48 protein-coding genes and 1 pseudogene (1 of these 49 running past the window's edge) are annotated in these 57,449 nt (G+C 69.2%); 35 read left to right on the top strand and 14 right to left on the bottom strand.

From position 1 onward, the window contains the following. A protein-coding gene (locus F8M74_RS13335) for a right-handed parallel beta-helix repeat-containing protein (RefSeq protein ID WP_141257123.1) crosses the window boundary here: on the top strand, positions 1-172 show its 3' end. The gene continues 1,172 nt to the left of window position 1, outside the view; the window shows 172 of its 1,344 coding nt (coding positions 1,173-1,344); its start codon lies beyond the left edge, outside the window; its stop codon occupies positions 170-172. Between the two features lie 6 nt (positions 173-178). Here the strand turns inward: F8M74_RS13335 and F8M74_RS13330 are convergent, their stop codons facing one another. The 3 genes from F8M74_RS13330 to F8M74_RS13320 all read right to left on the bottom strand — a co-directional run bounded on the left by F8M74_RS13330 (position 179) and on the right by F8M74_RS13320 (position 6,909). Continuing rightward, on the bottom strand, positions 179-1,243 hold the full coding sequence (locus F8M74_RS13330; RefSeq protein WP_141257122.1) for a serine protease: 1,065 nt from the start codon (positions 1,241-1,243) through the stop codon (positions 179-181). Between the two features lie 14 nt (positions 1,244-1,257). Further along, a complete protein-coding gene (locus F8M74_RS13325) occupies positions 1,258-5,937 on the bottom strand; it encodes a trypsin-like peptidase domain-containing protein (protein WP_228565730.1) in 4,680 nt (1,559 codons plus the stop codon). 84 nt (positions 5,938-6,021) lie between these two features. Next, complete coding sequence (locus tag F8M74_RS13320) at positions 6,022-6,909, bottom strand: LysR family transcriptional regulator (protein WP_228559762.1); 888 nt, start codon at positions 6,907-6,909, stop codon at positions 6,022-6,024. Between the two features lie 181 nt (positions 6,910-7,090). Between F8M74_RS13320 and F8M74_RS13315 the strand changes: the two genes are divergently transcribed. The 5 genes and pseudogenes from F8M74_RS13315 to F8M74_RS13295 all read left to right on the top strand — a co-directional run. Beyond that, entirely contained in the window at positions 7,091-7,846 is a 756-nt protein-coding gene (locus tag F8M74_RS13315) for an outer membrane beta-barrel protein (protein ID WP_141257119.1), read from the top strand. 256 nt (positions 7,847-8,102) lie between these two features. Next, positions 8,103-9,374, top strand: a complete 1,272-nt coding sequence (locus F8M74_RS13310) for an SBBP repeat-containing protein (RefSeq protein WP_141257137.1) — start codon at positions 8,103-8,105, stop codon at positions 9,372-9,374. A gap of 76 nt (positions 9,375-9,450) precedes the next feature. Continuing rightward, positions 9,451-10,161 (top strand): ribose-5-phosphate isomerase RpiA, encoded by a 711-nt coding sequence (rpiA, locus tag F8M74_RS13305; protein ID WP_141257118.1) that lies wholly within the window; start codon positions 9,451-9,453, stop codon positions 10,159-10,161. A 412-nt stretch (positions 10,162-10,573) separates the two neighbouring features. After that, the gene (locus tag F8M74_RS13300; RefSeq protein WP_228559765.1) at positions 10,574-12,064 is read left to right on the top strand and encodes a DUF1592 domain-containing protein; all 1,491 of its coding nucleotides are present in this window, start codon (positions 10,574-10,576) and stop codon (positions 12,062-12,064) included. Between the two features lie 5 nt (positions 12,065-12,069). Continuing rightward, positions 12,070-13,149: pseudogene (locus F8M74_RS13295) on the top strand (DUF1552 domain-containing protein); the annotation flags it as partial. Between the two features lie 77 nt (positions 13,150-13,226). Here F8M74_RS13295 and F8M74_RS13290 read toward each other — a convergent pair. Beyond that, positions 13,227-15,020, bottom strand: coding sequence for a chromosome segregation protein SMC (locus tag F8M74_RS13290; RefSeq protein ID WP_240462286.1), 1,794 nt, complete (start codon positions 15,018-15,020; stop codon positions 13,227-13,229). 30 nt (positions 15,021-15,050) lie between these two features. On the opposite strand from F8M74_RS13290, the gene epmA reads away from it, so the two are divergent. Genes epmA through F8M74_RS13275 form a run of 3 tightly spaced genes read left to right on the top strand, consistent with a single transcriptional unit; the run spans position 15,051 to position 17,523 of the window. Beyond that, a complete protein-coding gene (gene epmA, locus F8M74_RS13285) occupies positions 15,051-16,055 on the top strand; it encodes an EF-P lysine aminoacylase EpmA (protein ID WP_141254407.1) in 1,005 nt (334 codons plus the stop codon). Further along, on the top strand, positions 16,052-16,789 hold the full coding sequence (locus tag F8M74_RS13280) for a 1-acyl-sn-glycerol-3-phosphate acyltransferase (protein WP_141254408.1): 738 nt from the start codon (positions 16,052-16,054) through the stop codon (positions 16,787-16,789). Before epmA ends, F8M74_RS13280 begins: the two co-directional genes overlap by 4 nt. Further along, positions 16,786-17,523: an inorganic pyrophosphatase gene (locus F8M74_RS13275; protein WP_141254409.1), complete on the top strand. Its 738-nt coding sequence runs from the start codon at positions 16,786-16,788 to the stop codon at positions 17,521-17,523. Before F8M74_RS13280 ends, F8M74_RS13275 begins: the two co-directional genes overlap by 4 nt. Positions 17,524-17,529: 6 nt before the next feature. On the opposite strand, the gene F8M74_RS13270 is transcribed toward F8M74_RS13275, so the two are convergent. Further along, on the bottom strand, positions 17,530-18,873 hold the full coding sequence (locus F8M74_RS13270) for an energy transducer TonB (RefSeq protein ID WP_141254410.1): 1,344 nt from the start codon (positions 18,871-18,873) through the stop codon (positions 17,530-17,532). Between the two features lie 113 nt (positions 18,874-18,986). On the opposite strand from F8M74_RS13270, the gene F8M74_RS13265 reads away from it, so the two are divergent. The 5 genes from F8M74_RS13265 (at position 18,987) to F8M74_RS13245 (ending at position 27,239) form a co-directional block, all read left to right on the top strand. Further along, positions 18,987-20,432 carry a nicotinate phosphoribosyltransferase gene (locus F8M74_RS13265; RefSeq protein ID WP_141254411.1) on the top strand — a complete coding sequence of 482 codons (1,446 nt, stop codon included), beginning with the start codon at positions 18,987-18,989 and terminating at the stop codon, positions 20,430-20,432. Positions 20,433-20,439: 7 nt separating this feature from the next. Next, positions 20,440-21,411, top strand: coding sequence for a nicotinamidase (locus F8M74_RS13260; protein ID WP_141254412.1), 972 nt, complete (start codon positions 20,440-20,442; stop codon positions 21,409-21,411). A gap of 105 nt (positions 21,412-21,516) precedes the next feature. Next, entirely contained in the window at positions 21,517-24,018 is a 2,502-nt protein-coding gene (gene tssI / locus F8M74_RS13255) for a type VI secretion system tip protein VgrG (RefSeq protein WP_141254413.1), read from the top strand. A gap of 48 nt (positions 24,019-24,066) precedes the next feature. Next, on the top strand, positions 24,067-26,076 hold the full coding sequence (locus F8M74_RS13250; RefSeq protein WP_141254414.1) for a LysM domain-containing protein: 2,010 nt from the start codon (positions 24,067-24,069) through the stop codon (positions 26,074-26,076). An 11-nt stretch (positions 26,077-26,087) separates the two neighbouring features. Next, entirely contained in the window at positions 26,088-27,239 is a 1,152-nt protein-coding gene (locus tag F8M74_RS13245) for a hypothetical protein (protein WP_141254415.1), read from the top strand. A gap of 9 nt (positions 27,240-27,248) precedes the next feature. Here the strand turns inward: F8M74_RS13245 and F8M74_RS13240 are convergent, their stop codons facing one another. The 3 genes from F8M74_RS13240 to F8M74_RS13230 all read right to left on the bottom strand — a co-directional run bounded on the left by F8M74_RS13240 (position 27,249) and on the right by F8M74_RS13230 (position 30,388). Beyond that, positions 27,249-28,364: a glycerate kinase gene (locus F8M74_RS13240; RefSeq protein WP_141279485.1), complete on the bottom strand. Its 1,116-nt coding sequence runs from the start codon at positions 28,362-28,364 to the stop codon at positions 27,249-27,251. A 214-nt stretch (positions 28,365-28,578) separates the two neighbouring features. Further along, entirely contained in the window at positions 28,579-29,067 is a 489-nt protein-coding gene (locus F8M74_RS13235; RefSeq protein WP_141255287.1) for a YkgJ family cysteine cluster protein, read from the bottom strand. A gap of 10 nt (positions 29,068-29,077) precedes the next feature. Continuing rightward, positions 29,078-30,388, bottom strand: a complete 1,311-nt coding sequence (locus F8M74_RS13230; RefSeq protein ID WP_171410265.1) for a class I SAM-dependent rRNA methyltransferase — start codon at positions 30,386-30,388, stop codon at positions 29,078-29,080. 29 nt (positions 30,389-30,417) lie between these two features. On the opposite strand from F8M74_RS13230, the gene F8M74_RS13225 reads away from it, so the two are divergent. Both F8M74_RS13225 and F8M74_RS13220 read left to right on the top strand, forming a co-directional pair. Continuing rightward, positions 30,418-30,948, top strand: a complete 531-nt coding sequence (locus tag F8M74_RS13225) for a hypothetical protein (protein WP_141255286.1) — start codon at positions 30,418-30,420, stop codon at positions 30,946-30,948. Between the two features lie 51 nt (positions 30,949-30,999). Next, complete coding sequence (locus F8M74_RS13220) at positions 31,000-31,578, top strand: FxsA family protein (RefSeq protein WP_141255285.1); 579 nt, start codon at positions 31,000-31,002, stop codon at positions 31,576-31,578. 15 nt (positions 31,579-31,593) lie between these two features. Here the strand turns inward: F8M74_RS13220 and F8M74_RS13215 are convergent, their stop codons facing one another. Beyond that, on the bottom strand, positions 31,594-32,742 hold the full coding sequence (locus F8M74_RS13215; protein ID WP_216620030.1) for an acyltransferase: 1,149 nt from the start codon (positions 32,740-32,742) through the stop codon (positions 31,594-31,596). A gap of 71 nt (positions 32,743-32,813) precedes the next feature. On the opposite strand from F8M74_RS13215, the gene F8M74_RS13210 reads away from it, so the two are divergent. From F8M74_RS13210 to F8M74_RS13150, 13 genes are all read left to right on the top strand, one after another. Then, the gene (locus F8M74_RS13210) at positions 32,814-33,632 is read left to right on the top strand and encodes a hypothetical protein (RefSeq protein WP_141255283.1); all 819 of its coding nucleotides are present in this window, start codon (positions 32,814-32,816) and stop codon (positions 33,630-33,632) included. Positions 33,633-33,867: 235 nt separating this feature from the next. Further along, positions 33,868-34,977 (top strand): cytochrome-c peroxidase, encoded by a 1,110-nt coding sequence (locus tag F8M74_RS13205; RefSeq protein ID WP_141255282.1) that lies wholly within the window; start codon positions 33,868-33,870, stop codon positions 34,975-34,977. Positions 34,978-35,018: 41 nt separating this feature from the next. Then, positions 35,019-35,417, top strand: coding sequence for a hypothetical protein (locus F8M74_RS13200; RefSeq protein WP_141255281.1), 399 nt, complete (start codon positions 35,019-35,021; stop codon positions 35,415-35,417). A gap of 216 nt (positions 35,418-35,633) precedes the next feature. Then, positions 35,634-36,443 (top strand): c-type cytochrome, encoded by an 810-nt coding sequence (locus F8M74_RS13195; protein WP_141255292.1) that lies wholly within the window; start codon positions 35,634-35,636, stop codon positions 36,441-36,443. Beyond that, positions 36,440-37,057: a respiratory nitrate reductase subunit gamma gene (locus F8M74_RS13190; RefSeq protein WP_141255280.1), complete on the top strand. Its 618-nt coding sequence runs from the start codon at positions 36,440-36,442 to the stop codon at positions 37,055-37,057. Before F8M74_RS13195 ends, F8M74_RS13190 begins: the two co-directional genes overlap by 4 nt. Positions 37,058-37,126: 69 nt before the next feature. Continuing rightward, the gene (locus tag F8M74_RS13185) at positions 37,127-37,705 is read left to right on the top strand and encodes a cytochrome c3 family protein (RefSeq protein ID WP_228559406.1); all 579 of its coding nucleotides are present in this window, start codon (positions 37,127-37,129) and stop codon (positions 37,703-37,705) included. A 12-nt stretch (positions 37,706-37,717) separates the two neighbouring features. Beyond that, complete coding sequence (locus tag F8M74_RS38530; protein ID WP_141255278.1) at positions 37,718-40,690, top strand: TAT-variant-translocated molybdopterin oxidoreductase; 2,973 nt, start codon at positions 37,718-37,720, stop codon at positions 40,688-40,690. After that, entirely contained in the window at positions 40,687-42,165 is a 1,479-nt protein-coding gene (gene nrfD, locus F8M74_RS13175) for an NrfD/PsrC family molybdoenzyme membrane anchor subunit (RefSeq protein ID WP_141255277.1), read from the top strand. The genes F8M74_RS38530 and nrfD overlap by 4 nt, the downstream gene beginning before the upstream one ends. Continuing rightward, positions 42,162-42,686, top strand: a complete 525-nt coding sequence (locus tag F8M74_RS13170; protein WP_140865595.1) for a DUF3341 domain-containing protein — start codon at positions 42,162-42,164, stop codon at positions 42,684-42,686. Before nrfD ends, F8M74_RS13170 begins: the two co-directional genes overlap by 4 nt. Further along, entirely contained in the window at positions 42,683-43,252 is a 570-nt protein-coding gene (locus F8M74_RS13165; protein ID WP_141255276.1) for a cytochrome c, read from the top strand. The genes F8M74_RS13170 and F8M74_RS13165 overlap by 4 nt, the downstream gene beginning before the upstream one ends. Beyond that, positions 43,249-44,445, top strand: a complete 1,197-nt coding sequence (locus F8M74_RS13160) for a hypothetical protein (RefSeq protein ID WP_141255275.1) — start codon at positions 43,249-43,251, stop codon at positions 44,443-44,445. Before F8M74_RS13165 ends, F8M74_RS13160 begins: the two co-directional genes overlap by 4 nt. 128 nt (positions 44,446-44,573) lie before the next feature. Then, complete coding sequence (locus F8M74_RS13155; RefSeq protein WP_141255274.1) at positions 44,574-45,641, top strand: oxidoreductase; 1,068 nt, start codon at positions 44,574-44,576, stop codon at positions 45,639-45,641. A 77-nt stretch (positions 45,642-45,718) separates the two neighbouring features. Further along, complete coding sequence (locus F8M74_RS13150; RefSeq protein ID WP_228559404.1) at positions 45,719-47,014, top strand: YecA family protein; 1,296 nt, start codon at positions 45,719-45,721, stop codon at positions 47,012-47,014. Positions 47,015-47,191: 177 nt separating this feature from the next. Here the strand turns inward: F8M74_RS13150 and F8M74_RS13145 are convergent, their stop codons facing one another. The 4 genes from F8M74_RS13145 to F8M74_RS13130 form a co-directional block, all read right to left on the bottom strand. Beyond that, complete coding sequence (locus F8M74_RS13145; RefSeq protein ID WP_141255272.1) at positions 47,192-47,971, bottom strand: crotonase/enoyl-CoA hydratase family protein; 780 nt, start codon at positions 47,969-47,971, stop codon at positions 47,192-47,194. A 23-nt stretch (positions 47,972-47,994) separates the two neighbouring features. Beyond that, positions 47,995-48,885, bottom strand: a complete 891-nt coding sequence (locus tag F8M74_RS13140) for an alpha/beta fold hydrolase (RefSeq protein ID WP_141255291.1) — start codon at positions 48,883-48,885, stop codon at positions 47,995-47,997. Then, positions 48,885-49,508 carry a TetR/AcrR family transcriptional regulator gene (locus F8M74_RS13135; protein WP_141255271.1) on the bottom strand — a complete coding sequence of 208 codons (624 nt, stop codon included), beginning with the start codon at positions 49,506-49,508 and terminating at the stop codon, positions 48,885-48,887. Before F8M74_RS13135 ends, F8M74_RS13140 begins: the two co-directional genes overlap by 1 nt. Before the next feature lie 99 nt (positions 49,509-49,607). Continuing rightward, a complete protein-coding gene (locus tag F8M74_RS13130) occupies positions 49,608-50,192 on the bottom strand; it encodes a hemolysin III family protein (protein ID WP_240462287.1) in 585 nt (194 codons plus the stop codon). 234 nt (positions 50,193-50,426) lie between these two features. On the opposite strand from F8M74_RS13130, the gene F8M74_RS13125 reads away from it, so the two are divergent. After that, on the top strand, positions 50,427-51,068 hold the full coding sequence (locus tag F8M74_RS13125) for a TetR/AcrR family transcriptional regulator (RefSeq protein ID WP_228559401.1): 642 nt from the start codon (positions 50,427-50,429) through the stop codon (positions 51,066-51,068). A gap of 43 nt (positions 51,069-51,111) precedes the next feature. Here F8M74_RS13125 and F8M74_RS13120 read toward each other — a convergent pair whose 3' ends face one another. Next, complete coding sequence (locus tag F8M74_RS13120) at positions 51,112-51,825, bottom strand: sulfite exporter TauE/SafE family protein (RefSeq protein ID WP_141255268.1); 714 nt, start codon at positions 51,823-51,825, stop codon at positions 51,112-51,114. 49 nt (positions 51,826-51,874) lie between these two features. On the opposite strand from F8M74_RS13120, the gene F8M74_RS13115 reads away from it, so the two are divergent. From F8M74_RS13115 to F8M74_RS13095, 5 genes are all read left to right on the top strand, one after another. Next, positions 51,875-54,409 (top strand): heavy metal translocating P-type ATPase, encoded by a 2,535-nt coding sequence (locus F8M74_RS13115; protein ID WP_141255267.1) that lies wholly within the window; start codon positions 51,875-51,877, stop codon positions 54,407-54,409. Beyond that, on the top strand, positions 54,406-54,597 hold the full coding sequence (locus F8M74_RS13110; RefSeq protein WP_141255266.1) for a cytochrome oxidase: 192 nt from the start codon (positions 54,406-54,408) through the stop codon (positions 54,595-54,597). The genes F8M74_RS13115 and F8M74_RS13110 overlap by 4 nt, the downstream gene beginning before the upstream one ends. A gap of 4 nt (positions 54,598-54,601) precedes the next feature. Further along, a complete protein-coding gene (gene ccoN / locus F8M74_RS13105) occupies positions 54,602-56,989 on the top strand; it encodes a cytochrome-c oxidase, cbb3-type subunit I (RefSeq protein ID WP_141255265.1) in 2,388 nt (795 codons plus the stop codon). Continuing rightward, on the top strand, positions 56,989-57,171 hold the full coding sequence (locus F8M74_RS13100; RefSeq protein WP_141255264.1) for a cbb3-type cytochrome c oxidase subunit 3: 183 nt from the start codon (positions 56,989-56,991) through the stop codon (positions 57,169-57,171). Before ccoN ends, F8M74_RS13100 begins: the two co-directional genes overlap by 1 nt. Beyond that, on the top strand, positions 57,161-57,449 hold a 289-nt coding region (locus F8M74_RS13095; RefSeq protein WP_305847174.1), incomplete at its 3' end, for a cbb3-type cytochrome c oxidase N-terminal domain-containing protein. The genes F8M74_RS13100 and F8M74_RS13095, both read left to right, overlap by 11 nt.

Below are 57,449 nucleotides of genomic sequence, written 5' to 3'. Positions count from 1 at the left end.
GGGCAACCGCTTCGTGAACAACCGGGGCGGGGCCGGAGGTGTCATCACCTGCAACCGCGGGTCGAATACAGGTGAGCTGGTCATCACCCGCGACAACGTCTTCACTGGCAACACGGTGAGTGGACAGCCGGCCACGAACATGACGGGCGACTGCGGCGTGGTGACGCAGTAACGGCCCTCACGGCGTGGCGAAGCGGACGCCCGCGCGGCTCAGCAGCGGGTCGTCCGCCAGTTGCCACAGCGCGACGGCGTGGTTCTCCTGTCGGGTGCCACCGAAGTGCAGGCCGAGCACTGCGTGCGTCTCCAAATCGACGATGGGCGATCCGGAGCTGCCTCCCAACGTGGAGCAGTCATGGGAGAGCTGCTGCCGGGCCGGGTCGAGCGAGAGCAGCTCTCCTGGCTGGAGTCGCTTCACGCCGAAGGCGTCCTCGAAGATGCGCAGCAGCACCTCGGGCGGCGTCCGGCTGTGGTCCTTCATTGGGTATCCCACGCAGTACAAGGCGCGGGAGTCCGTCGCGTCCGGTGCTTGGGTGGCGAGCCGCAGTGGGGCGGGACGCAGCACGGCCCCCTTGGGAGCGCCCAGTCGCAGCAGCGCCAGGTCATGCACGGTGTGAACCGCCGCGACGCCTTGGATGGGGAAGGTGGCCTGGGCATCGCGCTGGTGCTCACCCAGCCAGTCCACCCGAGGCACCACGCCGAGCCGCAGCACCCACTTGTCCGTCGCCTGCCGACAGAAGTGCTGTGCGACGTGACGGTTGGTCATCACCAGCTCATCGGTCACCAGGAAGCCCGTGCCGAGCATGCCGCTTCCGGCCAGCTCGATGCGCCCGGTGGCGTCGATGGTTCGCTCGATGTGCTCGCGGTGTTGCTCCAACATCTCCCACCCCACGGGCGGCGCACCGAAGCTGCCGTTCCGGATGGCGAGGGCAGGGCGCCCGAAGAAGGCCACGACCGTTTCCAGCGCCGTCCGCTCGGCTTCGGAGAGGGGCGTGTCCTCCCCTGAATGCTCCAGCCGCGCGAGGACCTGCGCGCCCGTCGTCAGCAAGTCACGTAGTTCGTCGCGCAGAGCGTCGGCAGTCACCTTGCCGACGACGGAGGTGGGCACGCGCCAGGACGGTGGAAAGTGCGTGGCGACGAGCGTCTCCACGCCCTCGGGGTGCAGTGCCTCGCGGACCTTCGACAGGTCGCGGAGGGTGCGGCGTGCCCGGTGCAACGGCTCACGGCCTTGCTTGGTGGCGCTCATGGAGACGTCGTGCCTCACTGCGTCGGCAGGTCCGCCAGGGGGACCGCTGGGAGAAGGAAGGTGTCGCAGATGGACTGGACCGGTGCGTATTCGCGCCGTCCGCGCATGAGCGTGCAGGCCTGTCGCAGCAGGTCGGCCGGCCGGAGCGAGAAGACATAGGCTCCGTCCGAGTCGAAGGTGGCGACGCGCGTGCCCTCCTCATCGGGCACCATCTCCAGGCCGGAGCGGTAGCCCTGGTGCAACTCGGCCACGTGCCGGCCATCGGAGGTTCGCCAGAAGTGGAGCTTGCCCGACGTGTCCGAGACACCGAAGCGCTCTTGTGCATGGCGGACCTTCACGTGGATATCCGTGCTCACATCGATTCTGCGCACGAGCGCGCCTGAGCTCGGGTCGAAGAGGTGGATGGCATCGTCTGTCACCGCGACGAGTCGGGACGTATCAGGAGAGAAGGAGAGCGCCTTGACCTTCCCGTCGATGGCCGCCAGGGGCTTCTTCTCGCCGTTGGTGGCGTCGAAGAGATAGGCCTGTCCCATCCAGTAGACGTCGGGATGGTTGGTGACCGCGAAGTACTTGGAGTCCGGTGAGAACGCCATGACGGCGGCTCCCATGCTCGTGGGCAGTGGCGCCAGCCACTTCCCCGTGGCGCTTTCCCAGAGCGCGGAGGACTCGGGCACGTTGGAGATGGTGACGAAACGCTCGCCGTCCGGTGAAAACGAGGCGCCTTGCGATGTAATCGCGGAGGTGGCCAGAGGTGCTTCCCTCGTCAGCCGGCAGTCTCGGGCGGAGCCCAGGTAGACGGAGCGTTCGTCCTCAATCGCGAAGTATCTGCCGCTGGGGGCGAACGCGACGAGGGCACTCTGGGAGAACGTCCTCTGCGTCTGACACGCGCCCTCGCCAGGCACCTCGGTCCGCTGGAGGTGCGCACGGGTGCGAGGCGACGCCAGGAAGCTCTCGGTGGCGTGGTCCTCCGTGGGGGTGACGTGCCGCCATCGCCAGTGCGCGGGGAGCGAGGTCAGGTTGATTCCTGCTTCGATGGGCGGCGGCTGTGTGCGCGGTCCAAGATTCGCCTGCGCGACGTCCCAGAACCGGACCTTCACGCCGCAGCGGACGGCGAGGAACTGGCCGTCGTGAGAGAAGGCGCCCTCCAGGGGCGGATACACGCCTTCGACGTCACACGCGCCCAGTGCTGTCTGGCTCGAGGTCTCCCTGTCGACGAGTGAGAGCTGGCCGCTTTGCGGCTCCCTCACCACCATCCAACGCAGGTCCTTGGACACGGCGAAGCCGCCCGGCACGTACTCGCTCCAGGTGGAGATATCGATGGTCTTCCGCGTGAGGCCGGGTTCGGCCTGGACGAGGAGCGTGCGTCCATCCGGCGCGACCAGGGCCCGCTCCGCCCGGGACTCCAAAGGCCCCTGGCGAAACATCCAGCGCATGGTTGCCTGGGGAACCCGGATGAAGGGATGGGCGCCCACGGGATTCTCGGCGAACTCGACGGCGCGCCGCCCGTTCTCGAAGAGGCGTCCATGGAGGGGAATGGGCGTCCAGCGTGTTCGCAACCGCGGGGATGCCGCGCTTCCGGTGGCGTTGCCAGGCCCTCTGTCACAGAAGCGCACGGTGAGCGCCGAGGAGAAGATGTCGTCGAAGGCCGAGAGGCTGCATTCGTCTTCGAAGGACGGCATGAGTGCGTGTCCTTCGAGTTTCGTGAGCGGGCGATGAAGGTCCTGGCCAGAGGGCAGTTCCAGCAGACGGAGGCTGACTTCGCCGCGCCGGTCGCCGAGCACGGCAAGCCTGCTCGAAGGGGAGAAGGCGACCGAAGGGCCCGGGTCATGCGTCGCGATGCACCGGATGAGGCGCACATCGGAGGTCAGGTCGTAGAGGCACGTATTCACTTCGCCACCCACCCATGCGTAGCGCGAGTCGCCCGACAGCACGGCCTGGGTGCAGGGCTCCTGGAAGGTCAGCTCGCGCAAGGTCCGTCCGGTGTTCGCATCCCAGAGTTTCACCCTGCGGTCGCGACTGGCGGACAGCACGCGGTCGCCGCTGTCCGAGAACGAAATGGCTGTAATCCTGTCCTGGTGGGCATCCGGAATGGAGGGCACCGCGCCCTGGTGGATCCACCTGAACAGGGTGCCTCGGCGCCCTCCCAGCCAAAGCGTTCCATCCCCAGGCGAGAAGCCAAAGGCGTGGGTGTCCTCCCCTGAAATGTCGGCGTACAGCGCGTCCGTGCATTCCACGAGCGCGCCTTTCGGGCACAGGTCGACGGACTCGAACTCGCGCAGCAGGCTGGCGGTGCGGACGTCCCAGAGCCGGCTGACGAACCGCATGGACGGAGACAGCACGATGCCTCGTGTGACGAGATGACGTGAGTCTGGAGAGAACGCGCCGACGGTGCGCGCCTCGAGCTCCGTGGACAAGGGGGCGGAGTAGAGGAACGCGGCGATGGCCTCGGTCAGGGCTTCGGTCACTTCGTCCTGGGCTGCGTCCGCGCCCGCCGGTGGGCTTCCCGCGAGTTGGATGGCCCGGGTGAGTGCCTCCACCTCGCGGCCAGGGCTGCGCGACAGGCTCACCACGGAGTCGGCTTCGGAGATGCGCAACTGCCGGGAGAGCTGTTTCGAGGTCGCGGCCTCGGCGGCCACTGCAATCTCGGCCGCGTCCTTCGCGGCCACGGCCTGCTTCTCGGATTCCACCGCCTGCAGGTAGAATCCGCTCACGCCCAGCAGTGCGCTGACGGATGCGCCCAGGGCGAGCCACAGGTTTCGCCGCGCCCGTCCGTACCGGCTCCGCTCCGCTTCCTGGCCGCGCAGGACGTACCGTTGGGCCAGCGCGCTCGTCTGATGCGGATGGAGCGTGACCATCGCCTGCGCGTGGGTGAGCGCCTCGCCTCGCAGCAGCCGGTGCCCGGCTTCCTGGTGATGCTGAGCGCGCTCCGCTTCCCACCAGCGCTCCGCGTCGGCCTGCACGGCTTCGTGCCAGCGGCGGAAGGCCCGGTCCTCGGTGCGCAGCTTCACGAAGCGTTGCCAGTGCGTGAGGAGCGCGTCGTGAATCAACTCCACCGTCTCCCGCTGCTGATGGCCGTCCTGGGCCGTCACCAGGAGCCGTCCGTTGACGAGCACCTGGAGCACCGCGTCCACCTCGGCCTGCTCACCCAGGCGACCGCGCAGCACCTCCAGCGGCACCCGGCGCCCCTTGTCCTCCAGGCCGCTGTCCGCCTCCCCCAACTGCACCAGCTCCAGCAACAGCCGGTCCGCCAGCCGGCGCTCCGAGGGCTTCAGCGGTTCGTAGACACCATCCGCCCAGCGCGCCAGCGAACCGAGCAGCCCCGCGCTGGCGTTGAAGGCCTCCAATGTCATCGCGCCATCCCGCGATGCCTGCCACAGCTGCGTCAGCGCGACCTCCAGCAACGGAAGCACGGTGACGCGAGCGCCCGCGCCGGACTCCACGCGGAACTCCTCCTGCGCGGCCAGGGCGATGGAGTCCACCACCTCGGGTGGGTCGAAGCGCAGGCCCACCTCCCGGGCCGGGCCGGCGATGATGTCCCGCAGCTCCGAGGGCGTCAGCACCGATGGCACCTGCACCCGGTGCTCACCGAGCAAGGAACGCAGCCTCGGCGCGCGCTCGGACAGCACCGCGTCGAACCCCTCGCGCAGCGCCACCACGCACGTCACTGGCAACGACTCGTCCGCGAGCGCGGAGAGCTGCTGGAGGAAGCGTTGATGCTGCGCCAGCTCCGCGCCGCTTCCGCGAAGGAGCACGTCCTCCAACGGGTCGATGACCAGCACCAGCCGCTTCCCTGGCTCCGGGTTCGCGGCGCGCCAGGCCTGGGCACGCGCCACCAACCCCTCTCCAGCGGGCAGGCCCGCGCCATCCAGCGCGGCGAATGGCTCCAGCCCCGGGCGCAGGGCCCGGACGTCCCAGTGCTGGCTGCCCGGAATGAACGTTCCGTCCCGCAGCGCGGGAATCAGCCCCGCGTGGAGCAGCGACGACTTGCCACTGCCCGAAGGGCCGGAGACCTCCACGAATCGGGGCAGCCTCGCGAGCAGCGGCAGCAGCTGTTCGTGCAGCACCCGCCCGCGTCCCTTCCAGAACCGCGCGTCCGATTCACGGAACGACGCCAGGTCCCGGTAGGGGCAGTCCTCCGAAGCGCGCAGCTCCGGACAGCGCGCGAGCAGCTGCTCCGTGGGCGTCGCGTACGCCTCCCGCGCCTCCGAGGCCACGGCCTTGAAGCGCACCACACCCACCACGCGCCGCGTCTGCTCGTCGAAGAGGGGACTGCCGCTGAAGCCCTCCCGGATGTCCGAGCCGTGCAGCAGCAGCTTGCGAAAGTCGCCGTCCCCCGTCGCGTAGCCGATGGTGCCGCGGGCCCACGTGCCCGTGTCATCGAAGCCCCTTGGAAATCCGAACGTGGCGAAGCGGTGGTCCGCGCTCCGCTCCGCACTGCCCAGGGGCAGCGGCGTGGACGGCCCTCGGAGCGGGTGCGTCAGCGCCAGCACCGCGAGGTCCGCCACCTCCGTGGGGCTCGATGCATCCAGCCGCAGCCGCGCCGTGGCCTTCTCGTGGCTCTGCAGCACCTCCAGGCAGATGGCGTCACGCTCGGTGTCACTGAGCGTGTCGAGCACGTGCCAGCACGTCACCACCAGGCGCTCGGTGACGAGGAACCCTGTCCCGAGGACGCGCTGCCGATCCCGGCTCAACACGCGAACGACGCCTTCTCGGAGGTCACTGCCTTTCATGATGCGCGCGAAGCTAGCACGCGCACCCTGAGCTGATTCCAGGCGCACTCAAGAGGTGGATTCCGTCTCCGTGAGCGCTTGCACGATTCGGCGGGCGGCCCGTCCCAGGGGGATGCCCGCGTGGTGGTGGAGCTGGGGGCGGAACGCGTGGGTGGCGTCACCCGCCAGCTTCAGGGCCTTCAGCTCGCCCCGGCGCAGCTCGCGGGTGGCCATGTATTCGGGCAGCCACCCGAAGCCCAGCCCCTCCAGGATGGCCGCCTTCTTCCCCGCGAAGTCATTGAGATGCACCGTGGAGCGTGCCTCCAACTCGCCGGTGCTGAGCTGGAGCCGAGGGTCCGAGCCGCGCACCGTGAGCACCAGGTGCTCGGCCAAGTCCTCGTCCTTCAACGGTCCCCGCCGCCGGGCCAGGGGATGGCCCCGGTGGGCCACCAGGATGGCCTTGAGCTCCGGCAGGCGGTACGTGCGCAGGCCCGGCACGGTGGGCGGCAGCAGCGTCACCATCAGGTTCGCCTCCTCGCGCACGAAGGCCGCTTCCACGCCGGAGAGGAACTCCGCGGAGACGTGGAAGCGGGTGCTGGCGCCCTCGGCGCGCAATTCCTTCACCACGCGCAGCAGGGGCTCGGCGGGGAAGATGCCGTCGAAGACGATGCGCAGCGCGGGCTCCCAGCCAGCGCGAATCTCCGCGCACGCGGCCTCCAACTCGCGCTCGGCGGCCAGCAGCTTGCGGCAGTGCTCCAGAATCCGTTCCCCGGCGGGCGTCAGCCGGGTGCGGTAGCCGCGCCGGTCGAGCAGCGTCAGCTCCGTCTGCGCCTCGAGCGTGCGCAGCGCGTACATCACCGCCGTGTGTCCCTTTCGCAGGGCCTCCGCCGCGGCGGTGAAGGTGCCGTGGCGGGCGAGGGCGTCCAGGGCGCGGGCATGCTCCAACGTGACGTTCATGCCCGACATTGTGCAATCTTCAGACAGATGCAGGCAGTTCTCTGTGCTCGTGCCACGTCCTCTGCGCTGGGCCGGCTGCTCCATGACGCATGACGCAGCGCACCTTATACCGGGTGTGCGGGCCGCCCTACAGTCCCTACAGTGAGGTGCTCCAAGAGCGCTCACTTCGACGGAGGGGTATATGACGGGAAAGCTGTCTTGGGCCCTGGCTGTGGTGTCACTGCTGGCTTCCACGAGCGCGAGCGCGCAGGAGGAGGCGCAGGCGCTGGAGTCCTCCGCGCGGGGTGAGCGCAGTGGCCTGGAGCTCACCGTGGGTGTCGGCTTTCAGGTGGGTGCCGGCTACGTCTACCGGGATGGCGCGGGGCTGGACCGGCAGGTCCGCGACCTGAAGCTCAGCGACGCGGCCAATGGTGGCATCGCCTTCCTGCTGGAGGCGGGCTACCGCGTCAACTCGCGCTGGTACGTGGGCGCGTTCGGCCAGTACTCGCACGTGCTGACGAAGACGAACCCGTACACATGCCCGGAAGGCTACGACTGCTCCACGTCGCAAATCCGCTTCGGTCCCCACGTGCAGTATCACTTCGCGCCGGACGCCGCGTTCGACCCCTTCGTGGGGCTGGGCGTGGGCATGGTCCTGCTCAACAACAAGGTCTCCGGTCCCATCACCCAGCCCGCGCCCGGAACGGTGGAGATTGACAGCCAGTCGCGCGGCCCTGAGTTCGTGAACCTGACCCTCGGCGGCAAGTGGCGGCTGTCGGATTCGCTGTCGTTCGGCCCGTACCTGACGGGCACGTATGCGCGCTACACCACGCGCAGCGGCACCTCGACGGTGAACATCCCCGCCGTCAATCTCACGCAGGAGACGCCGCTGGAGCAGGTGGGTGATGGCCCCTATGGCTTGCTCATGCTCGGGGTTCGCGGGACCTGGAACCTCTAATCCGGAGTAGCCGGGTTTGTGTTTCACGCGCAGTCTCAAGTGACGCGGTGCCAACACGCCGCGTCACATGTTTCCCTATCAGGGACGTCGTCGTTCGGGATTCTCAACGACTGCTGGCTGCGTAGAGTGCGGGCGAGATTTTCATCCCGAGGAGTCGCCCATGTTTCGTGGTTGGCAGCGGTGGAGCGCGTGCGGAGTCCTGGGTGGATGGGCGCTGCTGAGTCTTCCCGGGGCCTCAATCGCGAAGGCGCCTCCGCTGCAGCAGGTCACCAGTTGGGTGCACCAGTCCGGTGGCCCGCAGGACGAACTGGCACAGGCCGTCACGACCGCGGGCAACGCCGTCTATACGGCGGGCTACACCAGCGGGCAGCTCGGCGCGGAGCCCTCGGCGGGGGGACAGGACGCCTACGTTTCGAAGTACGACGCCTCGGGCGCGCTGCTGTGGACGCGGCAGCTGGGAACGTCCGCGAATGACCGTGCGCTCGCGGTGTCCGCGGATGAAGCCGGCAACGTCTACGTCGCGGGCTACACGTGGGGCAGCTTCAGCTTCTACGAGAACGCCGGCGGCACGGACTTGTTCGTGGCGAAGTACGACGCGAAGGGGGCCTTCCAGTGGGTCCGGCAGTTCGGCACCGCCACGGATGACTACGCCACGGGCATCGCCGCCATGCGGCTGGCGTCGCACGACGTCGTCTTCGTCAGTGGCTACACACTGGGTCGCTTCGATGGCTCGGCGCCGCAAGGCAACTACGACGTGGTGCTGGCCAAGTTCGACGCGGGCGGCAATCCCTATTGGCTGCGCCAGTTCGGCTCCGCGCGCAGTGACGTGGCGCTGGGCGTGGCCGTGAGCCCCAACGAGGACGTCTACGTCACGGGCTACACCTACGGCAGCCTCGACGGCGTGACGAACCCGGGCAACACGGTGGACCTGTTCCTGACGAAGTACAGCGTCCTGGGCGAGCCGCAGTGGGTTCGCCAGCTCGGCTCCTCGCATGACGAGTTCGGCACTGGCGTCGCGGTGGCGGACGACGGCGGCGTCTATGTGTCGGGCTACACGTCGGGCGCGCTGGAGGGGAGCACCCGCCTGGGCTCCTATGACGCCGTGCTGGTGAAGTACGACACCCAAGGCAACTGGCATTGGACGCGGCAGATTGGCACGGCGACCACCGACTACGCGCAGTCCGTGGCGGTGGGCAAGGAGGGCCGTGTCTACCTGGCGGGATTCACCTCCGGCGCCATGGGCGGCGAACCGTCGCTCGGGAGCACCGACATGTTCCTGGCCACCTACGACATCCACGGCACGTGGCTGGATTTCCGGCAGGTGGGCTCCACGTCGGCGGACCGTGGCCAGGGCGTGGCCACCGCGGAGGACGGCGCCGTCTATCTGGTGGGCTACACCTTGGGGCAGACGTCCAGCTTCCCCAGCGCGGGGGGCTACGACGCGGTGCTGTACCGTTTCCTGGATGGCGCCGCGTTGCCGGATGAGCCAGGGCCATGGGGACCCCGAGGGGATTCCAAGGGCTTCTGAGCCGTTCGCCGTCCAGCACGGGACATCGTCGCGCGGGGACATCAGCCACCGCGCGCCGCCGCGCTACGCTTCCGCCATGAGCCAGCAGGGCGACGGCGCGGCGACGGCCCGCTACAAACAAGCGGCCGCCGAATGGGCGGTGGACGGCTTCCTCCAGCCGGGCATGGTGGTGGGGCTGGGCACGGGCAGCACCGCGGCCTTCGCCGTCCAGCGGCTGGCCGCGCTGCGCGCGCAGGGACGGTTGCTGGACATCGTGGGCGTGCCCACCTCGCGCGCCACGGAGGCGCTGGCTCGCTCGCTGGGCGTGCCCGTGTCGACGTTGGACGCGCACCCCGTGCTGGACGTCACCCTCGACGGCGCGGACGAAGTGGCGCCGGACCTGTCCCTCATCAAGGGCGGAGGTGGCGCGCTGCTGCGCGAGAAGATCGTCGCGCAAGCAAGCCGGCGCGTCGTCATCATAGTGGACGCGGGAAAGCTCTCCCCCGTGCTGGGCACGCACTGGCCGGTGCCGGTGGAGGTGATGTCCTTCGGTTGGCGCTCCCAGGCGCGGTTCCTCGAATCGCTTGGCGCGCGCGTCACCGTCCGGCACGGCGTGGGTGGCGAACCCTTCCTCACGGACCAGGGCAACCTCGTGCTCGACTGCGCCTTCGGTCCCATCGCCGCGCCCGCCGCGCTGGCCGCGAGCCTGGGCGCGCGCGCGGGAATCGTGGGCCACGGCTTGTTCCTGAACCTCACCACGGACCTGGTGGTGGCGGGGCCGAAGGGCGTGGAGCACCGCGCGCGCTGATGTCAACGCGGTGTGACCGCACACCCAGAGTCCTGTCTCACCCATAAGGCAAACAGTGGCAACGTAGGCGATTGTGTGGCCAGTTTATTCTGCAATCCTTGCATTCACTGGCGTTTGAAGCCAATCCCAGCGCAATCCCGCAGTTCGCCTGGACGCTCAGGGCCTCTGAAGCGCCGCGCTAGAATCGTGACGGACCGTGTTGGTGAAGCGGTTAGAATCGTCCGCCAGCCAGCACTTCAGAGGGGGCCAATCTGGGGGTGGCTGGTCCGAGGGTGCCTTGCGTATGCGACTCTTCCGTTTCTCTGTTTCCGCGGCCTTGCTGCTGTCAGCAGCGTCGTGCTCTTCCGACAAAACCCCGCAAGGGGGGACGCCTCCTGAAGTCGACGAGGCTTCGGCGACGCGTGTGCGGCGCATGACGCGTGCGGAGTACGACAACAGCGTCAATGCCATCTTCCCCACGACGGTGCCGCTGGTGATGACGTACGCCTTCGCGCCGGAGGACACCATCCTCGGGTTCTCCACCCATGACCGGCTGCAGGTCACGTCCTTGCTGGCGGACCAGATTGACGTGGCCGCCAACAATCTCGCGGAGTACGGCAAGGTCCAGCTGCGCGCGGACTGGACGTGCGCGGCGGACGTTCCGGAGCGGGAGTGCGCGGAGAAGTTCATCCGCGGCATCGCCGCGCACGCCTACCGCCGGCCCGTCACCGACGACGAGGTCGCCGACTTCCTGGTGCTGTGGCAGGAATCGAGCAGGGGGACGGACCCGGGCACCGGGGCCCGCATGGTGCTCCAGGGCATCTTCTCCTCGGCCTCCTTCCTGTACCGCACCGAGCTGGGCGCGGAGGGGGCCGGCGCCAACCAGGTGGTGCGGATGACGCCGCATGAAGTCGCCACCGCGCTGGCCTTCGCCATCACCGCCGGCCCCGCCGACGCGGAGCTGCTGGCCGCGGCCGAGGCGGGCCAGCTCGACTCTCCGGACGAGCGTGAGAAGCACGCCCGCCGGCTGCTGGCCACGCCCGCGGCGCAGAGGCACCTGTACCGCTTCGTCGAGGAGTGGATTGGCATCACCGGCCAGGCCAACCTCACCAAGAACAACCAGGTGTTCCCGGTCTTCAGCGCGGCCTTCAAGGTCTCCAGCCAGGCGGAGACAAAGGCCTTCATCAACCACATCCTGAAGGAGCGCAACGGCTCCGTCCGCGAGTTGCTCAACGCCGACTACACCTACGCCGACGCGCGCATGGCGTACTTCTACGGCACCCAGCCCTCCATGCCGGACGGCACGCTGGGCCGGCTGCCGCTGCCGTCCGAGCGCGCGGGCATCCTCACCCACGCCAGCGTGCTGGCCACCTACGCGCTCTTCGACTCCAGCTCGCCCATCCGCCGCGGCAAGTTCATCATGCACCGCCTGCTGTGCCGCGAGGTGCCGCCGCCGCCGGCCACCATCTCCATCATCCCGCCGAAGCCGGTGCTGGACCGCACCACGCGCGACCGCTTCGCCGCCCACACCGACAACCCGACCTGCGCGGGCTGCCACCGGACCCTGGACCCCATCGGCTTCGGCTTCGAGGACTTCGACGGCCTGGGCAAGCACCGCACGGTGGAGAACGGCCTGGCGGTGGATGCCTCCGGCGCGGTGGAGCTCTCCACGGGGACGGTCCCCTTCACGGGCGCCGCGGCGCTGGCCCGCGTGCTGGCGACCAGCGACGACGTGGGTGACTGCGTGCCGCTCCAGCTCTTCCGCTTCGCCATGGGACGTGACGAGGCCCCCGTTGACGAGCACATGCTGGCCGACATGCGGTCCCTGTTCCGGGCCAACCCGGAGTGGCGGCTGGGCGATGCGCTCGTCGGCCTCGTGCGCTCCCCGTATTTCGTCCACCGGCGTACCTCTTCCCCCGAGTAGCCCCCATGCTCCGCGAACTTTCCCGACGCTCACTGCTCCAGGCGCTGGCCGGCTCGACGGCGGCGCTTCCCCTGGCCAACCTGCTCGGTACCACCGACGCCTACGCCCAGGGCACCACGCCGCCGCTGCGCTTCGTGGCCCTGTTCACCTCGCACGGCTGCCTCCCGGAGCTCTGGAATCCCCAGGGCTCGGAGACGAACTTCACGCTCGACTTCCCCAACTCCATGCTCGCGCCGCTCCAGCCGCACCGGGACAAGCTCCTGGTGCTGGACGGTCTGGACTACCAGGTCCTCTACGAGCAGGGCCTGACGGGCCATGAAGGCGGCCCGGTGACGTTCCTCACCGGAAGCAAGGTCAACACCGGCAGCGGGGACCACCTGCCGGAGAGCGCCTCGCTGGACCAGGTGCTGGGCAACCACATCGGTGGTGGTACGCGCTTCCGCTCCCTGCAGCTCAACGCCTGGGAGCAGTTCGGCGGCCAGCACGTCTACAACAGCATCAGCTTCACGGCGAACGGCTCGCGCGTCCCCTTTGAGCGCGACCCGGCCAACGTGTACCAGCGCCTCTTCGGTGACGCGCCCTCGCCGACCGCCGACCCGGCGCAGGTGGCGAGCAACCGGGCGCGCCGCAAGAGCCTGCTGGACTTCCTGATGAAGGACGCCACACGCCTGCGCAACCGCCTGGCGGGCGCCGAACGCCAGAAGCTGGAGACGCACCTGGAGGCGCTGCGCGACATCGAGCGGCGTCTGGGGGCGCTGGCCATGGACCCGACGCCGCTCCCCAAGCAGCAGTCCGGCGAGGCCGCTTGCAGTGGCGGCGCCGCGCCGCCGTCCTACGGTCTGGGCGGCCTGGGCAACCTCAACAACATGCCGGCGCTGACGCGGCTGCACATGGACCTCATCGCGCGCGCCTTCGCGTGCGACCTGACGCGCGTCGTCTCCATGACGATTCCGGGGCCGTCCATGCCCTGGCTGGGCATCCACGAGGACACGCACAACGACATCGCCCACCTGCTCGACGTGCAGGAGGAGCCCCGCCGGAGCACCATCCGCGGGAAGATGGTGCAGGTTCAGCGCTGGTACGCCGAGCAGCTGGCCTACCTGATGGATCGGTTGGATTCCATCCCGGAGGGCAGTGGCACCGCGTTGGACAACACGCTCATCTACTGGGGCAACGAGCTGGGCGACGCGTCCGGCCATATGAATGTGCGCGTCCCCACCGTGCTCGCGGGCGGGGCGGGGGGCGCGCTGAAATCCTCCAGCCCCGGCGCGGGCGGGGGCTGGGTGAAGTCCTCCAGCCCCGGCGCGGCGGGGAGGATGGCGTCCTCCACGCCTTCGAGGTTGAGCTTCATGGGCACCTGGAGCGTGGTGCCCAGCCGCAGCAGCAGCACGTCCGGCTCGATGCCCTTCTCACCAATGGCCTGGGCCACCTCACGCGCAGACATCGCGTTGCCCTTGGCCCACAGCGTCTTGAGGAACTCGCCCGCCTGCGACGTGCGCCACCACGCGGGGCCGAAGCGCGCCTTGAGCTGCGCCTGGAGCTGACCCGCCAGGAACCATGCGCGGAAGCTGTCCGCGGATTGGAAGAAGTCCTCCTGGTCCACGAGGTAGCGCTCGGTGTCCTCGTCCGTCATCGGGATGTCGTCGGTGCGCGACATGATTTCGCGGTACAGCGCCTTCGGGTCGGCTTCGACGCGGCGGTGCAGCTCCAACTGGTAGAGCAGCCGGCCCGCGGCATGGCGGATGAGGAACAGCTTGTGCGCGCTGGACGCGGCCAGGTACTGCGCGCGTTGCTCGCCGCTGACACCCGCGTGCTCCTCCAGCCACACCGGGTCCTCGGCCAGGTCCTCGAAGAGGGCGGAGTAGGCCTCGCCCACGGTGGGGTTGCCCAGGCGCGCGAGTTCGAAGCGCGTCTCCGTGGTGAAGGCCGCGTGCAGCGCGTGGCCGAACTCGTGGAGCACGCGTGCCTGGTGCAGCACGCCCGTGCCCGGCTTGAAGGAGATGCGCACGTCGGAGGGCACGCGCACCGCCAGCGCCAGGGGGCGTGAGCTCTTGGCCTTCACGTCCCGCGCGTCGATGGTGACGTGCGTCAACTCACCCAGGTCCAGGCCCATGCCCGCCAGCGTCCCGTGGGCCTTGAGCAGGGACTCTCCCTTGGGGAAGGCGTCCTCCACCTCGCGCGAGCGAAACAGGCGGGGGATGTCCGCGCGGGTGATGTCCTTGAACGCCATGCCCAGCTCGCGTTGGCTCAGCCGCTCCATCACCACGCGGTAGGGGGCCTGCGTGGCCTGGAGGATTTCCTCCGCCAGCACGCTCAGCCGTCCCAGGTCCGACTGCCGCAGCTCGCTGCCGAAGGCCTCGTAGGAGGCGAAGCCCAGCTCACGCACCAGCTCGTCCGCGCGCTCCTCGCGTCGGCGCAGCGTCTGGTTGAGGCGTTCAATCGCGGGCGTGGCCGCGGCGTACAGGGCCCGGCGCCGCGCTACCGTGCGCTCGTTGGCGAGCAGCCGCTCCAGGTCCCGGTAGCGCACATCCTTCCCGTCCACGGGGAAGGTGAGGGACGCTTCCAGATTGGCGGCCGCGTCGTTGAACTCGGCCAGCGCGTGGGACAGGTACTCGCCGGCGAAGTGCGAGTGCAGCGCGGTGAGGGCGCGCACCTCGCGGGCGTCGTCCGTGAGCTGGCGCAGCCGGTCGATTCTGCGGATGTTCTCGATGGTGAAGAGCGCCTCCTGGCCGGCGTAGGTGGCGGCGACGTCCACGTGGCGGCCCTCCGTCCAGAAGTCCCACACCAGGCGGCTCTGGGCCTCGAGGAGGGTTTCAGCCTTCGAGGACATGGCGCTGACATCCGCCTCGAGCTGCTGCTTTTCGGAAAGGACCTGCCGGCCATCGGCGGGCGGGCCCTTGGGGCAGGCGGTGAGGCAGCAGGCGAAGGCCAGCAGCAGGGGAATCCTTGGGTGCATGTGGCTCCTCATGTTACTTGCGCGCTGCCCATGCCCAATCTTTCTCAATGGCGGGCCGCCCGGGGACGCCAGTCCCTCTACTCCGCCCTGCGACGTTTCTTCGCCGCCCACGACTACCTGGAGGTGGAGACGCCGCTGCTCATCCCCACTCCGGGGATGGAGCCGCACATCAACGCGTTCGAGGCCGGCTTCATCCCGGAGACGGATGTGGGCTCCGCGCGGACGCTCTACCTGCACTCCAGCCCCGAGTACGCCATGAAGCGGCTGCTCGCGGACGGGGCCGGGCCGTTGTTCCAGCTGTGCAAGGTGTTCCGGAATGGAGAGGTCTCCCTGACCCACAATCCGGAATTCACGATGCTGGAGTTCTACCGGCCCCACGCGGACTACCACGCCATCATGGATGACCTGGAAGGGGCGCTGGCGGAGGCCGGCCGCGGCGCGACGGAAGGGGAGCCCGGGGCGGACCCGCTCTTCTTCACACGCACCCCCTACGAGCGGTTGACGGTGCGTGACGCGGTGCTGCGCGCCACCGGCGTGGACATCCGCCAGCATTCGGACGGCCCGTCATTGAAGCGGGCGGCGGAGGCGGCCGGGGTGCGCACCGGGAACGCGGAGACGTTCGACGACGTCTTCTTCCACCTCTTCCTCCAGAAGGTGGAGACCGGCTTGGGCCACGAGCGGCCCACCTTCCTCATTGAGTACCCGGCGTCCATGGCGGCGCTGTCCCGACTGAAGCCCGGTGACGCGACAGTGGCGGAGCGGGTGGAGTTGTACGCCAAGGGGTTGGAGCTGGCGAACGGGTTTTCCGAGCTGACGGACCCCGTGGAACAGCGTGCACGATTGACAGAAGAGCAGGAGCTCAGGCGCCAACTGGGCCGGGCCGTGTATCCTCTGGACGAGCGGTTCCTTGACGCGGTAGGGCGAATGCCACCCTCGGCGGGCATCGCCGTCGGGCTCGATAGAATCCTGATGCTGCTGCTCGGGGTCCAGCGCATCTCGGACGTGCTCCTTTTCCCCGCCCACGAGTTCGTTTGATTCGCAAGCTCCTGCAGACGGCCTTTGCTGGAACGGCGGCGGTGGGCATCACCGGTGTGTTGTCTCCCGTGGTGTCGGCGCTGTCGCTGCGAGACGCCAAGGACGCGGACGGCGTGCTGGTGCTGTGGGCGCGCTCGCTGCTGGCGTCCGCGGGGGTACGGCACGAGGCGGTGGGTGTCGAGAACGTCCCGACCGACACCCACGTCGTCTTCGTGAGCAACCACCAGTCGCACTACGACGCGCTGGTGAACTTCGCCCACATCCGCAAGCACACGCGTTACGTGGCCAAGGCGGAGCTGTTCCGCATCCCCGTCTTCGGGCCCGCGCTCCGGCGCGCGGGCAACATCCCGGTGGAGCGCACCGGTGGTGGGGGAGACAGGGCCCGCCTGTCGGAAGCCGTCACGGCGCTGCGGGAACGGGTGAGCGTGCTCTTCTTCGCGGAAGGCACGCGCAGCACGGATGGGCGGCTGCGGCCGTTCAAGAAGGGAGCCGCGACGCTGGCCATCCAGGCGGGTGTTCCGGTGGTGCCCCTGGCCGTATCAGGGACGCGCCTCATTCTTCCCAAGGGGGGCCGGGCCGTGCGGTGGGGACAGCGCGTGGCGTTGGTGGTGGGAAAGCCCATCCCCACCCAGGGACTGACGATGAAGGACCGCGACGCGCTCACGCGCCAGTTGGAGGACGCGGTCGCAGAACTCTATGCCGAGGCCTGCAAGCGCTCGGGAGACACGCCATGAAGAAGCCAATCCAGACCACATCCCAGGCGCACCCGTGGCACGGCATCACCCCGGGTGAGGACGCCCCCGAAATCGTCACCGCGTACATCGAAATCGTCCCCACGGACGCGGTGAAGTACGAGCTGGACAAGGAGTCCGGCATCCTCAAGCTGGACCGTCCGCAGCGCTTCAGCAGCCAGTGCCCCACTCTCTACGGCTTCATTCCGCAGACGTACTGCGACGAGCTGGTGGCGAAGCGCTGCGCCGAGCGCACGGGCCTGAAGGACATCAAGGGCGACGGCGACCCCATCGACATCTGCGTGCTGACGGAGAAGGTCATCTCCAGCGGCAACCTGCTGGTGCGCGCGATTCCCATTGGCGGCTTCCGCATGGTCGACGGCGACGAGGCCGACGACAAGATCATCGCGGTGCTGGAGTCCGACCTGGTGTACGGCGAGCTGCAGCACCTCGCGCAGCTTCCGCGCGCGCTGCTCGACCGCCTCAAGCACTACTTCCTCACCTACAAGCAGATTCCCGGTGAGGGGAAGCGCAGCGTGGAGATCGCCGAGGTTTACGACCAGCCGGAGGCGCTCGAGGTCATCAAGCGCAGCATGAAGGACTACGAGCGCATCTACGGCCCGCAGGTCACCACGAAGGCGCGCGCTGTCCGTACGCGTGGCGCGGCGGTGGAGGCGAAGATCGCCAAGCCCGCGAAGGCCAAGACGAAGTCGGCGCGCAAGTCGCGCGCGTCCTGAGTCGGCTCAGCGGACTTCGACCAGCCGCACGCGCTTGTAGATGCGGCGGTCCAGCGGCAGGCGGGTGTCGATGAAGCCGAGCGCTTCGTCGAACTCGAAGCTGAAGGTGGGGATGGGCGGGCTGATGGAGATGAGCAGCTCGAACTCCCAGACACTGGTGAGTCGCGAGCGGCCGCCCACGGCCTCGTCCGGCGGCGGAGGCAGCTTCTCCGCCATGGCGCGCACGTCCTTGAGGGCCTCCTTGTCGACCTCGGGCTGGTGGCTGGGCTCCAGGAGCTGCACGTCCACGAGCTGGCCCTGTGCGTCCTGGACGACGCGGATGAGGGCGCGGCGCGTGGTGCGGAACTCCTGACGCATCTGCTGGCGCATCTCGCGGCGGGCATTGAGCGTGGGGTCTCCGGCGGTGCTGAGCGGCCTGCGCCGGTCCTCGCCCGGGCCGTTCTTCGCGGCGAACGAGCCCGACGCGCCGTAGTCCGCCGCGCGCTCCACCCAGATGCGCGAGTACGCGCGGCCGCGCTCCATGCCCATGTCGAAGTAGCCCTGGAGGCCGTGCTCCTTCAGGGAGCGGTCGGCGTCCCACGCCTTCATCAACGCCTTGCCGAGCTGGCCGTAATACGGGTGCACCAGCCCGCGTTCCACCCGGCCTCGGCCCACGCTTTCGGATACCAGCTCTTCCACCAGGCCCTGGACTGAAGGAGGGGCAGGCGGGTCCACGCCGCCGTCGAGCTCCGCCGCCACATCGCGATGCGTTCCTGAAAGCGCGGTGACCTGACGGGCCGCGAGCAACAGTCGCGAGCCCGGGGCGGTGTTGGCGCCGGGCTCCGCGCGGGGCATGTCCGTGGGTGGCGTCCCCGCCAGGGGCGCGTCCGCGAAGCGGAGGTGCGCCGGAGCCGAGTCCAGGGCCTCCGCGTGACGTTCAGGCCGCGCGTCCGCTTGGGCGACTTGCGTGTCGTGGGCGGGCTGGGAACTCGCGTGGGTGGGTTCCGTGTGGCGCTCGGACCGGGATTCCGCTTGGGCAGGCGCGGCGTCGCGCTCAGGCGCCGCCTGCCCCGGCGGAGCCCGGTGCTTCGCAGCCGTGCGGGGCGCAGGGGGCGCATGGGCGCTGTCCGAACGCTTTGGCGGCACCGGCTGGGCGGCGCCGGCGACCGGGCCCTCGTTCGGCATCAGCGTGTCCCCCGATACACGGGCCTCCGCCACCTCCACATCGACCCATTCCAGGGCAGGCGGCGAGGACGCCGCAGGGGGCCTCGCGACCGGCTCCCCGCACTCCAGGGTCAGCCACAAGAGCCCATGCACGCCCATGCTGGCGGCGAGCGCTGGCAGCAGGCGTCTGGCGGGCTCCCGGGGCATTCGCCTCCATTTAACCCCGCTTTCACGTCATGCCCTGGGAATCCACGAGGGGAGGATAGGAAACGCAACCCTGACGCGTTTACTCTTCGCGACATCGGAGGAAGGACCCCAAGATGTCGACCTCGCTGCTCGCGACGGATGGCTACAAGTTCAGCATGGCGGAGGCCGGCTGGCCGCTTCGTCGGGAAACGTTCTACTACTCGCACCGGCGGGGTGGTCTCCAGGTGATGCCGCTCGACGTGGCGGCCTTCGTCAAGTCGCTCATCCCGGAGCCCAAGTCGGAGGACTACGACTACCTCAGCCGGTACGACTATGAGATGGGCGTGGGGTTCAAGGCGGCCATCCTCCGCCGTGAGAAACTCAGCATCCGCGCCATCCCCAAGGGCGCGCTCTTCTATCCGCGCGAGCCCATCCTCACGCTGACAGGGCCGTCCGCCCTGGTGTCCTGGGTGGAGCCGCTGCTGCTCCAGCTCAACTTCCGCATCCAGGTCGCCACCCTGGCGCTGTCGGACCGGGACGCACTGGCCCGCGCGCTGGCCACCGTGACGTGCGACGAGCAGAAGGCCATCGCGCTGGAGACGCTCGATTCGGTTGGCGTGAAGGCGGTGCCCATCACCGTGGACGCGGAGGGCTACGCCAGGCGCGTCTTCGCCACCGTCAAGGAGCTGGTGGACATCGTCGAGGACCCGTCCCGCATCTTCGAGGTGGGCCTGCGCGCGGCCACCTGTCTGGAGCAGCACGAGCTGGCGCTGCGAAGCTGCAAGGACGCGGGCGTCACGCGCACCTCCAACGTGGACGGGGCGGCGAAGCTGGGAATGGTTCCCGTGGGCACCATGGGGCACGAGCACATCCAGCGCTATGGCTCGGATGAGGCCGCGTTCCGGGCCATGCGCGAGCGCAGGCCGCAGCGCTCCAGCTACCTGCTGGACACCTTCGACACGCTCACGTCCGGAATCCCCGCGGCCTTCCAGCTCATCCAGGAGGAGCCCGGCAACAACGACTCCATCCGCTTCGACTCCGGCAACAAGAAGCTCCAGTACCTCTACGCGGTGACGCGGGCGCGGGACCTGGGGATTCGGCCCGTCAACATCCTGGAGGACGGACTGGACGCGGAGGCCACGCGCGATTTCGAGGAGCTGCGGCGGCAGGTGGGCTGGGAGCCGTCGGCCCAGTTCTACGGCTACGGCGGCCACATCATCGCGCGGACCATGGACTGCCCGCTCACCCGGGACAAGGTGGCCGCCATCTACAAGCTGTCTCGCACGGGCAACACGCCGGTGATGAAGTTCGGCAACGAGTTGGCCGAGGGCAAGAAGAGCATCCCCGGCGAGCCCGTCCTCTTCCGCCGCCGCCATGGCTCGGGGCCCATCGGACTGGTTGGCCAGGTGGGAGAGCCCGTCCCGGACGGCTACTTCCCGCTCATGGAGAGCGCGCCGGAAACCCCATCGCTGGTGGGCGCGCAGGAGCCGGCGGCCGAGGCGCGTGTCGCCTACACCGCCGCGACGCAGGCGCTGGTGGATGCGTTGCACCGCCGTCACTTCCCCCAGCAGCACCGCTGAGTCCGCCATGCCCTTGCCCATTCCCCGCTTCCACGAGGACGCCCGCGTCAGCCAGCTCTACCTGGAGCGTGGCGCAGAGGTGACGGAGGAAGCCCTCCGTTACGTGGCGGAGCACCGCATCCGCCCCGCGCGAGAGGACGCAACGCGCATCGCCGCGTTCGGCATTGACGTGCAGGTGGCCTTCTGCACGCCGGGCGCCAGCCTCTTCGTGCCCGGCGCGGTGGAGGACACCCAGCGCACGCTGCGCTGGCTCTACGCGAACCTGGACCGGGTGACGGAGCTGGTGTTCTCGCTGGACACCCACCGCGCGTACCACGTGTTCCATCCGTCCTGGTGGCGGGACGCGGAAGGCCGGCCACCGCCGCCGTTGACGGCCATCACCGCGGCGGATGTTCGCTCCGGCCGGTGGCGGGCCACGCGCTTCCACGAGGAGAGCCTGGCCTACTGCGAGCAACTGGAGGCCAGCGGCCGGTACGTGCTCACCGTCTGGCCCTTCCACGCGATGCTGGGCGGCCTGAGCCACGCGCTGGTGCCGTCCGTCTTCGAGGCGAGCCTCTTCCACGCCCTGGTGCGCGACGTACCCACGCACTTCGAGCTGAAGGGGGAGCACCCGCTCACGGAGAACTACTCCGTGCTCTCACCCGAGGTGACGGAGCTGAAGGGGCAGCAGGTCGGGGCCTTCAATACACGCCTCTTCGAACACCTGATGTCCTTCGACCGCGTCTACGTGTTCGGCCAGGCCAGCTCCCACTGTGTGCTGAACACGCTGCTGGACCTGCGGCGTCACATCGAGCGGACGGACCCGTCGAAGATGGGCCGCATCCACATCCTGGAGGACGCCATGAGTCCGGTGCCGGCGCCCCCCCTGGAGCCGCTGCCCGCCTCGTTGGACTTCCCCCGGTTGGCGAAGGAGGCCCTCCGGGACTTCCAGGCGGCGGGGATGCGGGTGGTCCGGACCTCGGACTCGCTGGAAGGATAGTCGGGCGGCATTCCGGGCGAGTGCGCCCACGTACCCCGCGTGTGGTAGAATCTCCCGTTCGTTCCCGGCGAGGCTGGGGACCTCCGCGTCGGTGAAGGGGGAGTCATGGCCGCTCAATTCAATCCGCCTGCGTTCACGGTGCAGGTCGGCTCACACGGCGCGGATGCGCTGAGTGTCTCGAGCATTTCCGGCACCGAGGCGTTGAGCCACCTGTTCGACTTCCGGGTGGACTTCTTCGCCAAGGATGGCAACCCCATCGCCACCAGCGAGTTGCTGGAGCAGGACGCGTTGCTCACCCTCTCCATCCGCGACAGTGCGCCCCGCTACGTGCACGGCTGGGTCCGCGAGGTGGAATCGCTGGGCATGAAGACGGGCCGCCGCCGCTACCGGGCGCACGTGGTGCCCCGGCTGTGGCGGCTCACCCAGCACCACCGCAGCCGCATCTTCCAGCAGAAGTCCGTGCCGGACATCCTCAAGGACGTCCTGGACGCGGCGGGCGTGAAGACGCGGCTGGCCCTGTCCGGCAGCTACGCCCCCCGCGAGTACTGCGTGCAGTACCGGGAGAGCGACTTCGCCTTCCTCAGCCGCCTCATGGAGTGGGAAGGCATCTTCTACTTCTTCGAGCACACCGAGGACGGGCACACCCTGGTGCTGGGGGACAAGCCCAGCGCGCACGCGCCCCTGCCGCAGGGCCTGCAGCTCCCGCTGCGTCCCAGCCTGGGCAAGGAGGTCGTGGAAGGTGAGTACCTCTCCGCGCTGGAAGTGGTGCACCGGCTGCGTCCCGGCGCCGTGCACCTGAAGGACTTCGACTTCGAGAAGCCAGGCCTGGACATCTCCGGCAAGGCGCAGGCGCCCGAAGGTGTCACGGAGCTGGAGCTCTACGACTATCCGGCGGGCTACGTGGCGCCGGGCGTGGGCAAGGCCGCGACCAACGTGCGCACGGAAGCGGCCAGCATGGGCGGGCGCACGCTGATGGGGCAGGGCGTGGCGCCGCGCCTGACGCCCGGGTACCTGCTGGAGGTGCAGTCCCCGGAGGATGGCACCTTCGCGGGCGAGTACCTGGTGACGGAGGTGGTGCATTCGGGCACGCAGCCGGACGTCAGCGCGGGCAGCGAGGCGATTCAGGGCCTGTACCGCAACCAGTACCAACTGCTGCCCAAGGCCGTGCCCTTCCGGCCCCGGCGCCTGACGCCCCTGCCGCAGTTGGCGGGCCCGCAGACGGCCACGGTGGTGGGCCCCGCGGGCGAGGAGATTCACACCGACGAGCACGGGCGCATCAAGGTGCAGTTCCACTGGGACCGCGAGGGCAAGCGCGACGAGAAGTCCTCGTGCTGGGTGCGCGTGGGCCAGCCGTGGGGCGGCCCGGCCTGGGGTGACGTGTGGCTGCCGCGCATCGGCCAGGAGGTGGTGGTGCGCTTCCTGGAAGGCGACCCGGACCGGCCGCTGGTGGCGGGCGCCGTCTACAACGGCACCAACACGGTGCCGTATGGCCTGCCGGGGGAGAAGACGAAGTCCACGCGCAAGAGCGCCTCCAGCCTGGGCAGCGACGGCTTCAACGAGGTCCGCGTCGAGGACGCGGCGGGCCAGGAGGAGGTCTTCACCCACGCGCAGAAGGACGAGGACCTGCTCACGGAGAACGACAAGGACCAGCAGGTGACGGGCTTCGAGGACCTGCTGGTGAAGAAGGACCGCAAGCGCACGGTGGAGGGCAACCAGGAGCTGCGCGTGGGCTTGGACGACGTGGGCGTCGTCGAGCAGAACCAGACATTGCTGGTGCAGGGCAACCGCTCCACCCGGACGACGCTGTCCCACGACGAGGAAGTGGATGGCAACCAGACGATGACGGTGGGCGGCAACCTCACCGCGCTGGTGCTCCAGGGCGCCATGGAGAACGTAGGGGCCGCGAAGGCCACCACCATTGGCGGCGCCTACAGCGTCAACGTGGCGCTGGCCTACAACGAGGCCACCGGCGGCGCGCGCGCCCTCCAGGTCGCCGCTGCGCACACCGAGCACGTGCTGGGCTCGCGGCAGGAGACGGTCGGCAAGGACAAGACGGTGGACGTCGGCATGGACTGGGACTTGCGCACCAAGGGCCAGCTCACGTTGACCATTGGCAAGGACTGGGAAGAGGACATCGGGAAGACCACCGGTATCTACATCACCGAGGACATGGCGGGCCTGGCCAAGAAGTTCGAGCTGAAGGCGGACACCTTCTCGCTGCTCGTCGGTGACAACCTCATCCTGAAGATGGAGAAGTCCGGCAAGGTGACCTTCGCCCTCAAGACGCTCACCGTCGACGGCAAGGAAGTGAAGATCAAGGGTGGCAAGGTGAAGATGGAGGCGGCTGGTTCGCTCAAGAGCGACTCGCGCAAGGCGAAGGAGCTGGAGCACTTCAAGGAGCCAGACCCCGTCAACGTCGAGTTCAACCTGAAGGGCATGGACGGCAAGCCCATCAAGGACCAGCCCTTCGAGCTGCACATGCCCGACGGCACCATCAAGAAGGGCCGCGTGGACGGGAGCGGGAAGGGCGTGGTGGAGAAGGTGCCGCCCGGCGACTACCGCGTCGTCTTCCCGGAGATGTCAGGCCGCATCAACAAGGGTTCTTGAGCCGTACCCGCCCGCGCGGGCACACGCGCCATTTCGGATAGGCCAGCGATGGAAACGTACGTCGTCAAGGACGGGGACTCCCCCGACTCAATCGCGCAGAAGTACGGGTTCAAGGAATGGAAGCTCATCTACGAGCATCCGGACAACGGTGGCCTGCGCGCCACTCGCGGTGCCAATGAAGTGAAGGCGGATGACCGGGTCATCATCCCGGACCTGCCAGAGAACCAGGTGTCCGCCGGAGGGCCGCAGAACCTCATCGCCACGCCGGGAACGCCGCTCACCCTGCCGCCCGTCCACTTCGACGCGCACATGCACATCATGAGCGGCAACTGCACGCCCATGCCCGCGCTGGTGCAGATGATGAAGGACAAGGGTCTGGGCTTTCTCATCGGCACGGGCACCAGCCGCACCAAAATCAACCGCCTGGGCTTCTGGGCGGCGAAAATCCCGTTCGCGCCCGACATCGGTGATGTGTCCCACCGCGACACGCACCGCATTGGCGAAGAGGCCGTGCGCTCCAATGACAGCCTTGCCCAGGACCGGACGGGATACACCTCGGATGGAATGGGCAACGTGGAGGAGTACACCATCCCCGCGCCCCTGCGCGCTTATGCGTCCACGCAGGGCCACGCGGAGGCCAGCGCTTCCTACATGGGCATGTCCATCGTCCTCACCATGGACATGGATTACTGCCACCTGGCTGGCTACCAGGGAGACCCTATCTACAGCTCGGATTTTGATGGGGCCGAGCCCCGCTTCACCTACCGCTGGCGCACGAAGTCCGACGACCCTGGCGAGCTGATTGAAGCAAAGTCCGATGAGATACGGCTCCACGAGACGTGGGACCGGCAGCTCCGGCACACCGAGCAGGTGGTCGCGGAGAATCCCTTCCGGCTGCTGCCCATGTATCACTTCGAACCGCGCCGCTTCATCAAGAACGAGGACAAGTCGTTCCCCTTCGAGAAGGTGGTGACGGCCTCCAAGGCGGCTCCCTACATCGGCTTCAAGATGTACACGCCCCAGGGCTACATGCCCAAGGAGCGCCACGCGCCGGCGAAGGACATCCTGAGCTGGTTCTTCTCCGAGTGCGCGTCGAACGACATCCCGCTGATGACCCACTGCACGCCGTCCGGCTTCTACACGCACGAGCGGCGCTTCTACCTGGACCATGAGCCGGACGAGGCCATCCGCAACGACCCGAAGTACTGGCCCTCGAAGGAAGCCATCGCCACCGCGGACGCGAACATCACCAAGGCGCGCGACCACGTGACGGAGCTGGAGGCGAGCTGGAAGAGCCACATCCCGCTCGTGCTCCGCCGCGCGCGCAATGGCGTGGAGGACGCCATCGAGGCCAAGGAGAAGCTGCTGAACCCGGGCCGGATGCGTTACTTCTACGAGAACTACGTGCACCCGGAAGCGTGGCGCCCGGTGCTCAATGACAACCCGAAGCTGCGCTTGTGCCTGGCGCACTTCGCCAGCGACGGCACGTTCTGGGACTTCCGCAAGGGGTTGACCGTCAAGCAGGATGGCCAGAAGGTTCAGTACGACAAGAGCTGGATTGGCTCCATTGTCGAGCTGTGCAACGAGTTCCCCAACTTCTACACAGACATCTCCTATCTGGACCTGATGGAGAAGCAGAAGTGGAAGCTGCTGGCTGCAATCCTCAAGTCCAGTCCGTGGATGTTGAAGAAGATTATGTTTGGCACCGACTGGTACATGATTACCGCCGAGCCCGTGGCGTACGCGGCCTGGTACAGCCGCACCATCCGCGGGCTGGAGTTCATCCAGAAGGAGCTGCCGACGCAGGTGAACCTCTTCACCCAGTTCGCCATCGTCAATCCCATGCGCTACTACCGCATGATGGAGGTCGCCCCGAAGATGAAGGAGGGCCTCAAGAAGCTTCAAACGGACCTCAACGTGACGGGCGCCGCGGTGGACAAGCTCGAGGACAACTTCACGACGCTGATGCGGCTGCAACACCCGCTGGAGCAGATTGACAAGGCGGGCGGCCTGGCCAGCGGTCCCATGTTGTTCTCCGCGACCACGAAGGCGAAGTAGGAGCCCCGCCCATGGAGCCCAACAAGGACCCCTTCCTGCTGACGCCTCAACTGCCCGCGCCCGCGGCGCCCGTGCGTCATCCCTCGCCGTTCCCCTGGAATCAGGTGGCGCTCGTGTTTCCATCGCCAGCGCCGGATTCGGTGTCGGTGCTCACGCTGAACGACAAGCTCTGGCGGCTGGAGCTGTCCGGCTCCGAGGTGCGCCGCGTCGAGGTGGATGACGAGTACCTGGAGCAGGTATCCGGAGGCGAACTGCAAGGGATGCTGCCTCCGTCACCCACGCACCTGGCGTACCTCCAGACTCGAAGCCTGGTGATGTACGACCTCAAGTGGCAACTGGCCAAGACGTGGTTCATGGTCGAGCGACTGGAGGAGGTCGCCATCCGCGGCGCGTGGATTTCTCACGCCCCGCTGGTGGTGGCGGCGGAGCTGGAGGACACCACGAATTATGCCCGCACCTCCCGCATCTCCTTCCGACTGCGCACCTGGCGGCTGGAGGGCGAAAAGCGCGCGAAGTTGGGCTCGCTGGAGCTGGGCTCCGTCGTCGGCGCGGTGAAGTGGGACGCGGGGGCGGGGCTGGTCGCGGTGCAGAAGCCCGGCATGCCGCTGGAACTCTACGGGCCTGACCTGGCCAAGCCCCAGCCGGAGCACCCGCTGGCGCTCGCGCTGCGCAAGCTGGCGGTGGATGGCCTCACGTTGCAGTCGCTGCGTTTGCATCCCTCGTTGCCGGTGGCGCTCGTGGCCCTGGGCCGTGACGTGGCGCCGAAGCGGGAGGAGGGGAAGGAGAAGCCCGAGGACCCAGGCATCTGGCGCGTGTCGTGGGAAGGCGCGCCCGCGGTGACGGTGCGGGTGGCGCGTCATGCCTCTGGGGAGTCGGTGACGCTGGGCTCGCTGTCGCCCGAGGGTGACTGGCTCTACTACCGCGTCCTGAACAGCGCGGGCCGCAACCCGCAGCTCTACGTGCAGCAGGTCGGCGCGGCCTTCAAGCCGCCCCTGTCACTGGGCGCTGTTCCGGAGAAGGGCGCGGCGCTGCTGTGGACGGGTGGGGCGCCGTCGCTCGTCATGTATGACGGGACGAAGGACGCGCTGGTTCACTGGAAGCTGGCGGGCGCTGCGGCACCGGCGAAGCCTCCCGCGTCGCCGCCCAAGCCAGACGGGAAGTGAGGGTACGGCTCAGCGTCCCTTGAGGCGCTGGGCCGCCCACCGCGCGGCGGCTTCGCACAGCACCTTCGAGGCCGCTTCGCCCGGCTGGGCGTGGGTGCTCAGCTCCACCACCTCGTGGAAGAGGTCCAGCGCCAGGCCTTCGTCCCGCTGCACCTGTCCGGCGAAGAGCACCACCGGCGTGCCGTGCTCGCGGGCCAGCCGCGCGATGCCGCCCGGGCCTTTGCCCAGCGCCGTCTGACGATCGAAGCGCCCCTCACCGGTCAGCACCACGTCCGCCATCAGCACGCGCCGCTCCAGGCCCAGCGCGCGTGACACCAGCTCATAGCCGGGCACCAGTCGCGCGCCAGCGAGGGCCAGCAGGCCAAAGCCGAAGCCTCCCGCCGCCCCCGCGCCGGGCCAGCCCGCGGACGTATCCCCCAGCACCGCTGCCGCGTGTGCCAACGCCGCCTCCAGTGCTTTCACACCGGCCTCGTCCGCGCCCTTCTGCGGACCGAAGAGCCGCGCGGCTCCGTCCGGCCCCAACAGGGGCGAGGTGACGTCCGTGGCACCCAGCAGCTCCACGGCGTCCAGGCGGGGATGACGGCCACTCGCGTCCACGTGGGCGAGCTGGGCCAGCGCCGCGCCTCCCGGGGGAAGAGGCTGTCCTCCCGCGTCCAGGAAGCGGAAGCCCAGGGCGCTGAGCGCCCCGGTGCCCGCGTCCGTGGTGGCGCTGCCACCCAGGCAGACGATGAGGCGTTCGCAGCCCGACTCCAGCGCCGCGTGCATCAGCTCGCCGGTGCCATGCGTGGATGCCTTCAACGCATCGCGGGCCTCGGGCGCCAGCAGCGACAGGCCGGACGCGGCGGCCATCTCCACCACCGCGGTGCGTCCGTCCTCCACCAGGGCCCAGTGTGCTTCCACGGGCGCGCCCAGCGGTCCACGCACCACCTGCTGACGACGCTCGCCACGCAGGCCCGTCAGCAGCGCCTCCACCGTCCCAGGCCCGCCATCCGCGAGCGGCGCCACGTCCAACACCACTTCCGGCGAGGACTCGCGGAGGCCGCGAGCCATGGCTTCAGCCGCTTCCGCGGCGGACAGCGTTCCCTTGAATTCTTGCGGTGCGACGAGCCAGCGAGGAGAAATCACGATGAAGGGCTTGGCGCTTTCTGAGGTGTCCAGGGAACTCCAGAAGGCCAGGGGACCTGTACCGCGTCCTCTACCTGCGAGAGCCCCCACCCCTGGCATACCACTCCCAGCGTCATTCCCACTCCTGGGGTGATGCGTGTTTCATCACTTCGGTGTATCAACTGGACGTTGGCGCCGCGAATTCCTACAAAGACTTGAATTGAAAAATGGCAATTCAAGCTTTCGTTGCCGCACGCCAGGCTTCCGCGTGCCAGTCTAGCAAAGGGCGCGGAGCCTTCAGTGAAGGGACCACGCGCTGAGACACACGCTCCAGTCGCTCCAGCAGCGCGGCCACTGTCTCCGCTGGTTGGCGTGAGGGGCCTTGGATGCGCTGGCAGAAGAAGGTCCGGCAGCCGAAGGGCCGGTCCGCGTACACCGAGCAGCGCAGGCCCGTGGCGTCCAGGTAGGGACAGCCGCCGTCCGTGCGAGGTGGCGGCAGCGGGCGTCCTCGGGACAGCAGCTCCCATTCGGGCTGCCACAGCCAGGGCTGGCGCTTCGTGAGGGCCAGCTGGCAGCACTCGCCGCTGGCCGGGCAGGAGTAGGGGGCGTAGGCCGCGTCCGCCTGGCGGTAGACAGCGCGCACTTCCTTCAGCGCGCGCTCCCTTTCGCGGGTGCCACCCAGGGGCGCGTCGTCGTCCTCGTCGTCCCAGTCCCGCGTCCGCATGGGCGAGTCCTCAGAGCACCCGGAGCACGAAGCACTTCAGGTAGCGCGTCTCACGCAGGTTGAGCAGCACGGGGTGGTCCCGGCTGGCGCCGCGGCGCTCGATGATTTGCACGCGGCGGCGGGCGTCCGCGGCGGCGGAGGCGAGCATGTCCTCGAAGGCCTGCTCGTCCACGTGGTACGTGCAGCTGGCGGAGATGAGGATGCCGCCGGGCCGTAACAGCTGCATGGCGCGGAGGTTGATTTCCTTGTACCCGCGCACCGCGGCGGGGATGGCGTCCTTGTTCTTCGCGAAGGATGGCGGGTCCAGGACGATGGTGTCGAAGCGCTTGCCGTCGTCCACCGCGTCGCGGAGGAAGTCGAAGGCGTTGGCCACCACCACGTCCAGGTTGCTCAGCTTGTTGGCCGCGGCGTTCTCCCGCAGCTGCGCCGAGGCCGCTTCGGAGATTTCAATCGCCGTGACGTGCCTGGCCCTCGTGGCGAGCTGGAGCGCGAAGCCGCCGACGTAGGAGAAGCAGTCCAGCGCCTCGCCGTGGGCGTAGTGCGCGGCCATGACGTGATTCTCGCGCTGGTCCAGGAAGGCGCCCGTCTTCTGGCCCTCCAGCAGGTCCGCGCGCATCTTCACCAGGCCCTCGTCGAAGGACACCGGGCCGGGATGTTCGCCGCGCAGCACGCCCTTCTCCGGAGTGAGGCCCTCCAGGTTGCGGACGCCCACGTCGGAGCGGTTGATGATGCCGCGCGGGTTGAACTGCGCCTGGAGCAGGTCGGCGATGAGCGCCTTGCGCTGCTCCATCGCGGGGACCAGGAACTGCGCGCTGAGGAAGTCGCCGTAGCGGTCCACCACCAGCCCGGGAAGGCCGTCCGCCTCGCCATGCACCAGCCGGTACGTCTTCTCCCCCGGGAGCGCCAGCTGGCGCAGCCGCTCCGCGGCCAGGAGCCGCTCCCGGAAGAAGTCCGCGTCCACCGCGACGTCGTCGAAGGAGAGCCAGCGCAGGGAAATCTTCGAGTGCTTCGAATAGAAGGCCTTGCCCAGGAACCAGCCCCGGGTGTCCGTCACGCGCACCACCTCGCCGCCGGGCAGCCCGGGGTCGCCATTCAGGTCCGCGCGGTAGATCCACGGGTGGCCGCCCTGCCAGCGCTCCACGCCGCGGCGCAGCAGCGACACCTGGGGAAGGCCGTCCGGGCCCAGCTCGGGCGAGGTGCGGTCCGGGGCGGGCTTCTCGGGACGGGCGTGGGGACGGCCCCGGCCCTGCTGCTGAGAGGAGGGGCCCGAGGGCCGGTTTCCGCTTCGGCGCGGGTAGGGGGGCTTGGAAGAGGTGGACATGGCGTTCGCGGCGTATACTCGCAACCCGCGTGAGATACGAGTTGCTCCTCCAGACGATGACGCCGGGCTCGCCTTATGAGGCGGCGCGGGTGGATGCCCTCCTTGCCGAGCGGGGTGTGGTCGCCCGGCCGGACGGCGTGCGCAGGTGGCCCTTCAAGAACGGCGACGTCGACGTCGGCGAGCTGCGCGAGGGCGGCCAGGTGGTGGCCACCGAGCTGCGCGTGCCGCTGTCGGACCGCCCCGACCTGATGCGCGAGGCCGTGGAGGCCGCGGCGGCCCTGGCCTCCGAGGCCGGTGTCCGGCTGGTGGACCCGCAGCTGGGCCGCTCGCTGACCGGCAATGACGACGCCGGAGTGATGGAGCAGTACGTCCGCACGGCGCGCTACGCAGGCGAGGTGGCCGGCGTGCCCGAGGCGATGGGCGCGGGCAGCTACGCGCTGGAGACGGAGGGCTCCCGCGGCTTCCAGCTCTCCACGCGCATGGTCCTCATCGTCATTGGCATCTTCGTGGTCTTGTACCTGGTGGTGGACACCCTGGTGGGGCAGCTCGGCGGGCGCTGACGCGGCGGCGGAAGACGAGCACGACCCCTCTCGAAGCGTTACCTTGGGGGCGTGTTCCGCTACCTCCTCCTCGCCCTCATCGTGGTGCCCTTCCTCGAGCTCTACCTGCTCCTGGCCATTGGCCGGCAGATAGGGCCCATGCCCACGCTGGCCTGGGTGCTGGTGTCCGGCCTGGTGGGCACCGCGCTCTCCCGGCGGGAGGGCAGGCGGGTGCTGCGCCACTGGCGTGAATCCATGGCGCGCGGCCAGGTGCCCGAGGAAGGCATCCTCAGTGGCGTGCTGGTGCTGGCCGGCGGTGTGCTGCTCGTCATCCCCGGCATCATCACCGACGTCGTGGGGCTGCTGCTCCTGCTGCCGCCCGTACGGCGCCTCATCTCCGCGCGCGTGCGTCGCACCCTGGAGCGCAAGGTGCGTGATGGCTCGATGCACGTCACCACCTTCGGTGGCGGGGCGTTTGGGGGCGGCTTCCACGCGTCCGTGGGAAGCTCCTTTCCTGGAGGCCCCGTGCCGCGTTCTCCGCGGACCGGTGCCCTGGAGCCGGACGCCGGCGGCACCGTGGCCCGCCGGCCTCAGGGCCCGCAGTCGGAGGTGGACGCCGAGTTCACCGAGGAGGAGCCCCGGCGGAGCTGACGCGCCGCCCGGACGTCAGTTCCCGCGCGAGCCCAGGCTGCCCACGCTGGCTTCCAGCGTGGTGGAGCCGGTGCGCCACGGCCGGGCCTGGTCCCTCAGCCACGTCCCAAGGCGGGCCACCAGGGCGCAGCCCACCAGCAGCGATACGCCGATGCCCAGTCCCTCCGGAAGCGTCAGGGTGGGGCCCACGCGGCTGGACAGGCCCGCGTAGCTGGACCAGCCGTACACGATGGGCAGGTGCAGCACGTAGACCCATAGCGACAGGCGGCCCAGGGGCGCCAGCAGGCCGCTGACCTTGCGCGGCAGCAGGTTGACCACGCCCAGCACCATCATCCCCTGGCCCACGCGGTACGCCACCAGCCACGCGCTGGCGGTGCCCCAGTCCTGGTTCTGCCCGCGCATGAACCAGAAGAGGCCGCCGCCCAGAATCAGCAGCGCCAGCCCCTGCGGCACGCCGGGGCGGAGGGTGCCCAGCAGGCTCGCGGCCAGGGCACCCGCGAAGAAGTAGCTGGCCCACGGGAAGAAGGGGAAGCGGCTGGCGCCGCCACTGCCGATGAGCTGGGTCAGCGGCCCGGGCAACCCTTCGCCCAGGGTCCACAGGGTCGCGCTCACCAGCGGCAGGCCCACCGCGACCGCCGCCAGCATCACCGTGCGTCCCCAGCGGCCCGGCGTCACCGCCAGCAGGGTGGCGCCCGCCAGGAGGGCGAAGCCGATGCACTGGAGCGCGTCGAAGACGAGCACCTTCGTCAGCATCCGTTCGGTCATCCCCATCTGGATGACCGTGGACCACCCGGGCCAGTGGACGAGGTAGCCCAGGAAGATGAGCAACAGCGCGCGCCGCACCCGCTTGCCGTAGGTGTCCCGGGCCGCCGTGGGCTTCGAGCCCAACGCCGCGACCACCGCCCACCCCGCGACCATCAGGAACAGGGGCGCGGTGATGCCTCGGCAGGTCCAGTAGTGCTGGACCCACACGTCCGCACGCACGGCCGGCGACAACACCGCGTCCAGCGTGTGGCCAATGACCATCGCCATCACCGCGAGCCCGCGCGCGCAGTCGAGCCCGGGGTGCCGGGTGTCTCGTTTCTGGAAGGTGAAGGTAGGGCCGAGTTGACTCACGAGGTCCCCAGCATAGGCCGTGACTCGGGCCACGTCTCGAAAACGCATGAACCCGCCAGCCCCCACTTCACGGAGAGACAGGGCGCCCTGACGGGTCGTGTGGTGCTACAGGGAGGGACATGCGCCTGCACGCCCTGCTGCCCAGCTTGCTGTTGCTTGTCCTCCTGGCTCCTCTCGGCGCGCGCGCCGCGTCGGGTGATGAGTGGCTGGGGCCGGACAAGCCCAAGCACTTCGCGGCGTGTTTCGTGTTCGCGGGCGCGGGCGCGGGGTACGCCGGTGGCGCGCTGCTCTTCGACAATCCCCACGCGCGCTGGCTCACCGGCGCGGGGCTCGCGATGGGCGCGGGGGTGGGCAAGGAACTCTATGACTTGGGGCGCGGGACGACGTTCTCGATGAAGGACCTGGCGTGGGACGCGGTGGGCACGGCGTCCGGGCTCGCGGTGTCGTACGTGGTGGACCGGCTCGTCTTCCGCCGTGACGACACGCCGTCCGAGGTGGCCCACCGGGCGCGGCTACGTCGCCCCGTCGCGCTCCGCCTCCACGTCGCTGGGGACGGGGGCCTCCCGGGTGGGCTCGCCACGCGCATGGCGTTCGACGAGCTGTACCAGCTCCTCTCGATGCAGCCTCGGGTCCACCGTCACCAGGGCACCGCCGCGGCCGGAGTCGCTGGAGACGAGCACGGTGACCTTGCCGCGCGGGCACTGGTTCATGCAGCCGGAGGGGAGCACGCGGACCTGTTTCCCCAGGCCGCGTTCGGTGAGCGTGCCTTGGAGCCAGCGCGGCAGGTCCAGTCCTCCGGCACGCGCGCCGCCCTTCATCAGGCACTTCCGGCAGACGAGCACCTCCACGTCCTCCACCGGTCCACCGCCGCTGTCGTCCCGCATCCGTCCTCCACCGTCTCGTCGATGCCGCTCGATGCGCCGCGCGCCCGGCCCTGAGGCACAGGGGCCCTGTTGGCCGAAGCATGCACGGCGGCCTGAGACTGGGAGGTAGCGCGCTGTCGGGAATCCCGCAGGCCGCCCTGGTTGTTCGGATGCTTCCAGAGCGGGAAGGCGGCCCGGTGGCTGATGGGTCCGGAAAGCGGACGTGCAGGGATGTCACGACGCGGCATTCCTCCCAGGCTGCTTGCTGCTAGGTTGCGCCGCGCTATCGAAGTGGCCATGGAGGGCTTCCATGATTCAGAACCGGTGGGTCTCGCTGTTGTCGCTGTCTGCTCTGGGCGTCAGTGCGCTCACGGGATGTGAGCGGACGCCGCCGCCCGCCGAGGCGCCCGTGGCCGCGCCGGAAGCCCAGAAGCTGCCGGCGCCCAAGCCGATGACGGCCGAGCAGCTCGCGCACTTCTTCAAGCCGCTGCCCCAGCGCAAGGACGCGCCGCCTCCCCCCGAGGACACCGACGCCCAGGTGACGCTGGGGCGGATGCTCTACTTCGAGCCGCGCTTGTCGAAGAACCACGACGTGTCCTGCAACACCTGCCACGGCCTGACGACCTTCGGCGTGGACAACAAGGCGCTGTCGGACGGCCACAAGGGGCTGAAGGGGACGCGCAACTCGCCCACCGTCTATAACGCGGGCGGGCACATCGCGCAGTTCTGGGACGGGCGCGTGGACACGCTGGAGGCGCAGGCCACCGGCCCCATCCTCAATCCGGTGGAGATGGCCATGCCGGATGAGAAGCGCGTGGTGGCCACGCTGACCTCCATCCCGGAGTACACGAAGCGCTTCCGCGAGGCCTTTCCGGGCGACAAGAAGCCGGTGACCATGGCCAACGCCGCGCGCGCCATCGCCGCCTTCGAGCGCAAGCTCGTCACGACCTCGCGCTTCGACGCCTTCGTGGGCGGCAAGCACGACGCGCTCACGGAGCAGGAGCAGCGGGGCCTGCAGCTCTTCGCCACCACCGGGTGCACCACCTGCCACAACGGCCCCGCCGTGGGCGGTACCTCCTTCCAGAAGCTGGGCCTCATCGAGGACTACCCGGGCCTGAAGGACGCGGGCCGCTTCGACGCCACGAAGAACGAGGATGACCGGGGCAAGTTCCGCGTGCCCACGCTCCTCAACGTGGACAAGACGGGGCCGTACCTGCACGACGGCAGTGTGGTGGAGCTGCCGCAGATGGTGCGGCTGATGGCGAAGCACCAGCTGGCGCGCACGCTGACGGACCCCGAGGTGGACGACCTGGTCGCCTTCCTCAAGAGCCTCACGGGGGAGCTGCCCCCCGCGGAGTTCATCGCTCCGCCTCAGCTGCCGCCCAGCACCGCGAAGACGCCCAAGCCGGACCCGTCTTGAAAGGTGCGCGGCGCCCCGCGCGTTGCTAAGCAGCAAGGTCCATGGACCGAATGCTCTTCTACGCCCACTCCGGGCTCCGTTATCTGGTGCTGCTGGCTGGCATCCTGGCCCTCGCGTACTTCGCCTACGGGCTCGCCACCCGGAAGCCCTTCGACAAGCTGGGGCGCATCCTGGGCTCGGCCTACTCCGGGCTGCTCCAGCTCCAGGTGCTGCTGGGCGTCGGCGTGCTGGTGACGCGCTTCTACTACCCGGCGCTCATCGGGCACATCGTGATGATGGTGCTCGCCGCCGGTGTGGCGCAGGCGACGCTGTCCATCAACCGCCGCAAGCCGCAGCCGGCCTTCGTGCTGCCGCTGGTGGGCGTGGTGGTGTCCATCGTCTTCATCTGCGGCGGCATCATGGCCATTGGCCGTGGCGTGTTCACCACGACGGCGATGTGAGCCGCGCCGGGTAAATGCTGCGCTGAATCACGGCGCGCGGCGCAAATGCTGCGCGCATCAGGCCAACCCCCACGCATGTTCGCCTGGGTGTTGGCCTTTCGTCATTCTGGCCCTCGCATTGCAATTCGTGTCGTGCGTGCCGGGCAGTGAGCCCGGCCTCCCTTCGAGGAGGGGCACGCGGCGATGCGGACACATGCCCAGGAAGGACGACCGCGCATGGCGCGGGGGCTCGTCCCCGTCATTCAGCTTCTGGCTCTGGTGGCGGCGCCAGTGGCGGGGGCGCAGAGCGCCTCGCAAGGGGCCACGCTCTTCACGCAGCGCTGCGCCACCTGTCACACGGTGGGCGAGGGCGACCGCGTGGGGCCGGACCTGCACGGCGTCATGGAGCGGCGCGACGAGCCATGGCTCACCCGCTTCATCACCAGCCCCGGCGCCGTCATCGACGAGGGCGACCCGGTGGCCACCGCGCTGCTGAAGCAGTTCAACGGCATCCGCATGCCGGACCAGCAGCTCACTCCCGAGGAGCGCGGCGCCCTCTACGCCTTCTTCCGCGACTGCACGCAGAAGGGGACGGGCGGCTGCAAGCCGTCGCCCGCGGCGAAGATGGGCACGGACGCGACCTCGGAAGAGATTGCGCGCGGCCGCCGGCTCTTCGAGGGCACGGAAGCCCTGGCGAAGGGCGGTCCCGCCTGCTTCGGCTGTCATGACGTGCGCGGGCTGGGTGTGGCGGGCGGCGGCACGCTGGGGCCCAACCTCACCTTCGCCTTCGCGCGCATGGGCGAGCACGGCTTGCGGCCTCTCCTGGCGAAGCTGGACACGCCGATGATGGCCGCGCTGTACGCGAAGGCCCCGCTGGAGGAGGAGGAGCAATACGCCCTCAAGGCGTACCTCGCGGACGTGTCGCGCGACGGCAGCAAGCCTCGCACGGACAGGGATTTCTTCTACCTGGGCCTCGTCGGAATGCTCGCGGTGCTCGGGTTCATGGGCGTTGCCTTCAACGCGCACACCAAGCGAGGTCAGCCGTGAGTGAAGCCCTCTTCTCCGCCATCCCCTACGTGGCGGCGGGCGCGGCCGTGGCGGGCGTGGCGCGCCGGCTGATGGCACGCGCACCCGCGAGTGCCCCCAGCGCTCCCACGCCCTGGACGCTCTCTGGGCGGGCCGTGCTGGCGGGGGGCGTCATCGTGGGCCTGAACCATCTGCTGGGGCTGCTGGCGCCCCGGGTGATGCAGGCCTTCAATGCGTCGCCGGGCCGCCTCTTCACGCTGGAGGCGGTGAGCCTCATCGGCGCGCTGCTGCTCGCCTGGGGCCTGGCGGGCCTGACGGTGCGCCGCGCGCGGGAAGGGCAGTGGAGCACCGCCGCGCTGCTGGGGCTGCTGTTCGCGCAGTCCCTCTCCGGCATCTACCTGGCGGTGGCGGTGCGCTGGGGCTCTGCCTGGTACGTCCACGTGGTGGTGCCGTACCTGCGTTCGGTGCTGGCCTTCCAGCCGGACGCGTCGCTGCTGGCGCAGGCGCCCTTCATCGTCCAGTTCCACACCCTGTTCGGGATGGTGGTGCTGGCGCTGGCTCTCTTCATCCGCGCGCGGCCCGAGCCCATCACCGCGCCCCTGCTCGTCACGCCTCGGGAGGAGACCGCCCGCTGACGCGGCGGCACACCCGTCATGAAAGACGCCTCGACTCGCTTCCCTTGTCGTGCCCTGACCGCTGGCTGGATGGCCCTGTCCCTGACTGCATGCAGCGGCCCGGTGAACAACCAGCAGGGCTACATGCCCGAGCAGCCCGTGGCCTTCTCCCACGCCGTCCACGCCGGGCAGTACGGCCTGGATTGTCAGTACTGCCACGTGGGCGCGGAGAAGAGCCGCCACGCCGGCGTGCCCTCCACCAGCGTGTGCATGAACTGCCACACGCAGGTGAAGACGGACTCGCCCGAAATCAAGAAGGTCGCGGCCTCGGTGGCGGAGAACAAGCCGCTGGCGTGGGTGCGCATCCACCGCCTGCCGGACCACGCGTACTTCAACCACGCCAGCCACGTGGGCGCGGGCCTGGAGTGCCAGACGTGCCACGGGCCCGTGCAGGAGATGGTGCGCGTGGAGCAGAAGGAGCCCATGACGATGGGCTGGTGCCTGGACTGCCACCGCGACACGGCGGCGAAGCAGGTGTCCGCGCCGCCGCCTTCCGCGCCCCGTGCTGGAGAGCTGTTGGCCCTGTCGTCCGGCGCACCCGCACCGGAGCCGTTGAAGGCCCCTCGAGTCCTGCAGCCCCCTACGGACTGCTCGAGCTGCCACCGCTGAGGAGTCCCATCCATGTCCGACCCACTTCCCAAGTACTGGCAGAGCCTGGCGGAGCGCGCTGGCGACCTTGGCGCCCTTCCGCAGGATGAGTTCACGGAGCCGCTCCCCGTGGGCGTCGCCGCCACGCCACCGGATGCGAACAGCCGCCGTGACTTCTTCAAGCTGATGGGCCTGAGCGCCGCGGCGGCCATGGTGGCCTGCCAGCGCGCGCCGGTGCAGCAAATCATCCCCTACGTGGCGCGTCCGGATGAAGTCATGCCGGGATTGGCGCTCTGGTACGCGTCCACCTGCAACGGGTGCAGCGCCCGGTGCGGCCTGCTGCTGAAGACGCGCGATGGCCGGCCCATCAAGGTGGAGGGCAACGACGAGCACCCCGTGTCGCGCGGCGGCGTGTGCGCGGTGGGCCAGGCGTCGGTGCTGTCGCTCTACGACGCGAGCCGCGCCCGTTACCCCACCCGCGGCGCCACGCGCGTGTCCTGGACGGACCTGGACGCGGACGTCACGCAGGCCCTGCGCAAGGCCACCGAGGCGGGTAAGGGCATTCGCGTGGTGTTGCCCTGGCACCTGGGGCCCACGGCGGAGGCGGCCGTGAAGCGCTTCCTGGCCGCGTACTCCACCGCGCGGACCGTGCGCGACGAAGCCCTGGGGGAGCTGTCCGCCATCACCGACGCCCACCGCGTCACGCATGGCGTGAGCGCCGTGCCGGACTACCGCTTCGACAAGGCCGCCGTCATCGCCAGCTTCGGCGCGGACTTCCTGGGGACGTGGGTGTCGCCCGTGGCCTTCACCCGGCAGTACGCGGAGTCGCGCGACGCGGCCCGGCGCCGGACGATGTCGCGGCACTTCCAGGTGGAGCCGGTGATGACGCTCACCGGTGCCGCCGCGGACCGCCGCTTCGTGGTGGCGCCTTCCGATGTGGCGCTGGTGCTGGCGGACCTGGTGCGGCGGCTGGCAGTGAAGGCGGGCCGCGAGGTGCCCGGACTGGCGTCTCTGCCGCCGCCCGCGCTGGACGAAGCCGCGAGGGTGGAGCTCGCGGACGCGCTGTGGGCCCAGCGCCAGGACGCCCTGGTGGTGGCGGGCGGTGATGACGTGGCCACGCAGGTGCTGGCCAACACCGCCAACGCGCTGCTGGGCAACGAGGGCCACACGGTGTCGCTGGCGGACGGCACGGCGCTGGACGCGGACGCGCTGTCCTTGGGGACGCTGCTGACCGAGCTGCGCGCCGGCAGCGTGGGCGCGGTGCTCTTCATGGGCGTCAATCCCGTCTACAGCGACCCGCGCGGCGCGGAGCTGGCCGCGTTGCTGAAGGACGTGCCGCTCACGCTGTCCACCAGCGACCGGCGGGACGAGACGGCCGTGCACGTGGGCCTCCATGCACCGGAGTCCACCGCGCTGGAGTCGTGGGGCGACGCGGAGGTGCGCCGGGGCGTCGTGTCACTGCGCCAGCCCGCGGTGGCGCCGCTACACGAGACGCGCAGCGGCGTGGAGTCGCTGCTCCAGTGGGCGGGAGCGCCCCAGCCGCACTACGATTTCCTCCGCGCGCGCTGGGAGGCGGAAGTCTTCCCCCGGGCCAGCGGCCTGGGGCAGGGCTTCAGCGCCTTCTGGGACGATGCCCTCCGCCGGGGCGTGGTGACGCTCGGCGCCGCTGCGCCGGAAGCACCCGCCTTCCGCGAGGAAGGGCTGGCGAAGGCGCTGGCCGGCGTGGCCCGTCATGCCGCGGAGTGGGAGCTGGTGCTGTATCCCACGGTGGCGCTGCGTGACGGTGCCCCCGCGAACAACGCCTGGCTCCAGGAGGTGGCGGACCCCATCACCAAGGTGACGTGGGGCAACCCGGCGTGCATCGCTCCGGCCCGCGCGAAGGCGCTGGGACTGAAGGACGGCGACGTCGTCCAGGTGCGCGCGGGGAGCACGACGCTGTCGGTGCCCGTGCTGGTGCAGGCGGGGACGCACCCCTCCGTCATCGCGGTGGCGGTGGGCTACGGCCGCACGCAGGCCGGGCGCGTCGCGGATGGCATCGGCGTCAACGGCTACCCGCTGTCGGCGGTGGTGGACGGGCGCGCGCGGCGCACGGTGCCCGGCGTCACGGTGCAGGCCACGGGCGAGCAGCAGCCCCTGGCGCTGACGCAGACGCACCACCGGCTGGAGGGACGGCCGCACGTGCGCGAAGCGGAGCTGGCCGCCTTCCTGGCCAACCCGCGCGCGGGCAACGAGGTGCAGGCGGGGCACGGCGGGGGAGGGCACTCGCTCTCTCTGTGGTCCGGCCACGAGTACAAGGGGCACCGGTGGGCGCTGGCGGTGGACCTGAGTGCCTGCACGGGGTGCTCGGCCTGCGTGGTGTCGTGTCAGGCGGAGAACAACATCCCCAGCGTGGGGCGCGACGAGGTGCTGCGCCGGCGGGACATGCACTGGATGCGCATCGACCGGTACTACCAGGGTGACGAAGCCAATCCCCAGGTCGTCCACCAGCCGATGATGTGCCAGCACTGTGAGAATGCGCCGTGCGAGACGGTGTGCCCGGTTCTGGCCACGGTGCACTCCAGCGAGGGCCTCAATCAGCAGGTCTACAACCGCTGCGTGGGGACCCGGTACTGCGCCAACAACTGCCCCACGAAGGTCCGCCGCTTCAACTGGTTCGACTACGAGCACGCCGAGCCGTTGGAGCGGATGGTGCTCAACCCGGACGTCGTGGTGCGCAGCCGGGGCGTCATGGAGAAGTGCTCGATGTGCGTGCAGCGCATCCAGGAGTCCAAGGCCGCCGCGAACCGGGAAGGCCGCCCGCTGCGTGACGGGGACATCCAGACGGCGTGCCAGCAGAGCTGCCCTGCGAAGGCCATCCACTTCGGTGACGTGAACGACCCGGACAGCCAGGTGGCGCGTCTGGCGAAGGACGGGCGCGCGTTCCGGCTGCTGGAGGAGCTGAACATCGGGTCGTCCATCACCTACCTCACGAAGATCCGGAACACCGGGTCGGGAAGCGGCACATGAGCAACCAGCATCTGTCCCCGCTGCGCGAACCGCTCGTCACCGAGCCGCGCTCCCTGGGCCAGCTCACCGAGGAGATCTGCGCCCCCATGGAGCGGGCCCCCACGTGGAAGTGGTGGGTGGCCTTTGGCATCGCGGTGTCCGTGCTCGGCACGGGCGCCGGCATCGTCGGCTACCAGGTGGCCACGGGCATCGGAGTGTGGGGCCTCAACAAGACGATTGGCTGGGCCTTCGACATCACCAACTTCGTGTTCTGGGTGGGCATTGGCCACGCCGGCACGCTCATCTCCGCCATCCTCTTCCTCTTCCGGCAGAAGTGGCGCACCAGCATCAACCGCGCGGCGGAGGCGATGACGCTGTTCGCCGTCATGTGCGCGGCGCTCTTCCCCCTCATCCACATGGGCCGGCCATGGCTGGCCTTCTGGGTGATGCCGTATCCGAACGACCGCGGCAGCCTGTGGGTGAACTTCCGCTCGCCGCTCTTGTGGGACGTGTTCGCCATCTCCACGTACTTCACCGTGTCGGCGGTGTTCTGGTACGTGGGCCTGATTCCGGACCTGGCCACGGTGCGCGACAGGGCGAAGGCGGGGATTCGCAAGGCCGTCTTCAAGGTGATGTCGCTGGGGTGGACGGGCTCGAACCGGACGTGGAGCCGCTACGAGACGGTGTACCTGCTGCTGGCGGGCCTGGCGACGCCGCTGGTGCTCAGCGTGCACACCATCGTCTCCATGGACTTCGCCACGTCGGTCATCCCTGGCTGGCACACGACCATCTTCCCGCCGTACTTCGTCGCGGGCGCGGTGTTCAGCGGCTTCGCCATGGTGCTGACGCTGATGATCATCACCCGCGTGGTGCTGGGCTACGAGCACCTCATCACCCTGCGCCACCTGGAGAACATGACGAAGATCATCATCGTCACGGGTGGCCTGGTGTCGCTGGCGTACGCGACGGAGTTCTTCATCGCCTGGTACTCGGGCAACCCCTACGAGCGCTTCGCCTTCATGAACCGCGCCTTCGGGCCCTACGCCTGGGCGTACTGGATCATGGTGACGTGCAACGTGGTGTCGCCGCACCTCTTCTGGTTCAAGAAGATTCGCACCTCGCCCGCCGCCATCTTCGTCCTGTCGCTGGTCATCAACGTGGGCATGTGGTTCGAGCGCTTCGTCATCATCGTCACCAGCCTCCACCGTGACTTCCTGCCGTCGAGCTGGGCCATGTACACGCCGACGATGGTGGAGGTGGGGACCTTCATCGGCACGTTCGGTCTCTTCTTCACGCTGTTCCTGCTCTTCGTCCGCGTGCTGCCCATCATCTCCATCGGCGAGGTGAAGAGCGTGCTGGGCTTCGCTCGCGAAGGTCACGCGGCGCAGCCACACCCGCCCGCGAAGCCCGTCGCCGAGGAGCCGCACCCCGTGGCCCACCGGCCCGCGTCGCCGGTGCCGCTGGCCATCGCCACCCGAAAGGATGCACCTGTATGAGTGCCCCGGTTCTCATCGGCTACTTCGACAATGAGGCGCAGGTGCTCGACGCCACTCGTGCGGTGCGGGAGGCGGGCTTCGTCCTCCACGACGTGTACACGCCGTACGCGGTGCACGGGCTGGATGACGCCATGGGCCTCAAGCCCAGCCGCCTCACCTGGGTGTGCTTCGGCGCGGGCCTGCTGGGCTGCACGCTGGCGCTGTCGCTCCAGTACTACACCAGCGTGGTGAGCTGGCCGCTCAACGTGGGCGGCAAGCCCTTCAACTCGTTCCCCGCGTTCATCCCGGTGACCTTCGAGCTGACGGTGTTGTTCGCGGCGCTGGCGACGGTGGCGGCCTTCCTGGCGCGGGCGAAGCTCTTCCCCGGGAGTCGCCGCTCGGTGCTCCCGCGTGTCACGGATGACCGGTTCGCCATCGCGGTGGCGCCGCGCGAGGCCCCCTCGGAGCTGGACGCGGCCGAGGACCTGATGCGCCGCCACGGCGCGGTGGCGACGGACCTGCTGGAGGAGGTGGCGTCGTGAGAAGGCTGCACCTGGGCATGGCGGTCCTGAGTCTGACCGTCGCGGGCTGCGAGCAGGACGAGACGCGGCCCAACTTCGAATACGCGCCGGACATGGTGTCGTCCGTGCCGTTTGACACCTTCGCGGCCAACCCCGTCACCGTGGACGGCAAGACGCTGCTGGCGCCGGTGAAGGGGACGGTACCGCGTGGGCATCAGCCGCTGCACCTGGCCGCGGGCACCGAGGAGGCGGCGCGCGCGGGGCGGGAGCTCCAGAATCCGTACCCGGCCTCTCCGGAGGTCCTGGCGCGGGGCAAGGTGACCTTCTCGCGCTACTGCGGGCCGTGCCACGGCCCGGAGGGCCTGGGAGACGGGCTCGTCACCGCGCGCTTCCCCATGCCGCCGTCGCTGCTGGCGGAGCGCGCGAAGCAGCTCCCCGACGGGCAGGTGTTCCACATCATCACCCATGGGCAGGGGCTGATGCCGGCCCATGGCTCGCAGGTGGCTCCAGAGGACCGGTGGAAGATCGTCCACTACGTCCGGACCTTGCAGGACCCCGCGCGGACAGCGCGGAAGGACGTGCCATGAGCGCTTCGACGCATGAGGAGGCCGCTGTTTCGACCAGCGGCTTCGAGGTTCCTCCCGCCGTGCACCGCGCGGCGCAGGTGTTGGCCGGCGTGGGCCTGGGCATCCTGGTGGCGGGGTTGGCCATCGCGCGTGAGCGTGCCCTGACGAGCCTGCTCACCAGCGGCTTCTACTTCCTCTGCCTGGGCCTGGGCGGCGCAGTGTTCCTGGCGCTGATGTACGTGGCCAACGCGGGCTGGTTCACCGTGTTCAAGCGCATCCCCGAGGCCTTCGCGGCCTACGTGCCCTGGGGTGCCGTGACGATTCTGGCGCTGCTGCCCTTCGTGTCCTCGCTGTACCCGTGGGCGAAGCCGGGCGTCATGGAGACGGACCACCTGCTGCACGAGAAGGCCGCCTTCCTCAACGTGCCCTTCTTCGCGGTACGCATGGTGGTGATGCTGGCGGTGTGGGTGGGCTTCACGTGGATGCTGCGGCGCATCTCCCTGCGGCAGGACGCGGAGCGCTCCCTGGAGCTGGCCGGGCGCAACGTGAAGGTGTCGGCGGTGTTCCTGGTGCTCTTCTCGCTGACCTTCTGTCTGGCCGCGTTCGACTGGTTGATGACCCTGGAGCCGCACTGGTTCAGCACCATCTACGCGCTCTACAACATCGCGGGACTGCTCAGTTCCACGGTGTGCGCCATCACCGTGACGGCGATCCTGCTCCACCGCGCGGGCGCGCTCCCGCAGCTCAACACCAGCCATCTTCACGACTTGGGCAAGCTGATGTTCGGCTTCGCCACGCTGTGGGCCTATCTGTGGTTCTCGCAATTCCTGCTCATCTGGTACGCGAACATCCCGGAGGAGACGGTCTACTTCGTCACCCGGCTGCACGGCACCTGGGCGGTGGCCTTCTATGTGAACGTGGCGCTCAACTGGGCGCTGCCCTTCGTGCTGCTGTTGCCGAGGCCCGCGAAGCGCAATCCCTCGCACCTGCTGCGGGTGGCCGCCATCCTCCTGGTGGGCCGCTGGCTGGACCTGTACCTGATGGTGGTGCCTGGTGGTCAGCCTGACGGTGTCGCCCTGGGGGTGTTCGAGCTCGCCGGCTTCGTGGGAATGGCGGCGCTCTTCACATTGGCGGTGACGCGCACCGTGCGCTCCACGCCCATGGTGCCGGTGGGTGACCCGTACCTGGTGGAGAGCCTGCATCACCACACCTGAGCCTGTTCCAGAGAAAGGGAGCGGTGGAAGCCTCGGCGCCGAGGCCTCCCCGGAAGCCCGCTCCCCCACCGCGACGCCGCCCGTCCTCCTCGGCGGGCGGCGTTGCCCTTTCCAGGGTAGGGTGCGACATGGCCTTCTCCTCTCCTGGACGAGCCCCCCTCCGAGTGGCCTTGCTGGGCTTCGGCATCGCGGGCAGGTACATCCACACTCCGCTGATTCAAGGTGTGGACGGGCTGGTGCTCCAGGTCGTCGCCTCGCGCCAGGATGAGGCGGTGCGGTCCACGCTGCCACACGTCACCCTCTGTGGCTCCCATGAAGCCGGGGCGACGCACCCCGATGTGGACCTGGTCGTCATCGCCACGGCGAATGAACTCCACGTGCCACTGGCGGAGGCCGCGCTCCGGGCAGGGAAGCACGTCGTCGTCGACAAGCCCTTCACCATCACCCTGGAGGAAGCCCGCGCGCTGCGCGCCCTGGCGGAGTCTCGCGGCCTGCTGCTCTCGGTGTTCCACAACCGGCGTTGGGACACCGACTTCCTGGCATTGAGGGCACTGCTAGCGGAAGGCACCCTGGGACACGTGGCGCACGTCGAGTCACGCTTCGACCGGTTCCGTCCCGAGGTTCGCAGCCAGTGGCGGGAACAGATAGGTCCTGGGGCGGGCGTGTGGTTCGACCTGGGGCCACACCTCGTTGACCAGGCGCTGCAACTGTTTGGATTGCCGGAGTCCGTGTCGGGTACGCGCGAGTCGCTGCGGGAGGGCGCTTTCGTGGATGACTGGTTCCAGTACACGCTCGTCTATCCACGGCGGCAGGTGGTGCTCCAGGCGTCCATGCTCATCGCGGCCACGATGCCTCGCTTCGCCGTGCATGGCTCACGGGGGTCGTGGCTCATGTTGGGTAGGGAGCCGCAGGTGCCGCGTCTGGTGACGGGCGAGTCACCGGAAGGCTCGGCGTGGGGTGAGGCTCTTGGTCGGGATGGCGCACCCACCGTCGCTTCAGCAGGAGACTACCGTCAGTACTACGCGGGCATCCGGGATGCCCTGCTGGGAGGGGCGCCCAACCCCGTGACGCCCATCCAGGCCGTGGCCGTCCAGGCCGTACTGGAGGCGGGCATCCGCGCGCAAGAGCGTGGCGGCTCACAGGGATTGGGGCTCACGGAGGCGGAGCGTGTCGCCTTCGACGCAGGCGCTGCTTGATTCCCGCCCGGTGGGATGCCTACTCCTAGCGTCGTCGTGGACTCTCCTTGTCGCACACGCGACCCCCTGAGGACCCCTTGAGCTCGAAGAAGCCCGGCCGTAACGACCCGTGTCCCTGTGGCAGTGGCAAGAAGTACAAGGTCTGCCATGCCGCCGAGGACCGGGCCCGCGCCGCGCCGCCCGCCGCCCCTGCCTCGTCCGCCAGGGCCGACCTCGAGGCGGCGATGGAAGTGCTGGGCGACCCCGATGTGTCCAAGCTGTCCGGTGCGCTGGAGCGGCTGGCGGACCTGATGACGGGCTGGGGCCCGGTGCCCGGCCTGCGCTTCGACGTGAAGGCCTTCTCCGAGCACGTGGGGAATGAACTGGCCCGGCTGTCGGAGAACACGGAGCAGGACGCCGCCATCGCCCGTCGCGAGCTGTTGGTGGGAACGGTGCGCGCGCTCGGCACGCCTGCGTTCCTGGAGGCGCTCGGCGCCGCGCTGATGTCCAAGATGTCCACGCCTGGACTGTCCGCCGAGGACCGGCGGGCCATCGGCGTGGGCACGCTGCTGGCCTCCGCGTCCAAGCGGATGGGCAAGGCCCGGCCGGAGGACATCCCCGTCCTGGACGTCGTCTTCGACGTGCAGTTCCGCGAGTGGAGCGCCAAGCACAAGGAGCTGTCCCAGAAGTACGAGGCGCTGGTGAAGGGGCTTGAGGAGGAGTCCCTTTCCGACGAGGCGAAGGCCGCGCTCCAGCAGGCTCGTGGCGGCGACGTGGGCGCGCTGCTCAAGTACGTGCAAGAGGACCCGGAGCTGGCCGAGCGCATCGCTCGCGAGGCCAAGGAGCGCGCCGCCCGCGTGGAGGCGTGGCTGCGGGCCTCGACGACGCCGGCCGTCTTCTCGCCCGAAGAGGAGCTGTGGCTCACGTGCGCGCTCTGGGACCCGATGCAGGCGCTGAAGGCCCTGCCCACGGGCACGGAGCCCTCGGTGCGCCGGGAAGCGGTGACGGGGCTGATGCGGGCGGTGAAGGGCGCGCTCGACGAGGACTTCCTCGTGGGGCTGCTCGACCGGCTGCGGGAGAAGGCGAAGGATGTGGCTGCGGATGACGCCACCCGCACGGCGTACATGGATGCCGCCATCGCCTTCGAGGCGGAGCCCGCGCGGATGACGCTCGCCGCGCTGCTCACGGCACGGAAGGAAGCAGAGGGGCGCTCGCCCGAGGAGATGGTGGCGCTGGCCGACCTCAAAGCGCTCACCGCGTGGACACCAGCGGCCTTCGAGCCCTACCGCGAGCTGCTGCTGTGCATGGGCCTGCCTGCCGCCGCCGCGCGCATTGAGCGCTGTCAGGCGTGGCTCGAGGACCACCCGGTGACGTTGCGCACCGAGCAGGCCTGAGCCGGGAGAAGGTCTGCGGAACTCCGGTCGCGCCCGCGACGAGGATGCGTCCGCGAAGGGGCGCTGTGGCGGCAAAGCGGCTCGCGCCGAGCGAGAATCTGTCGGACGCGCGGAGCGAGGTGGGCTCCCCTCAATGGGGCTCTGGATGCGCTGGCATGCTCCGGCCTCCTGAGACAGTCATCGGCCGCGGAAGGTCGCGGGCCGGCGTTCGAAGTGGGCGGAGAGCGCCTCCTGCACATCCTCGGTCGTCGCGAGCTGCTGAATGGCTGGCAAGAGCTTCGCAGCCGCAGCGCGCTCCCCTTCGAGGACGGCCGTCCGCGCGCTCTCGATGGTCGCCTTGATGGCGAGGGGCGGCTTCGACGCGATGCGGGCTGCGAGGCCCATCGCCGTCTCCATCAGCGCCTCGCGTGAGACGACACGCTGCACGAGCCCCAACCGGTGCGCTTCACGCGCGTCGAGCGCATCGCCCGTCAGCAGGTACTGCATCGCGTTGCCCCAACCCATGGTCCGAACCCACCGGGCCGTGCCCCCGCCGAAGGGGAAGATGCCGCGGTCGATTTCAATCTGCTCGAAGGTGGCGTCCTCGGAAGCCACCGTGATGTCGGCCGCGAGCATCAGTTCGATGCCAAGCGTGAGGCACTTGCCATGCACCGCGATGATGAGCGGCTTCGTTCTCGCGGGGCCATGCGTGGCCCACGGGTCGATGCCCGCCGCGCTGAACAGCGTCTGGGCGTCACCCAGCCTGGGAAACACGTCCATGAGGTCGAGCCCCGCCGTGAACACGGTTCCATGAGCGAAGAGCACGCACACCCGGACGTTCTCGTCGGCCTCGGCCCGTCCCAGCGCACCCGAGAGTTGCTCGATGAGCGCGATGTTCATCGCGTTCCGCTTCTCAGGGCGGTTCAGTCCAATCTTCCGCACGAACCCTTCGGTCTCTTCCGTGATGAAGTTGCTCATGAGTCCCTCATTGGGTGGTGGAGTCACTTCGTCTGTTCGAGCCAATCCGCCGCTTCCACCCAGACGGCCTCGGGCGTGCTGGCGCGGAACCAGCCGAAGTGGCCGATGCGCTTCATGCCGAGCTCCGCGGGCGTGCGGTGCAGGTGCTCGCGAGTCGCGTTCGGGTAGTAGTCGAGCAACGCACGCGCGGCTGCCTCCGGCGCGATGGCGTCGTCGGAGAAGCTGTAGAGCCGTATCCGTGCCCGGACTCGGTCGTTGTACGGCCGCAGCGGCGCGCCGTTGTCGTCGGAGACGTAGTTCGGGTTGCGGCACCAGCGCGCCCACTGCTTGGCGATGCCTCCCGGCACGTCCTGCGAGCCCACAGCGCGGCCCGGGAAGTAACCCAGCACCGCGACGGAGACGGGCAGCGCGACGTACCACATGGCAGCCAGGGGCAGCGCCTGGCGGAGAGGCCAGTGCCGCCACCAGCCGTGCTGTGAGCCAATCAGCAACACGGCCTGGATGCGCGAGGCATTCTCCGCAAGCCCCAGCATCTGACCGCCCGCCGAATGGCCCACGACGGCGAGCCGGTGCGCGGGAAACCGGGCTGTCACCCAGTCCACGACGGCTGGCGTATCCAACTCGCCCCAGTCCTGGAAGCGGGCCTGGTTGCGCAGGGACGCGTCGACGACCGAGTCCCCCATGGTCCGGTAGTCATACGTGACGACCGTGAAGCCACGGCCCGCGAGGAACCGGGCGAAAGCGTCGTAGTACCTGCGTGGCACGGCCGTCGCGGGATTGATCTGGACGACGACGCCATTGTCCTGGCGCCCCGGGTACACCGTCGCGGCGAGGGGAAGCCCATCCCGGGCGGGAATCTGGACGACCTCCGGTGAGGACGTCGCGACGGGAGAGGGCAGGGCGTCATCCAGCATCACGGCACCTTCCTGGAGGGGGCTGTCTCCGGACGCAGGCATCGCCAGGCGGCATCGGCGAGGACCTTCTCGATGCCTGCCTTGAGCTCCACGTGGCCATTGGCCCAGGCACTCAGCAGTTCCTGGGCGGGGCCAAGCATCAGCGGCAAGTAGACGGACGGAGGCAGTGGCAGCAGCTCGCCCGACTGTGCGTAGGTCTTCAGCCGGCTGAAGCCTTCCCGGATGAAGTCGCCCGTCGCGGATTGGATTTCCTGTTCGGCCGCGGCCACGGCTTCCTCACGGCGCATGCGCAGGAGATAGCGGGCGGCCTCCGGGTGCTCCCGGGACCAGGCGATGTGGTGGGTGACGATGGTGCGCACGAAGGCTTCCGCGTCGTGCTTCCGCTCCAGCCGACCCCGCAACGACTCCTGATGGAGGCGCAGGCAGTCGATGTAGAGCGCCACCGCGATGCCTTCCTTCGCACCGAAGTGGTGGTAGACGCTGCCCACGCTGGCGCCGCTGACCTTGCGGATGTCCTCGATGGTCGTCGCCGCCCAGCCCAGCCGGGAGAAACAATCCAGCGCGGCATTCAGGATGGCACGACGGCTCTGCTCGCCGGTCGCGCTGCGACGTTTACGCTCCATGACTAGAATCTGATTCTAGAGCCAGATTCTAGTCAAGCGGCCGGCCGGGCCGGCCCATGTTGTCTGGAGGTCAGAGCCCTGGCCCTGGCATTCCTCTGTCTACAGGGTCGCGTCGCGGACGAGTCGCAGGACGACCGTGAAGTGGAGCCCCGCACCGACCAGCGTCAGCGCGTGGAACATCTCGTGGTAGCCAAACACTCCGGGCCAGAGGTTCGGCCGCTTCAGGGCATAGGCGAGCGCGCCCGCCGTGTACGCGACGCCTCCCGCGAGGATGAGCGTCAGGTTGCTGCCCGTGAGGGCTTGCCGTGCTTCATCGAAGTACGGCACCAGCGTCCAGCCGACCGCGACGGCCAGCGCCGCCGTCACCACCTTGGGCGCCTGTATCCAGAACAGCGACTGAAGGACTCCAGCGAGCGCGCCCGCCCAGATGAGGAGCAGCAGGCGGTTGCCCGCGGCCCCGGAGATGCCCAGCAGCGCGACGGGCGTATAGGTACCCGCGATGAGGATGAAGATGGATGCGTGGTCCATGCGCCGCATCCACGTCCTCCCTCTCGTGGACCAGTTCACCCGGTGGTAGGTCGCGCTGACCGCGAACAACACCACTAGGCTGACGGCGAACACGGCGGCGGCTGTCGCGGCCCGGTCGGTCGGGGCCATCGAGACGAGCACCAGGCCCGCTCCCAGCGCACCCGTGGCGGCGAACTGATGCAGGACACCCCGCAGCTTCGGCTTCTCCGCGACCTGGGCGCTCAGGACCGGACCCGCGATTCGAGGACGGCGAGGACGTTGAGCTCGGCTGCGTCGGGCAAGACGGCTCGGCGAGAGACGGGGTACATGAGGGGCTCCAACTCCACCGGAGAGTTACCAGTTGGTAGGTTCCGGTTGAGTAAGTTACTGTTGGGTAGGTTAGAGGTCAACGTGGCGACGAAGAAGCGACTGTCGGGTGCCGACCGCCGGGTCCAGTTGATGGCGGTGGGGCGAGGCGTGTTCGCCTCGAAGGGTTACGAAGCGACCTCCATCGAGGAAGTCGCCCACCAGGCGGGTGTGTCGAAGCCCATCGTCTACGAGCACTTTGGCGCGAAGGAGGGGCTCTACGCGGCCATCGTGGACCGGGAGATGGATGACCTGGTGACACGCGTGTCGGAGAGCATCGCGACGGGGACGCCCCGCGAACGGTTCGAACGGGCGGTGCTGGCCTTCATGACGTACGCCAAGGAGGAGCCCGCGGGCTTCGCGGTGATGACGCGCGATTCACCGCTCGCGGCTGGACGGCGAGGCCTGACGCGCGTCATCGACGACCTCGCGCTGCGGGTCGCTGACATCTTCAAGAGCGAGTTCGAGCACGCCGGCTACAACCCCAAGGTCGCGCCCATCTATGCGAACGCGCTGGTGGGCATGGTGACGCAGGTGGGGCAGTGGTGGGCGGAGGACGGGCGCTCCTTCACCATTGACCACGTCGCGCGCCACGTCGCGGCGCTCGGGTGGATGGGATTGCGGCACCTGCCGAAGGAGCCGGCTGCTTCGAGTGGGCGGCGCGGCTCGAAGCGACGCGGCGGTTGAGAGCGGCCGTGGTGTGGCGCGCTGGACAGTGGCAGCAGGGCGCTCAATGGCAGCTCGGGCCGCCGCTGGTGGTTCCCACGGCGCGGTAGATGAGCACCGCCGCCGCCGCCAGCGGCACCGCCCGTTGGAGCAGCAGGGACATCCACTTCGGGCGGTGCTTCCACAGCGCCGCCTGAAGCTGCGCCCCCAGCAGGGCGGGCAGGCCGCCAAGCGCGAACGCGGCGAGCACCAGTGCTCCGCTTCCGAACGAACCGCTCGCCAGGGCCACCGCGAAGACGCCATAGAGGAGGCCACAGGGCAGCAGCGGTGTGACCGCACCCATTGCGCTCGCGCGGCCCGTCCACGAAAACTTTGCGCCCCAGCGCGTGACGTGCCGCGCGAGGTTCGCCATGCCCGGCAGCGGGCGCAGGCGCTTGCCCAGCTCCAGCGCGGACGCGACCAGTGCCACCGCCATCAGCCAGGGAAGGTAGGGGCGGGTGGAGACCGCCAGCGCCTGGGTGACGCCTCCACCCAGCATGCCCAGGGCGCCGCCCACGAGGGCATAGGCGCCCAGGCGCGCTCCCTGGTAGGCGACGACGGCCCGGCGGCGCTCGGGGCCCGGCACGCCGGGCAGACCCGCGCAGGCCAGCGGTCCGCACATGAGGAGGCAATGCACGCTCCCCGTGAGCCCCACCACGAAGGCGCCCAGTGCGCCGGCGATGACGGTGGGTCCGGAGGTGTGCAGCAGCGAGGCGAGCGCGGCCGGTTCGGGCGACATGAACGCGGTGCATCGCAACAGGCATGCCGTTCGCAAGGTGACATCGTGAATGCCTGCCTCCACGACATCGGAGCCTGCTCCGGCCGCCTGTCTCCACTGCGGCAGTCCCGTTCCTCCGGGGGGCGCGGCGCGCGACTTCTGCTGTGTGGGGTGCGAGGCCGTGCACGGCCTGCTCGTGGAGCAGGGGCTCACGCGCTACTACCAGCTCGCGCAAGGAAAGACGGCGCCCGCGCCTGAGCCGCGCAAGGAACGCGCGTTCGCGTGGCTGGAGCCGCTGATGAGTCGCGCGGAGTCGATTCCTGGCCCCTTGTGCTCGCTCGAACTGGACGTGCAGGGCATCCACTGCGCCGCATGCGTGTGGCTGATGAACGAGCTGTTCCGCCGGCAGCCGGGCGGGGCGGGGCTGACGGTGGACCCGGCCCTGGGCAAAGTGCGGATGCTGTGGCGGCGCGGCGCCTTCGACGTGGCGGAGTTCCTTCGCGGCGTGGAGGGCTTTGGCTACCTCTTCGGACCCAGCCGCAAGCGCCTGGAGCGCACGAGCCTGGACCTCCCCATCCGCCTGGGCATCTGCGCCGCGCTGTCGATGAACGTGATGCTGTTCTCGGTGAGCTTCTACGTGGGGCTCACGCCGGAGGATGGCGATGTCTTCCGTCTCTTCACACGGCTGAGTCTGTGGCTGTCGTCCGCGGTCGTGGTGGTGGGAGGCTGGCCCTTCTTCCGCTCCGCGCTTCAGGGGCTCCGGCGCGGCGTGCTGCACCTGGACCTGCCCATTGCCCTGGGCATCCTGCTGGTGTTCGGCATGTCGCTGGCGCAGGCGCGCGGAGGGCGCGGCGACCTGGCGTACTTCGACACGCTCAACACCTTCGTCACGCTGATGCTGGTGGGACGGTGGCTCCAGCAGCGTGTGTTGGAGCGCAACCGGCGCTTCCTGCTGGATGACGACGGGGCGGAAGGGCTCTTCGTACGCAGGGAAGAGGGCGCGCGGCTCGCCACCGTGCGCGCCGCCGAGGTGGCCGACGGTGACGTGCTGGTGATTGCGCCGGGGGACCTGGTGCCGGTGGACGCGGTGCTGCTCGATTCGGGGGCCCGCGTGTCCACGGATTGGATTACGGGCGAGCCAGGCGAGCGCGCGGTGGGGCAGGGTGGTGCGTTGCCCGCGGGCGCGTTCAACGCCGGGCGCGAGGCCGTGCGTGTCCAGGCGAAGCAGGCGTTCACCGACTCGCCGCTGGTGGCGTTGCTCCGCCGGGCGCCCACGGAGGCGGGGGGCCCCGCGCTGCACACCCGCTTCTGGGACCGCGTGTCACGCCGCTGGGTCGTCACGGTGCTCTTCGTCTCCGCGTTGGGGCTCGCGCTGTGGTGGCCCGCCGGGCCGGACAAGGCGCTGGAGGTGGCGGTGGCACTGCTGGTGGTGACGTGCCCGTGCGCCATCGGTATCGCCACGCCGCTGGCCTACGAGTTGGTCCAGGCGCGCCTGCGTCGTGGCGGCTTCTTCATCCGGAGCACGGACCTGCTGGACCGGCTGCCGCGCGTGCGAAAGGTGCTCTTCGACAAGACGGGGACGCTGACACTGGGGCGGCTGGAGTTGGTGGACCGCGCCGCCGTGGCGGGGTTGACGCCCGCGTCGCGCGACATCGCCTTCGACCTGGTGTCGCGCAGCAACCACCCCGCCAGTCGCTGCCTCGCGGCCGCGCTGGCTCGGGAAGGCGCGCGCTTCAACTCTGAGGCGCGTGTGTCGGAGCTCGCGGGCCACGGGCTCGAACTGAATCGAGAAGGCGTGCGCTGGCGGCTGGGCCGCGCGGACTGGGCCACCGAGGCGCTTGCGGTGGACACAGGGCAGCCGGACGGCGAGCCCACGGATGGCGCGTCGCGTGCGTGGGGCAGCCCCGCGAGCCGCCACTCCAGGCCGAGTGGGCGTGTGGAGGTCCTCCTCTCCGGTTCGGGCCTCGCCGCGGGCCCGGTGCTGACCCGTGACGGCGTGCCAGTGGCCTTCTTCCAGCTCCGGGAGTCGGTACGTCCCGACGCACGCCGTGAGGTCCAGGCGCTCCAGGGAGAGGGCCGCGAGGTGTGGCTCATCTCCGGGGACAGCCAGGGCCGCGTGAATGACATGGCCGCCGCGCTGGGCATCCCCACCCAGCGCACCCTGAGTGGCCAGCGTCCAGAGGACAAGGCGGAGGCCGTCGCGAAGCTGGACGCGGCGGACACGCTGTACCTGGGCGACGGCGTCAACGACAGCCTCGCCTTCGAGCGAGCCCTCTGCGCGGGTACGCCCGCCATCGACCGGCCGGTGATGCCCGGCAAGAGCGACTTCTTCCTCCTGGGCGAAGGCCTGGGCGCCATCCGCGAGGCACTGCGGTTGTCGGCCCGGTTGCGCCAGGTGGTGCGCCGGCTGCTGGCCTTGGCGGTGGGCTACAACGTGGTGGCCGTCGCCGTGTGCCTCGCGGGTTGGATGACCCCCCTGCGCGCCGCCGTGGCCATGCCCGCCACCAGTCTGGCCACCGTGCTCTTCACGGTGTGGTGGCTGTCCGCCTCACGCGAGCGCGCTGCCGCCTCGCCCACGCCGCCGCTGCGGGAGGTGCCGGCATGAACGTCCTCGTCCTCCAAGTCTTCGTGAGCCTGATGCTCGTCGCCAGCTCGGTGCTGCTGTTCGTCTACAGCGTGCGCCACCGCGACCACGAGCACGCCGACCGGCTCTCGCTCTTCCCGCTCGAAGACGACAGCGCCCGTCCGGCGCCTGGCGCCCCCGAGCCCCCGTCCTCCGCTTCCCAGGAGTGAAGCCGTGCATCAGCAACGAATCATCTATGACGACACCACGGTCCGGCGCTTCATCATCGCGTCGGTGCTGTTCGGCATCGTGGGAATGGCGGTAGGGGCGCTGGTGGCCAGTCAGCTCGCCTGGTGGCAGGCGAACCTGGGCATCCCCTACACGACCTATTCCCGCTTGCGCCCGCTGCACACGAACGCGGTCATCTTCGCCTTCGTGGGCAACATGATGTTCGCGGGCATCTACTACTCCACGCAGCGTCTGTTGAAGACGCGCATGGCGTCGGACCTGCTCTCGAAAATCCACTTCTGGGGCTGGCAGCTCATCATCGTCGCGGCGGCGATTTCGCTGCCCCTGGGCTTCACCACCTCCAAGGAGTACGCGGAGCTGGAGTGGCCCATCGACGTGGCCATCGCCGTCATCTGGGTCGTCTTCGCCATCAACTTCTTCTGGACGCTGGCGAAGCGCCACGAGAAGAACCTCTACGTCGCCATCTGGTTCTACATCGCGACCATCGTCACGGTGGCGGTGCTGCACATCGTCAACAGCCTGGCGCTGCCGCTGTCGGGGATGAAGAGCTACTCCGTCTTCGCGGGTGTCCAGGACGCGCTGGTGCAGTGGTGGTACGGCCACAACGCCGTCGCCTTCTTCCTCACCACGCCCATCCTGGGCATCATGTATTACTTCCTGCCCAAGGCGGCGGAGCGGCCGGTGTACTCGTACCGGCTGTCCATCATCCACTTCTGGGCCCTGGTCTTCATCTACATCTGGGCCGGTCCGCACCACCTGCTCTACACGGCGCTGCCGGACTGGGCACAGTCGCTGGGCATGATTTTCAGCGTCATGCTGTGGGCGCCGTCGTGGGGCGGCATGCTCAACGGCCTGCTCACGCTGAAGGGCGCCTGGTACAAGCTGCGCGAGGACCCCGTCCTCAAGTTCCTCATCGCGGGCGTCACCTTCTACGGCATGGCCACCTTCGAGGGGCCGCTGCTGTCCATCAAGTCGGTGAGCGCGCTGGGCCACTACACGGACTGGATTGTCGGCCACGTCCACAGCGGCGCGCTGGGCTGGAACGGCTTCATGGCGGCCGGCATGTTCTACTGGCTGGTGCCCAGGCTGTACGGCACGAAGCTGCACTCGCCCAAGGCGGCGGACGCGCACTTCTGGCTCGGGACGGTGGGCATCCTCCTCTACATGGTCTCCATGTGGATCAGCGGCGTCACGCAGGGCCTCATGTGGCGCGCGGCGAACCCCGACGGCACGCTGCTCTACCCGAACTTCGTGGAGACGCTGCTGGCCATCCGGCCCATGTACATCGTCCGCTTCGTCGGCGGGTCCATGTACCTGGTGGGCTTCATCATGATGGCGTGGAACCTGTGGAAGACGGCCCGCGCCGGCAAGGCCGTGGACGGGGAGACCACCGTCGTCGTGGAGCCGCCCGCGCCCACGCCCGTCGCCGAGCCCGTCCCCGCCAAGGCCCCGACGCCTGGCTGGGTGCAGGTCGTCACGGGCCGGCCGTTGGTGTTCGCCATCGCCATCCTCACCGTGACGATGTTCCTCGGCTGGGCGAAGCCGGTCCGCGCGGTGGTGCTGATGGGCGCCATCATCGCGTTGGGCGAGTTCGCCTGGATTGTCACCCGCAGGGACCGCGAAGCAGGCCGTCCGTCGTGGTTTGGCCTCATCGAGGGCAAGCCGCTGGCGTTCACGGTGCTCACGCTCATCGCCATCCTGATTGGCGGTGTGGCGGAGCTGCTGCCCACCATCATGCTCAAGCAGGCGGTGCCGGCGCATGGCCAGGCACAGGAGCCGTATTCGCCGCTGGAGCTCCAGGGGCGTGACCTCTACGTCCGCGAGGGTTGCTACACTTGCCACTCGCAGATGATTCGCCCCTTCGTGGCGGAGACGCAGCGCTACGGCGACGTGTCCCGCGCGGAGGAGTTCATCTACGACCACCCCTTCCAGTGGGGCAGCAAGCGCACCGGCCCGGACCTGCACCGGCTGGGCGGCAAGTACCCGAACCTCTGGCACTACACGCACATGATGGACCCTCGGGCGACGAGCCCCGGTTCCAACATGCCGCCGTACCCGTGGCTGGCCGAGCAGCGCATCGTCGTGAAGGACGCGCCGAAGAAGCTCGCGCTGATGCAGCGGCTGGGCGTGCCGTACAGCAACGCGGACGTGGACAGCGCCGAGGCGCGACAGAAGACACAGGCGGAGGGCATCACCGCGGACCTGGCGGCGCAGGGCGTCCAGGTGGCGTGGGATTCGGAGATGGTGGCCATCATCTCCTACCTCCAGCGCCTGGGACGTGGGCCGCAGGACCTGCCCGCGCCGCCGGAGAAGTCGCCCGCGCCGCCGGACCGTCTGCCTGCCGCCACCATCGCCAGTGAGGAGGGCCGCTGATGTACAAGCAATTCTATCAGGGGATGTCGCTCACCGAGCTGCCCCTCTTCGCCTTGGTTCTGTTCATCGCGGTGTTCCTCGGCGTCGTCGCCTGGGTGTTCGTGGCGCGGCGCAGCGGGGACTTCGACGCGCTCGCGCGGATGCCGCTGAGCGAGAAGGGGGAGGGTGGCCATGAGCAGTGACAAGCCGCTGTTGCACTCCGTCTATGACGGCATCGAGGAACACGACAACCACCTGCCCAACTGGTGGCTGTTCATCCTCTGGACGTCCATCATCTTCAGCGCGGGGTACTGGTTCTGGTACCACATCGCCGAGGCGGGGCCCGGACAGCTCGGTGAGTACGCCGCTGAGTCCGCGGAGGTGGCGAAGCGCGCGTCCGGAAACACGCCGGCGTCTGACGGCATGCTGCTCGCGCTGGCCAAGGACCTGGCGTCCCTGGAGAGCGGCAAGCAGGTGTTCC

The organism is Myxococcus sp. CA023, assembly GCF_010998615.1.
Lineage (GTDB): Bacteria > Myxococcota > Myxococcia > Myxococcales > Myxococcaceae > Myxococcus.
This window is presented reverse-complemented; position numbering and strand designations above follow the sequence as displayed.

What these genes read in the sequence shown, in the direction of transcription:
- F8M74_RS13195 (WP_141255292.1), top strand. Translation starts at nt 35,634, where the DNA reads ATGGCGCGGGGGCTCGTCCCCGTCATTCAGCTTCTGGCTCTGGTGGCG.
- F8M74_RS13100 (WP_141255264.1), top strand. Translation starts at nt 56,989, where the DNA reads ATGTACAAGCAATTCTATCAGGGGATGTCGCTCACCGAGCTGCCCCTC.
- F8M74_RS13235 (WP_141255287.1), bottom strand. Translation starts at nt 29,067, where the DNA reads ATGCGGACGCGGGACTGGGACGACGAGGACGACGACGCGCCCCTGGGT.
- tssI (WP_141254413.1), top strand. Translation starts at nt 21,517, where the DNA reads ATGGCCGCTCAATTCAATCCGCCTGCGTTCACGGTGCAGGTCGGCTCA.
- F8M74_RS38530 (WP_141255278.1), top strand. Translation starts at nt 37,718, where the DNA reads ATGTCCGACCCACTTCCCAAGTACTGGCAGAGCCTGGCGGAGCGCGCT.
- F8M74_RS13135 (WP_141255271.1), bottom strand. Translation starts at nt 49,508, where the DNA reads ATGGAGCGTAAACGTCGCAGCGCGACCGGCGAGCAGAGCCGTCGTGCC.
- F8M74_RS13230 (WP_171410265.1), bottom strand. Translation starts at nt 30,388, where the DNA reads ATGTCCACCTCTTCCAAGCCCCCCTACCCGCGCCGAAGCGGAAACCGG.
- F8M74_RS13155 (WP_141255274.1), top strand. Translation starts at nt 44,574, where the DNA reads ATGGCCTTCTCCTCTCCTGGACGAGCCCCCCTCCGAGTGGCCTTGCTG.
- F8M74_RS13330 (WP_141257122.1), bottom strand. Translation starts at nt 1,243, where the DNA reads ATGAGCGCCACCAAGCAAGGCCGTGAGCCGTTGCACCGGGCACGCCGC.
- F8M74_RS13315 (WP_141257119.1), top strand. Translation starts at nt 7,091, where the DNA reads ATGACGGGAAAGCTGTCTTGGGCCCTGGCTGTGGTGTCACTGCTGGCT.
- F8M74_RS13215 (WP_216620030.1), bottom strand. Translation starts at nt 32,742, where the DNA reads ATGCGTTTTCGAGACGTGGCCCGAGTCACGGCCTATGCTGGGGACCTC.
- F8M74_RS13110 (WP_141255266.1), top strand. Translation starts at nt 54,406, where the DNA reads ATGAACGTCCTCGTCCTCCAAGTCTTCGTGAGCCTGATGCTCGTCGCC.
- F8M74_RS13145 (WP_141255272.1), bottom strand. Translation starts at nt 47,971, where the DNA reads ATGAGCAACTTCATCACGGAAGAGACCGAAGGGTTCGTGCGGAAGATT.
- F8M74_RS13210 (WP_141255283.1), top strand. Translation starts at nt 32,814, where the DNA reads ATGCGCCTGCACGCCCTGCTGCCCAGCTTGCTGTTGCTTGTCCTCCTG.
- F8M74_RS13265 (WP_141254411.1), top strand. Translation starts at nt 18,987, where the DNA reads ATGTCGACCTCGCTGCTCGCGACGGATGGCTACAAGTTCAGCATGGCG.
- F8M74_RS13250 (WP_141254414.1), top strand. Translation starts at nt 24,067, where the DNA reads ATGGAAACGTACGTCGTCAAGGACGGGGACTCCCCCGACTCAATCGCG.
- F8M74_RS13260 (WP_141254412.1), top strand. Translation starts at nt 20,440, where the DNA reads ATGCCCTTGCCCATTCCCCGCTTCCACGAGGACGCCCGCGTCAGCCAG.
- F8M74_RS13160 (WP_141255275.1), top strand. Translation starts at nt 43,249, where the DNA reads ATGAGCGCTTCGACGCATGAGGAGGCCGCTGTTTCGACCAGCGGCTTC.
- F8M74_RS13115 (WP_141255267.1), top strand. Translation starts at nt 51,875, where the DNA reads ATGCCTGCCTCCACGACATCGGAGCCTGCTCCGGCCGCCTGTCTCCAC.
- nrfD (WP_141255277.1), top strand. Translation starts at nt 40,687, where the DNA reads ATGAGCAACCAGCATCTGTCCCCGCTGCGCGAACCGCTCGTCACCGAG.
- F8M74_RS13320 (WP_228559762.1), bottom strand. Translation starts at nt 6,909, where the DNA reads ATGAACGTCACGTTGGAGCATGCCCGCGCCCTGGACGCCCTCGCCCGC.
- F8M74_RS13275 (WP_141254409.1), top strand. Translation starts at nt 16,786, where the DNA reads ATGAAGAAGCCAATCCAGACCACATCCCAGGCGCACCCGTGGCACGGC.
- F8M74_RS13245 (WP_141254415.1), top strand. Translation starts at nt 26,088, where the DNA reads ATGGAGCCCAACAAGGACCCCTTCCTGCTGACGCCTCAACTGCCCGCG.
- F8M74_RS13300 (WP_228559765.1), top strand. Translation starts at nt 10,574, where the DNA reads ATGACGCGTGCGGAGTACGACAACAGCGTCAATGCCATCTTCCCCACG.
- F8M74_RS13270 (WP_141254410.1), bottom strand. Translation starts at nt 18,873, where the DNA reads ATGCCCCGGGAGCCCGCCAGACGCCTGCTGCCAGCGCTCGCCGCCAGC.
- F8M74_RS13120 (WP_141255268.1), bottom strand. Translation starts at nt 51,825, where the DNA reads ATGTCGCCCGAACCGGCCGCGCTCGCCTCGCTGCTGCACACCTCCGGA.
- F8M74_RS13170 (WP_140865595.1), top strand. Translation starts at nt 42,162, where the DNA reads ATGAGTGCCCCGGTTCTCATCGGCTACTTCGACAATGAGGCGCAGGTG.
- F8M74_RS13140 (WP_141255291.1), bottom strand. Translation starts at nt 48,885, where the DNA reads ATGCTGGATGACGCCCTGCCCTCTCCCGTCGCGACGTCCTCACCGGAG.
- rpiA (WP_141257118.1), top strand. Translation starts at nt 9,451, where the DNA reads ATGAGCCAGCAGGGCGACGGCGCGGCGACGGCCCGCTACAAACAAGCG.
- F8M74_RS13185 (WP_228559406.1), top strand. Translation starts at nt 37,127, where the DNA reads ATGGCCCTGTCCCTGACTGCATGCAGCGGCCCGGTGAACAACCAGCAG.
- F8M74_RS13290 (WP_240462286.1), bottom strand. Translation starts at nt 15,020, where the DNA reads ATGCACCCAAGGATTCCCCTGCTGCTGGCCTTCGCCTGCTGCCTCACC.
- F8M74_RS13205 (WP_141255282.1), top strand. Translation starts at nt 33,868, where the DNA reads ATGATTCAGAACCGGTGGGTCTCGCTGTTGTCGCTGTCTGCTCTGGGC.
- F8M74_RS13200 (WP_141255281.1), top strand. Translation starts at nt 35,019, where the DNA reads ATGGACCGAATGCTCTTCTACGCCCACTCCGGGCTCCGTTATCTGGTG.
- epmA (WP_141254407.1), top strand. Translation starts at nt 15,051, where the DNA reads ATGCCCAATCTTTCTCAATGGCGGGCCGCCCGGGGACGCCAGTCCCTC.